The sequence below is a fragment of the Streptomyces sp. NPDC021356 genome, assembly GCF_040641015.1.
In the GTDB taxonomy this organism is placed as follows: domain Bacteria; phylum Actinomycetota; class Actinomycetes; order Streptomycetales; family Streptomycetaceae; genus Streptomyces.
This window is the reverse complement of the sequence record NZ_JBFACU010000019.1, coordinates 115,066-161,099: the sequence shown is the minus strand read 5'-3', so window position 1 is coordinate 161,099 and position 46,034 is coordinate 115,066. Positions and strand designations below refer to the sequence as shown.

The 46,034-nt window shown below is 72.7% G+C and carries 38 protein-coding genes, 1 tRNA gene and 6 pseudogenes (1 of these 45 running past the window's edge); 24 read left to right on the top strand and 21 right to left on the bottom strand.

The window, feature by feature from the left end:
* Window positions 1–470: biotin/lipoyl-containing protein (locus tag AB0G56_RS25540; protein WP_360973091.1), on the top strand; the 470-nt coding region annotated here is incomplete at its 5' end.
* 36 nt (window positions 471–506) lie between these two features.
* On the opposite strand, the gene AB0G56_RS25535 is transcribed toward AB0G56_RS25540, so the two are convergent.
* The gene (locus AB0G56_RS25535) at window positions 507–1,766 is read right to left on the bottom strand and encodes an MFS transporter (RefSeq protein WP_360973090.1); all 1,260 of its coding nucleotides are present in this window, start codon (window positions 1,764–1,766) and stop codon (window positions 507–509) included.
* A 56-nt stretch (window positions 1,767–1,822) separates the two neighbouring features.
* On the opposite strand from AB0G56_RS25535, the gene AB0G56_RS25530 reads away from it, so the two are divergent.
* Window positions 1,823–2,707, top strand: coding sequence for a winged helix-turn-helix transcriptional regulator (locus tag AB0G56_RS25530; protein WP_360973089.1), 885 nt, complete (start codon window positions 1,823–1,825; stop codon window positions 2,705–2,707).
* Between the two features lie 80 nt (window positions 2,708–2,787).
* A complete protein-coding gene (locus AB0G56_RS25525; RefSeq protein WP_360973088.1) occupies window positions 2,788–3,444 on the top strand; it encodes an ATP-dependent endonuclease in 657 nt (218 codons plus the stop codon).
* A 137-nt stretch (window positions 3,445–3,581) separates the two neighbouring features.
* Here AB0G56_RS25525 and AB0G56_RS25520 read toward each other — a convergent pair whose 3' ends face one another.
* The gene (locus AB0G56_RS25520; protein ID WP_360973086.1) at window positions 3,582–5,033 is read right to left on the bottom strand and encodes an amidase; all 1,452 of its coding nucleotides are present in this window, start codon (window positions 5,031–5,033) and stop codon (window positions 3,582–3,584) included.
* 128 nt (window positions 5,034–5,161) lie between these two features.
* Between AB0G56_RS25520 and AB0G56_RS25515 the strand changes: the two genes are divergently transcribed.
* Complete coding sequence (locus AB0G56_RS25515; protein ID WP_360973084.1) at window positions 5,162–5,788, top strand: helix-turn-helix domain-containing protein; 627 nt, start codon at window positions 5,162–5,164, stop codon at window positions 5,786–5,788.
* A gap of 24 nt (window positions 5,789–5,812) precedes the next feature.
* Here AB0G56_RS25515 and AB0G56_RS25510 read toward each other — a convergent pair whose 3' ends face one another.
* Complete coding sequence (locus AB0G56_RS25510) at window positions 5,813–6,460, bottom strand: FMN-binding negative transcriptional regulator (RefSeq protein ID WP_360973082.1); 648 nt, start codon at window positions 6,458–6,460, stop codon at window positions 5,813–5,815.
* Between the two features lie 174 nt (window positions 6,461–6,634).
* Window positions 6,635–7,471 (bottom strand): DMT family transporter, encoded by an 837-nt coding sequence (locus AB0G56_RS25505; protein WP_360973080.1) that lies wholly within the window; start codon window positions 7,469–7,471, stop codon window positions 6,635–6,637.
* 117 nt (window positions 7,472–7,588) lie between these two features.
* Between AB0G56_RS25505 and AB0G56_RS25500 the strand changes: the two genes are divergently transcribed.
* Window positions 7,589–8,173, top strand: a complete 585-nt coding sequence (locus tag AB0G56_RS25500) for an XRE family transcriptional regulator (protein WP_360973078.1) — start codon at window positions 7,589–7,591, stop codon at window positions 8,171–8,173.
* A gap of 123 nt (window positions 8,174–8,296) precedes the next feature.
* On the opposite strand, the gene AB0G56_RS25495 is transcribed toward AB0G56_RS25500, so the two are convergent.
* Window positions 8,297–9,349, bottom strand: a complete 1,053-nt coding sequence (locus AB0G56_RS25495) for an Lrp/AsnC family transcriptional regulator (protein WP_360973076.1) — start codon at window positions 9,347–9,349, stop codon at window positions 8,297–8,299.
* Between the two features lie 95 nt (window positions 9,350–9,444).
* Here AB0G56_RS25495 and AB0G56_RS25490 point away from each other — a divergent pair, with 95 nt between their 5' ends.
* On the top strand, window positions 9,445–10,473 hold the full coding sequence (locus AB0G56_RS25490; RefSeq protein ID WP_360973074.1) for an amidohydrolase family protein: 1,029 nt from the start codon (window positions 9,445–9,447) through the stop codon (window positions 10,471–10,473).
* 101 nt (window positions 10,474–10,574) lie between these two features.
* On the opposite strand, the gene AB0G56_RS25485 is transcribed toward AB0G56_RS25490, so the two are convergent.
* Window positions 10,575–10,802, bottom strand: a complete 228-nt coding sequence (locus AB0G56_RS25485) for a DUF5133 domain-containing protein (RefSeq protein WP_360973072.1) — start codon at window positions 10,800–10,802, stop codon at window positions 10,575–10,577.
* 414 nt (window positions 10,803–11,216) lie between these two features.
* Here AB0G56_RS25485 and AB0G56_RS25480 point away from each other — a divergent pair, with 414 nt between their 5' ends.
* A complete protein-coding gene (locus AB0G56_RS25480; protein ID WP_360973107.1) occupies window positions 11,217–12,533 on the top strand; it encodes a phosphatase PAP2 family protein in 1,317 nt (438 codons plus the stop codon).
* Window positions 12,534–12,608: 75 nt separating this feature from the next.
* A tRNA-Met gene (locus tag AB0G56_RS25475) sits at window positions 12,609–12,682 on the top strand.
* 733 nt (window positions 12,683–13,415) lie between these two features.
* Here the strand turns inward: AB0G56_RS25475 and AB0G56_RS25470 are convergent.
* Window positions 13,416–13,801, bottom strand: a pseudogene (locus tag AB0G56_RS25470) (hypothetical protein); the annotation flags it as partial.
* 29 nt (window positions 13,802–13,830) lie between these two features.
* Window positions 13,831–15,045, bottom strand: a pseudogene (locus tag AB0G56_RS25465) (AAA family ATPase).
* A 452-nt stretch (window positions 15,046–15,497) separates the two neighbouring features.
* On the opposite strand from AB0G56_RS25465, the gene AB0G56_RS25460 reads away from it, so the two are divergent.
* Entirely contained in the window at window positions 15,498–15,773 is a 276-nt protein-coding gene (locus AB0G56_RS25460) for a hypothetical protein (protein ID WP_360973070.1), read from the top strand.
* A gap of 64 nt (window positions 15,774–15,837) precedes the next feature.
* Here AB0G56_RS25460 and AB0G56_RS25455 read toward each other — a convergent pair whose 3' ends face one another.
* Entirely contained in the window at window positions 15,838–16,314 is a 477-nt protein-coding gene (locus AB0G56_RS25455) for a hypothetical protein (protein WP_360973068.1), read from the bottom strand.
* Window positions 16,315–16,669: 355 nt separating this feature from the next.
* Between AB0G56_RS25455 and AB0G56_RS25450 the strand changes: the two genes are divergently transcribed.
* On the top strand, window positions 16,670–19,264 hold the full coding sequence (locus tag AB0G56_RS25450) for an AAA family ATPase (protein WP_360973066.1): 2,595 nt from the start codon (window positions 16,670–16,672) through the stop codon (window positions 19,262–19,264).
* 124 nt (window positions 19,265–19,388) lie between these two features.
* Here the strand turns inward: AB0G56_RS25450 and AB0G56_RS25445 are convergent, their stop codons facing one another.
* Window positions 19,389–20,396: a YafY family protein gene (locus AB0G56_RS25445; protein ID WP_360973064.1), complete on the bottom strand. Its 1,008-nt coding sequence runs from the start codon at window positions 20,394–20,396 to the stop codon at window positions 19,389–19,391.
* Between the two features lie 118 nt (window positions 20,397–20,514).
* On the opposite strand from AB0G56_RS25445, the gene AB0G56_RS25440 reads away from it, so the two are divergent.
* Window positions 20,515–20,925, top strand: a complete 411-nt coding sequence (locus tag AB0G56_RS25440) for a VOC family protein (protein ID WP_360973062.1) — start codon at window positions 20,515–20,517, stop codon at window positions 20,923–20,925.
* Between the two features lie 13 nt (window positions 20,926–20,938).
* On the opposite strand, the gene AB0G56_RS25435 is transcribed toward AB0G56_RS25440, so the two are convergent.
* Window positions 20,939–21,382, bottom strand: coding sequence for a MarR family transcriptional regulator (locus AB0G56_RS25435; RefSeq protein WP_360973060.1), 444 nt, complete (start codon window positions 21,380–21,382; stop codon window positions 20,939–20,941).
* Window positions 21,383–21,478: 96 nt separating this feature from the next.
* Here AB0G56_RS25435 and AB0G56_RS25430 point away from each other — a divergent pair, with 96 nt between their 5' ends.
* Window positions 21,479–22,393, top strand: a complete 915-nt coding sequence (locus tag AB0G56_RS25430; RefSeq protein WP_360973105.1) for an alpha/beta hydrolase — start codon at window positions 21,479–21,481, stop codon at window positions 22,391–22,393.
* Between the two features lie 81 nt (window positions 22,394–22,474).
* Here the strand turns inward: AB0G56_RS25430 and AB0G56_RS25425 are convergent, their stop codons facing one another.
* Together AB0G56_RS25425 and AB0G56_RS25420 are read right to left on the bottom strand one after the other, a co-directional pair.
* Window positions 22,475–22,837 (bottom strand): DoxX family protein, encoded by a 363-nt coding sequence (locus AB0G56_RS25425; RefSeq protein WP_360973058.1) that lies wholly within the window; start codon window positions 22,835–22,837, stop codon window positions 22,475–22,477.
* Window positions 22,838–22,900: 63 nt separating this feature from the next.
* Complete coding sequence (locus AB0G56_RS25420) at window positions 22,901–23,482, bottom strand: cupin domain-containing protein (protein ID WP_360973056.1); 582 nt, start codon at window positions 23,480–23,482, stop codon at window positions 22,901–22,903.
* Between the two features lie 80 nt (window positions 23,483–23,562).
* On the opposite strand from AB0G56_RS25420, the gene AB0G56_RS25415 reads away from it, so the two are divergent.
* Both AB0G56_RS25415 and AB0G56_RS25410 read left to right on the top strand, forming a co-directional pair.
* Window positions 23,563–24,414 carry a LysR substrate-binding domain-containing protein gene (locus tag AB0G56_RS25415; protein WP_360973054.1) on the top strand — a complete coding sequence of 284 codons (852 nt, stop codon included), beginning with the start codon at window positions 23,563–23,565 and terminating at the stop codon, window positions 24,412–24,414.
* 117 nt (window positions 24,415–24,531) lie between these two features.
* Window positions 24,532–25,782, top strand: a pseudogene (locus AB0G56_RS25410) (MFS transporter).
* Window positions 25,783–25,851: 69 nt separating this feature from the next.
* Here the strand turns inward: AB0G56_RS25410 and AB0G56_RS25405 are convergent.
* Window positions 25,852–26,484, bottom strand: a complete 633-nt coding sequence (locus AB0G56_RS25405) for an SRPBCC family protein (RefSeq protein WP_360973052.1) — start codon at window positions 26,482–26,484, stop codon at window positions 25,852–25,854.
* A gap of 147 nt (window positions 26,485–26,631) precedes the next feature.
* Between AB0G56_RS25405 and AB0G56_RS25400 the strand changes: the two genes are divergently transcribed.
* From AB0G56_RS25400 to AB0G56_RS25390, 3 genes are all read left to right on the top strand, one after another.
* The gene (locus tag AB0G56_RS25400; protein ID WP_360973050.1) at window positions 26,632–27,285 is read left to right on the top strand and encodes a TetR/AcrR family transcriptional regulator; all 654 of its coding nucleotides are present in this window, start codon (window positions 26,632–26,634) and stop codon (window positions 27,283–27,285) included.
* A 128-nt stretch (window positions 27,286–27,413) separates the two neighbouring features.
* Complete coding sequence (locus AB0G56_RS25395) at window positions 27,414–27,707, top strand: metalloregulator ArsR/SmtB family transcription factor (RefSeq protein ID WP_360973048.1); 294 nt, start codon at window positions 27,414–27,416, stop codon at window positions 27,705–27,707.
* Window positions 27,704–28,090 (top strand): VOC family protein, encoded by a 387-nt coding sequence (locus AB0G56_RS25390; RefSeq protein ID WP_360973046.1) that lies wholly within the window; start codon window positions 27,704–27,706, stop codon window positions 28,088–28,090. Before AB0G56_RS25395 ends, AB0G56_RS25390 begins: the two co-directional genes overlap by 4 nt.
* Here AB0G56_RS25390 and AB0G56_RS25385 read toward each other — a convergent pair.
* From AB0G56_RS25385 to AB0G56_RS25360, 6 genes and pseudogenes are all read right to left on the bottom strand, one after another.
* Window positions 28,032–29,086 (bottom strand): annotated as a pseudogene (locus tag AB0G56_RS25385) (DMT family transporter). The gene AB0G56_RS25390 and the pseudogene AB0G56_RS25385 overlap by 59 nt on opposite strands.
* Window positions 29,083–29,690, bottom strand: a pseudogene (locus AB0G56_RS25380) (TetR/AcrR family transcriptional regulator). Before AB0G56_RS25380 ends, AB0G56_RS25385 begins: the two co-directional pseudogenes overlap by 4 nt.
* 69 nt (window positions 29,691–29,759) lie before the next feature.
* The gene (locus AB0G56_RS25375; protein WP_360973045.1) at window positions 29,760–31,160 is read right to left on the bottom strand and encodes an FAD-dependent monooxygenase; all 1,401 of its coding nucleotides are present in this window, start codon (window positions 31,158–31,160) and stop codon (window positions 29,760–29,762) included.
* 622 nt (window positions 31,161–31,782) lie between these two features.
* Entirely contained in the window at window positions 31,783–33,312 is a 1,530-nt protein-coding gene (locus AB0G56_RS25370) for a DUF4157 domain-containing protein (protein WP_360973043.1), read from the bottom strand.
* A gap of 448 nt (window positions 33,313–33,760) precedes the next feature.
* The gene (gene argG, locus AB0G56_RS25365; RefSeq protein WP_360973041.1) at window positions 33,761–35,203 is read right to left on the bottom strand and encodes an argininosuccinate synthase; all 1,443 of its coding nucleotides are present in this window, start codon (window positions 35,201–35,203) and stop codon (window positions 33,761–33,763) included.
* A 146-nt stretch (window positions 35,204–35,349) separates the two neighbouring features.
* Window positions 35,350–35,982, bottom strand: a complete 633-nt coding sequence (locus AB0G56_RS25360; RefSeq protein ID WP_360973039.1) for a TetR family transcriptional regulator — start codon at window positions 35,980–35,982, stop codon at window positions 35,350–35,352.
* Window positions 35,983–36,070: 88 nt separating this feature from the next.
* Between AB0G56_RS25360 and AB0G56_RS25355 the strand changes: the two genes are divergently transcribed.
* The 3 genes from AB0G56_RS25355 to AB0G56_RS25345 are packed head-to-tail and all read left to right on the top strand — an operon-like array spanning window position 36,071 to window position 39,471.
* Window positions 36,071–37,504 (top strand): cytosine permease, encoded by a 1,434-nt coding sequence (locus tag AB0G56_RS25355; RefSeq protein WP_360973037.1) that lies wholly within the window; start codon window positions 36,071–36,073, stop codon window positions 37,502–37,504.
* 27 nt (window positions 37,505–37,531) lie between these two features.
* Window positions 37,532–38,368 (top strand): amidohydrolase family protein, encoded by an 837-nt coding sequence (locus AB0G56_RS25350; RefSeq protein WP_360973035.1) that lies wholly within the window; start codon window positions 37,532–37,534, stop codon window positions 38,366–38,368.
* Entirely contained in the window at window positions 38,365–39,471 is a 1,107-nt protein-coding gene (locus AB0G56_RS25345) for a C45 family peptidase (RefSeq protein WP_360973033.1), read from the top strand. Before AB0G56_RS25350 ends, AB0G56_RS25345 begins: the two co-directional genes overlap by 4 nt.
* 218 nt (window positions 39,472–39,689) lie before the next feature.
* On the opposite strand, the pseudogene AB0G56_RS25340 reads toward AB0G56_RS25345, so the two are convergent.
* Window positions 39,690–40,596: pseudogene (locus AB0G56_RS25340) on the bottom strand (S1 family peptidase); the annotation flags it as partial.
* Window positions 40,597–41,257: 661 nt separating this feature from the next.
* Here AB0G56_RS25340 and AB0G56_RS25335 point away from each other — a divergent pair.
* From AB0G56_RS25335 to AB0G56_RS25320, 4 genes are all read left to right on the top strand, one after another.
* Window positions 41,258–42,196 carry a DUF4232 domain-containing protein gene (locus AB0G56_RS25335; protein WP_360973031.1) on the top strand — a complete coding sequence of 313 codons (939 nt, stop codon included), beginning with the start codon at window positions 41,258–41,260 and terminating at the stop codon, window positions 42,194–42,196.
* Window positions 42,197–42,723: 527 nt separating this feature from the next.
* Complete coding sequence (locus AB0G56_RS25330; protein ID WP_360973029.1) at window positions 42,724–44,166, top strand: family 2B encapsulin nanocompartment shell protein; 1,443 nt, start codon at window positions 42,724–42,726, stop codon at window positions 44,164–44,166.
* A gap of 19 nt (window positions 44,167–44,185) precedes the next feature.
* Window positions 44,186–45,241 (top strand): family 2 encapsulin nanocompartment cargo protein terpene cyclase, encoded by a 1,056-nt coding sequence (locus tag AB0G56_RS25325; RefSeq protein ID WP_360973027.1) that lies wholly within the window; start codon window positions 44,186–44,188, stop codon window positions 45,239–45,241.
* Window positions 45,242–45,290: 49 nt separating this feature from the next.
* Window positions 45,291–46,034: the 5' portion of a geranyl diphosphate 2-C-methyltransferase gene (locus tag AB0G56_RS25320; protein WP_360973025.1), read on the top strand. The gene runs 132 nt beyond the window's last position; 744 of the gene's 876 nt are visible here — the first part of the coding sequence; it begins with the start codon at window positions 45,291–45,293; its stop codon lies beyond the right edge, outside the window.

The following is a 46,034-nucleotide window of genomic DNA, read 5'->3' as shown; positions in this document are numbered from 1 at the left end:
CCAGCGACCCGTTCACGATCCACACCCGCTGGATCGAGACCGAGTTCACCAACGACATCAAACCCTTCACCGCCCCCGCCGACACCGACACCGACGAGGACACCGGCCGCGAGACGGTCGTCGTCGAGGTCGGCGGCAAACGCCTGGAAGTCTCCCTGCCCTCCTCCCTGGGCATGTCCCTGGCCCGCACCGGCCTCGCGGCCGGCGCCAAACCCAAGCGCCGCGCGGCCAAGAAGTCCGGCCCCGTCGCCTCCGGCGACACCCTCGCCTCCCCCATGCAGGGCACCATCGTCAAGATCGCCGTCGAGGAAGGCCAGGAAGTCAAGGAAGGCGACCTCATCGTCGTCCTCGAAGCCATGAAGATGGAACAGCCCCTCAACGCCCACAAGAACGGCACCGTCAAGGGCCTCACCGCCGAAGTCGGCGCCTCCCTCACCTCCGGCGCCCCCATCTGCGAGATCAAGGACTGAGGTCCCGTACGACCTCAGGCGCGCACAGGCGCCTGCTCAGGCCAGTTCGCGCATCCGGCGGACCGGGCTCGCCAGGAGGACCGCCGGGCTGACCGTGGAGAGCACGGCCAGGAGTGCCAGGGAGGCGCGGGTGCCCCACAGGGCGGCGGCGCCTCCCGCGGCCAGGGCGCCGAACGGGATCGCGCCCCAGGAGATGAAGCGGACCGTCGCCATCACGCGCGGCAGCAACTCCGGGGGCGTGGCGGTCTGCCGGTAGGTACGGGTCACGATGCTCGTCACCACCACGGCCCCGGCGAAACCGCCGTTGCCCAGGGCGAACAGGCCGAGCGCGGCGGAGTGGCCGGCCAGGGGCAGCAGCGCCGCGAAGCACGGTGCGGCGAGCGCTGCCCAGCGCAGCGCCCGGCCGCTGCCCAGCCGGGCGACGATCCGTGGTGTCAGCGCCGCACCGATCAGGGTGCCGACGCCCTCGGTCGCGATGAGCGCACCGACCAGGGCGGGCGGGGCGCCGAGCGTGTCGACCAGGAAGACCGGGGTGAGCGCCATCAGGCCGCCGCAGACGAAGTTGACGGCGGTCGCGTCCGCCGCGCAGGGGCCGATGACGGGGTGGCGGGTGACGTAGCGCCAGCCCTCGCGGATCATCTCGCCCATGCCCCGGCGCGGCCCCTCCTGCGCTGGGTGCGCGACCCGGGGCAACGTGCCCATGAGCACGGCCGAGACGACGTAGCTCACCGCGTCGACCACGACCGAGGTCGCCGCGCCGAGCACCTGGACCAGCACGCCGCCGAGGGAGGGGCCGCCGAGCTGGGTGGCCGCCCTGGTGCCCGAGGTGAGGCTGTTGCGCGCGGTGAGTTCGTCCTTGCTGACCAGGGAGGGCAGGAAGGTCGAGTTGCCGACGTCGAAGACGACGGACGCCAGTCCGACCACGAGGGCCACCACGATCAGCTGCGTCAGACCCAGGACGCCGAGCGCGGCAGCCGCCGGAACCGAGGCGACGGCGACGGCGCGGGCCAGGTCCATCGCCACCTGCGTCCCGCGCAGCGGCAGACGGTGCACGAGGACCCCGGCCGGCAGGCCGATCAGCAGCCACGAGGCGAACGAGGCGGCCGTGATCAGGCTGACCTCGAACGCCGAGGCGTGCAGCTCCAGGACCGCGAGCAGCGGCAGGGCCACGGACGTCACGGCGTCACCGGCCCCGCTCACCGTGGAGGCGCCCCAGTACCGCCAGAAGACCGCCGCGCGCGCCGCGCCGTCGTACCGTCCGTGCTCCTCGTCCCGCCCCTGCGTCACCGTCGTCATGCCTGCCCCCTACGAGCGAGTGAGTCTCTTTAGGGAACTGACTATACTCATGGATCATGCGATACACAGAGCTGGGCGACCCGGACTGCGCGATCGCGCAGGCGCTGACGGTGGTCGGTGACCCGTGGACGCTGCTGCTCATCCGCGACGTCGCGGGCGGGACCCACCAGTTCGACGCGCTCCGCGACGGGCTCGGCATCAGCCGCAAAGTGCTGGCGGAACGCCTGAAGGGGCTGGTCGCCGACGGGGTCCTGGAGAAGCGCCTCTACAGCCCGCACCCTCCGCGCTACGAGTACCACCTGACGCCGGCCGGCCGCGGGCTGCTCCCGGTCCTCGTCGCCCTCCAGGACTGGGGTGCCCGCCACGTCATGGGCGACGGCGCCCTCTCGGCCACCAGCACGACCGACTCCGCCGAGACCCGGCGCGTGCACGCCCTGGTGGGCCGCGGTCTCCCCCCGCTCGAACTCGCCGGCCCCGGTGGCGTGCCGGTCGACCCGGTCTCCGCGGACCGGGCCTGGACGGTCCTGTACTGCTTCCCGGGGGCGTACGCACCCGGCGGACACGACTACCCGCCGGGCTGGGGCGGGATCCCGGGCACCCGCGGATGCACCCTGGAGTCGTGCACCTATCGCGACCGGATGGCGGACTTCGCGGAGCGCGACGCGAGGGTGCACGGAGTCAGCACCCAGCGCCCCGACCAGCTCGCCGCCTTCGCGGAGCACGAGCGGATCGCGTTCCCGCTGCTGTCCGACGCCGACCTCCAGCTGGCCGCGGCACTGCGGCTGCCCACCTTCCGCGCGGGGGGCGTGGACCGGCTCAAGCGGCTCACCCTCGTCCTCGACTCCTCCCGCACGGTGCGCGGCGTGCTGTACCCGCTCGACGATCCGGCGGGTTCCGTCGACGACGCCCTGGCGCTCGTGGACTCACTGGCCGGTACGTGACGGCCCCGCCGGGCGCCGGGGAAACACACGTGCGTACGGGGTCGCGGCCGTGCCAGGATGGCGGCGGGAAGCGAGGTCTCGTGGACGAGTCGGGACGACGGTTCGGTGCGGCGGCAGTCGCATGGGCGGCCGGCGGGGCGGGGGCGGACGCGGCGGCGGCCAAGGCTCGGGAACTGGCCGACGGCGTGCGGACGGTCGTGCTCGTCGAGGGGGACAGTGACCGAACGGCGCTGGAGGCACTGGCCGGGCGGTCCGGCCGCGACCTCGGCGCGGAGGGCGTCGCGGTGGTTCCGCTCGGCGGTGCGACGAACATCGGCCGCTTCCTGGACGTGTGCGGCCCTCCGGGCCTCGGCCTGCCGCTGGCCGGTCTCTGCGACATCGGCGAGGAGCGGCATTTCCGGCGCCATCTGGAGCGGGTGGGGCTGGGCACCGGGCTCGGACGCGCCGGACTGGAGGAACTCGGGTTCCACGTGTGCGTGGCCGACCTGGAGGACGAACTGATCCGGGCGCTCGGGGCCGACGGGGTGCGGCAGGTCATCGAGGCGCAGGGCGAGACACGCCCCTTCCGCACCTTCCAGGGCCAGCCCGCCCAGCGGGAACGGCCCGTGGAACACCAACTGAGACGCTTCATGGGCACACACAGCGGCCGCAAGGCACTGTACGCGCGTGCCCTGGTCGAGCACCTGCCCCCGGAACGCGTCCCCCGGCCGCTGGAACGCCTCCTCACACACGTATGAGCCGGTCCACCAGCCACCCCCGGCCACACCTCGTCACCCGCCCGCCCCACCGGGCCCCGGCCCACCGCTCGTTCCGCGTCGGACCGGGCACCTGACCGTCAACCCGCCCGCAGTTCGGGTGAGTTCTGAGGCGTTCCTCAGGCACCCGCCTGATGTCCCGCCCACACCACAGGGGTGCGTTCCCGCCACGGGCTTGCCTGTTCGAGTTGGGCGGCGAGACGGAAGAGACGGTCTTCGCGCCCGTAACCGGCGGCGAACTGCATGCCGACCGGGAGTCCCGTCCCGGTGTCGGCCGTGACCGGTACGGACATGGCGGGCGTACCCGCGACGTTGAAGACCGCGGTGAACGGGGAGAGGTCGAAGAGGCGGCGCAGCCAACCGAGGCCGTCCAGTGCCTCGGCGCCCTCGGCATGGGTGCCCAGGGGCACGGGCAGGTCCGGCAGGGTCGGGGTGAGCAGCAGGTCGTAGGCGTCGAAGTACCGTGCCAGGCTCCGGGCGACGCGGTTGCGGACCGCGAGCGCGCTGACGAACTGGGCGCCGCCGACCCGCTGCCCGTAGTGGTAGCTCGCCAGGACGGGCGGTTCGAGGGTCGTGGAGTCGATCGGCCGGTCGAGGGCGGCGGCCAGCTCGTCGACCTGGGCCGTGAGGTTGGCCGTCCACTGGCGCGCGCCGGCCAGGACGAACTCCTCCCAGTCGGCCCCGAGGCCGACCTCGGTCTCCTGCACCCGGTGACCGAGGGATTCGAGCAGCCGTACGGTGCGGGAGAGCGCGTCGGTCACGGGCGCTGTGGTGCGGTGTCCTCCCCACGCCTGGCCGAGGACACCGATGCGCAGCGAGCCGGGGTGGCGGGTGACTTCCTCCGCGTACGGCCTCGCGGGCTCCTGGGCGAAGTAGGGGTCCCCGGGCTCCGGACCGCGGATCTGGTCGAGCAGTGCCGCACTGTCGCGTACGGTGCGGCTGACGCAGCCCTGGACGGCCAGGCCGTTGAAGACCTCGTCGAAGTCGGGGCCCGCGGAGATGCGGCCACGGGTCGGTTTCAGCCCGAAGAGCCCGTTGCAGGCCGCGGGTATGCGGATCGAGCCGGCGGCGTCGGTGGCGTGTGCCAGCGGGACCACCCCGGCGGCGACGGCCGCGCCCGCGCCCCCGCTGGACCCGCCCGCGCTCCGCTCCGGGTCCCACGGGTTGCGGGTCGCGCCGTACAGCGCCGGTTCCGTCGTGTTGCTGTAGGCCATCTCCGGTGTCGCGGTGCGCCCGAACGTCACGAGGCCGGCCCGGCGCAAGCGCCGCATCAGGAAGGAGTCGGCGCGGGCGACGTGTCCGGCCGCGAGGCGGCTGCCCAGTTCCATGCGCCGGCCGGCCATGGTGACCCCGATGTCCTTGATCAGGAAGGGCACCCCGGCCAGCGGTGCGCTGCCGGGGGCGGGCTCGTCGTCGGTCGGCCAGGTCTCCACGACGGCGTTGATCCGCGGCTCGACCGCCCGTGTGGCCTCGCGTGCGGCCGCCTCCAGTTCGGCGGGGGTCACCTCGCCCCCGGCCACGAGATCCGCGAGCCCCACCGCGTCGAAGTTCACGTACTCGGTCACTTTCACTGCCACTCCCGGTGGGCCAGACGATACCAAGGAGTCCCGCACGATACCGAGCGGTATCGTGCGGAACGGACTGGTACCGTAGCAGGGCATGTCAGGCCCCACAACCGACCGGATTCCACGGAGCAGTCATGACAGCGACCGCCAGAAGACCGAGCAGGGTGGCGAAACTGCCGCCGCGTGAACGCATCCTCGACGCGGCGGAGGAGCTGTTCCAGAGCGAGGGGATCCGGCGGGTGAGCGTGCAGGCGATCGCCGAGAAGGCCGAGACCACCAAGATGGCGATCTACCGGCACTTCGACACGAAGGACGCGCTGGTCGCGGAGTGGCTGCGGATCGTCGCCGCCGACTACCAGGCCGCCTTCGACCGGGCCGAGGCCGAACACCCCGGCCGGCCCGCGGAGCAGATCCTGGCCCTGGCCCGCTTCATCGCCGACGGACTGCCGACGCTCTCGCACCGCGGCTGCCCGTTCATCAACTCCCTCGCCGAGCTGCCCGACCGCGCCCACCCCGCACGGCAGGTGATCGAGCAGCACAAGGCCCGGCAGACCCGCAGGCTGGTCGCCCTGTGCGCCGACGCGGGGCTGACCGACCCGGAGCAGGCCGCGGCCGAGATCACCTTCGTCCTCGAAGGCGCGCAGGTCAGCCTGCAGAACGGGAGCATCGACCAGGTGGGGGACCGGCTGATGAGGATCGTGGCTGGGGTCGTGGACCAGCACCGCTCCCCCGCCGCCGCACCCCGGGCGGCCACCGGCTGACCTCGGCGGCGCAAGGGAGTCGGGTCAGGAATTCCGGGGGCCGACGCGGTCGAGGCGGCGCAGTTGCTCCCCTGCGGTGGGCACGTCGAGGCCCCGGCCGCGTTCGGTGAGACGGCCGGCGACTGCGGCGCGGTGCTCGACGGGTTTGTGGTCGTCGTACTTGAACTTGGCCCGTACGTCGCCGACTTCCAGGCGCAGGCCGCGGATTCCGGACAGCATGCGGCCGTAGGGCGGCCGACCGGCCTCGACGGGTGCGTGGTCCCCCTCGGGCTGGAAGTGCGCCATCTGGTGGCGCAGCAGCGCGGCCTTGGCCTCGGGGTCGTCGACGACATGGGCGCGGCAGGTGAACTGGACGGAGGCGTAGTAGCTGGTGGGGACGCCTTCGGTGGGCGGTGTGCCGGGCTTGGCCCGCCAGGGGCCGGGGATGAAGGCGTAGTCGCCGATGACGGTGAAGGTGACGTTCGGGTCGTGCTCGATCGCCTTCCAGACCAGGTTCGGCCGGGCGAGGTGGATCAGCAGGTGCCCCCCGTCGGTGGTGAAGTGGGTGGGGACGACGACGGGCGCCTGGCCGGGCGGGCCGTTGACGGCGAGCTGACCGAAGTCGTGGCCGTCGGCGATCCAGGTCTGCCATTCGGCGTCGTCCAGGGCCGCGTCCCAGGGCTGAATGAACATGCGGTTCTCCTTGACGGGGTGTCGCGCGATCGTACGGTCGAACTGCCGTGGGGCGGCAGCCTGCGGTCGCGTGGTGGTGGCGGGCGGTGGTCCAGGCATGGCGGGCGGCGGTCCCGGTGGGGCGTGCGCCGGTACAGGTGGGCGGGCGGTGGTCCCGGTCAGGCGTGCGCCGGTTCAGGTGAGGGCGAGGAGGCTCACCGCGACGGCGGCGGTGCCCAGGCCGACGAGCTGGCCGCGGTGGATGCGTTCGGCGAGTACACCGCGGGCGAGCAGCACCGTACCGGCCGGGTAGAGGGCGGTGATCACGGCGACGACGGTGAGGTCCCCGCTGCGGGCGGCTAGCAGGAACAGCAGGTTGGCCACGGAGTCCAGCACGCCCGCGGTCGCCGAGATCGCGTAGGCGGGCTTCTCCCGGCCCAGCCTGCGGCGCAGGAGCCCGGCCGCGGTCAGGGTGACGGCCGAGGAGACCGCTCTGCCGGTGATCAGGGGGGCCACACCGCTGTCGGACGGCGCCTGGTGCAGGCAGATCAGCTGGAGGGCGATGGCGGCGCCCGCCCCGAAGGCCAGCAGCAGCGCCGTCCGGGACGGCCGGGCGGCGCCCGCGCCGTGTCCGGCGCTGACCAGCACGACCGCGGCGAGCGCGAGCGGCAGACCGATCAGTCCGGCGAGGGAGAGGTGTTCGCCCTGGAGCAGGCCCACTGCCACGGGCAGTGCGGCGGAGACCAGCGCGGTGACGGGCGACAGCACGTTCATCGGGCCGATGGCCAGGGTCTTGTAGAGCAGGGCGAACGCGGCGGCCGAAGCGACGCCGGAGGCGGCTCCCCAGCCGAGGGCGCCGGGGCTGAAGGAGGCGCCGAGGACGGGCCAGAGCAGCAGTTCCACCGCGAGGCTGGCGGGGGCGGCGACCATGACGGTCCGCAGGACATGCGCCTTGCGGGCGCCGAGGCCGCCGAGGAAGTCGGCGCATCCGTAGGCGAGGGAGCTGCCCAGGGCCAGCAGCAGTGCGATCACGGTACATCCCTTACTGTCTCGGTGGAACGACCGTAGCGTACAACAGACTGACCGCATGGCGTCAATTGAACGACCGTACGGTACATTGCACTGGTCCACTGACTGAGGAGGGACCGGATGCCGGAGACCGATGCGGCTCTGCGGACGCTCGCGCACAACGTCCGGACGGCCCGCACCCGCGCGGGTCTGTCCCTGGACGAGCTGGGGCGGCGCGCCCAGGTCAGCAAGGGCGCCCTCGTGGCGCTGGAGAAGGCGCAGGGAAACCCGAACTTCGCCACGCTGGTGCGGCTGGCCGACACCCTCGGCGTCTCCGTCTCCGCCCTGCTGGAGGGCCGGACCGAGGGGCGCGTACGCGTCGTGGCCGCCGACGCGCTGACCCCGCTGTGGAGCGGACCGCGAGGCGGCGAGGCACGGCTCATGCTGACCACCTCGGGGCCGGCCCCGGTCGAGGTCTGGCGCTGGCGGCTGGAGCCGGGCGAGGAGTACCCGAGCCATCCTCACCAGGCCGGAGTCGTGGAGACCGTCAGCGTCACGTCCGGCCGGATGACGCTGGTCGTCGACGGCACCGAGCACCCGGTGGAAGCCGGCCAGACCGCCACCTTCGGCGGCGACACGTCCCACACCTACCGCGGCTCGGGCACCGGGACCTGCCACCTGATCATGACGGTGCACCTGCCGCCCGGCCCCGGCGGCACGGCCTGACGTCCGCCGCGGCCGTGCTGGAGTGCCGGGAGAGCCCGATCGGCTGCCCCGACGGCCCCCTCGTACCCCGCAGGACCGCACATGACCACATGGTCACATGACCGGGCAGCGGCGGTCGCGGCCTCAGCGGCGGGTGCCCGCGCTCGGCGGCTCGCTCAGGCGGTCGCCGGCCACCCGGGTTCCGGCCTGTTTGACGTGGCGCAGGACGGGGCTGATCTCCATCGTCTCGACGCCGGGCAGGGTCCCGAGGCGGTCGCTGGTGAACTCGAAGAGCCCGTCGAGGTCGTGGCAGTGGACGGCGGCGTGGAGGTTGTGCGGTCCGGACACCGCCGCGGCGAACGCCACCTCGGGCATCCGTGCCATCGCCCGTCCGACGGCCTTGACCCTGGCCGGGTGGACGCGCATCCACAGGTTCGCCCGGGCCCGGTACCCGAGGGCCTGCGGTGCGATCTCCACGTCGATGTAGGTCACTCCACCGGAGAGCAGCGCGTGCAGCCGTCGGGACGCGCGGCCCGGGGTGAGGCCGGCCGCGGTCGCGAGGTCGGCGAGGGTGGCCCGGCCGTCAGTGGCCAGGGCCGCGAGCAGTTGCTCGTCCTCGGCGCGCGGCCGCGCGGACTGCTCGCGCACCACCGGTTGTTCGGTGAACGGTACGTCGCCGCCCCCGAGGGCCGACTCCTCCTGCGGAGTCAGGGTCCCGGCGAGGGCGGCCCAGTAGTGCCCCCGTCCGCCGATGAACTGGCGGAGGATCACCGACGCCTGGAGGTCGAGCACGGCGGCGGTGCGGGGAAGCCGGCGGCCGAGCAGATCGTCGCGCTGCTCCTGCGACCGGGAGCGCACCGCGCAGGTGACCTCGGACCCGGCGGCACTCAGGGCGACCCAGCCGATGTCGTCGCGCTGCGCGAGCGCTTCCGCGATGGCCGCTGCGCTGCCCGGCCGGCAGCGCAGCCGCACCATCCACCGGCTCTGCCCCAGCGCCCCCGGGTCGACCATTCCGACCACGCGGATCACCCCGGCCCGCCGCATGCGGCGGTAACGGCGGGAGACGGTCGGCTCCGACAGTCCGAGGACCGTCGCGACGGTCGCGAACGGGACGCGGGGGTCGATCTGGAGCGCGCGAAGGATTCGCACATCGTCCCGCTCCAGCGTGACGGAATCGGCGACCTCCGGCTGCGACATGGCGGCAAGCCTACAGATCGCGCCGATTCCGGGCGGTCGCGCGGCCCGCATCGCCGACGCTCGTCCCCGTACGACGGAACGGAGACAGGAGCACCATGAGAGTCATCGCCATCGAAGAACACTGGACCACCCCCGAACTCGACCAGACCCTGCGCGCGCGGCCCGCGGGAGCGCGGGACGAGAGTGTGGCGCTGAACGACCGGGGGGACATCCCCGCGCGCCTGCTCGACATCGGAACGGAACGCGTTCAGGCGATGGACGCGGCCGGCGTCGACGTCCAGATCCTCTCGCTCGCCCCTCCGGGCACCCACGGGCTCCCCGTCCGGGAGGCGGTGGCGCTGAGCCGCGCCGCGAACGACCGCGCCGGTGAGGCCGTCCAGCGCCACCCGGACCGGCTGAGGGCGATGACGGCCCTGCCGATGTCGGACCCGGACGCCGCGCTGGCGGAGCTGCGGCGCACCGCGGACGTGCCCGGTCACGTCGGGATCATGTCCTACGGCCGCTGCGGCGACCGCCTGCTGGACGACCCGGCCTACGACGAGGTGCTGGCGACCGCCGCCGCGCTGCGACGGCCGGTCTTCATCCACCCGCAGATCCCGCCGAACGCGGTCCGCGAGGCGTCCTACAGCGGTTTCGGTCCTGCCCTCGACCTGGGGCTGGCCACCTTCGGCTGGGGCTGGCACATCGAGGCGGGGGTGGCGGCGCTCCGGCTCGTCCTGCGCGGCACGTTCGACCGCCACCCGGACCTGCAGATCGTCCTGGGTCACTGGGGGGAGCTGCTTCTGTTCTGGCTCGACCGGGCCGACCGGCTCTCCGACCTCGCCCCTCGCCTCCGGCGACGGGTCTGCGAGTACTTCGCGACGAACATCCACGTGGCGACCAGCGGCATGCTGGCCCCGCGGCTGCTGCGCCACGCGCTGGACCACACGAGCGCCGACCGCATCCTGCTGTCCGGGGACTACCCGTTCCACCGGATCGAAGCCGCGGCGGTCGCCGACCTCCTGCACACACTGCCCGAGGAGGACCAGCACAAGATCGCCCACGCCAACGCCGAGAAGCTCTACGGCCTCGCACCGGCTTCCTCGGGCAGCGACCTCCAGGAAGCGGGGACGCGGCAGCGGTGACGTACGCCGCCCGTCGGCGCGCGGCAGCGGTGACATACGCCGCCCGTCGGCGGGGCGCGGCCCGCGGGGTACGGACGCGCCCCCTCCCCCGTCAGGCCCCCTCAGGCGGACAGGAGGGAGTCGTCCAGCGGGCGGGCGCCGGGGAGCTGGTGTCGGGCCGCGACGAGGGCGGCGTCGATGTCACGGGTCCCGGTGGACACGCACAGCGTGTACGCGAGGTCCTCCATACGCCGACGCACCTCCGGGCTGCCGTCCTCGGCGTGCAGGATCCGCAGCGTGTCGTACTGCTCGAGCAGGTTCCTCAGCACGGTGGGGTGTGCCATGAGCATCAGGAGTCTCCCTCGTCGCGGTGATCCACAGGCGTCGTACGACGACCCGTGTGCCCCGGCCCCCCGGGCTCCATTCCCCTCCGGCGACAGCACCCCTCGTGGACTCCTGCAAGCGCCCATCGGGGTGGTTCACCGCCCGCGGCGTCCAGGTCTTGCATCAAGTGCGGCAGCGCGCGGCCCGGCAGCCTCCGGCAGCGGCGAAACCCGCCCACACCTGCCGTTAGCATGTTCGAACTCGCGGCGATCGCCCCGATCGCCCGGTCTTCACCGCAGAAGCGTACCGACCAGCACGATGAGCGACCTCTTTGTCCGACGTCTACCAAATGGGCCAAACAATTGAAGAACATACCGACACTGATATCCCCGCGGACCGACGGTGACCCCGAGTCCGCGGCGTGGCGTCGGCCGCGGGTGATCCTGTGGGTCACGGCGAGTGTGGTGACCCTCGGATTCCTCGTCGCGCTGGAATGCGCCGCGCGCCACTACGGCCTGCGGGGGCCCCTCACCAACCAGGCGCGGGAGGTGATCTTCAATCCCAGTTCGGGCCCGCTGCTGTACGCGGGTCTGGCGCTGCTGATGGTGGTGCTCACCTGGCGGCAGCGGCTCATCGCGGCCGGTACGGCGGTCGGCATCGACCTCGTCTTCCTGCTGGTGCGGTGGGCAGCCGGTGCCCCACTGGAGTTCGGCAACGGCGCCCTGTGGGTGGTCCTCGGCTGTGCGGTCCTCGCCGTCACCCGCCGCAGCGGCCAGGAGCGCGCGCTGCTGCTGAAGGGCGTCGGGCTGGCCCTGCTGCTGGTGGCCGGGCACAAGACGGGCGACACCTGGCTGCTCATCACGTCGAAGACGCGTCCGCAGGTGCTCGACCAGTACGTGGCGACCGCCGATCACGCGCTGGGCAACCCGTCCTGGCTGGTGGGCCGGCTCGTCGAGGCCAGCGGATCGATCGGCTACCACGGTCTCCACCTCGTGTACGGCCAGCTCCCCCTGGCAGCGGCCATCGTCGGGCTGTACCAACTGCGTCACGTGGCCACCGAGCGCCGCTTCCCGGCCCACCACCTGGTCCGCACCTTCCTGGTCATCGGCTTGCTCGGGCCGGCCATCTACATGATCTTCCCGGTGGTCGGACCGGTCTTCGCCTACGGCACCGACGGCGGTCACTGGGCGACGGCCGACCTGTGGCCCGGCACGATGCCGCCGATCGGCGCCCCGCACGCGATGCCGTTCGACGGGATCACCCCGCGCAACTGCATGCCGAGCCTGCACACGGCGTGGGCCACGACGCTCTTCATCCACTCCCGCAAGGGTTCACGGACGATGCGCTACGCCGGTGCGTTCTGGCTGGTGGCCACCCTGACCGCGACGCTGGGCTTCGGCTACCACTACGGCTGCGACCTGGTCGCCGGCGTCGTGTTCGCGCTCACCGTCGAGGCGGCGATGCGCGCGTTCGCCCGCGGCTGGGACCGCTCTGCCGTCCAGTTCATCTCCTACGGCGCCACGGTCTTCACCGCGCTCCTGCTGGCGTACCGCTGGCTCCCCCTGCAGATGGCCGACCTCCCGTGGCTCTACGGGCCGCTCCTGCTCCTGGCGATGGCCTCGGTGGTCCTCTTCTACGTGCGGACCACCAAGCGGTGGGATGCGCAGGAGACGCCGGTGCCGCTCCCGGGACAGCGATCCGCACCGCCCCGGTCCCCGGAGTCCCAGGCCGGCGAACCGCAACCCGAACTCGCGTGAGTCGTGCCGCCCCAGACCGTGAACTGGACCCGGTTCGCCCTGGGCGGCCCGATGCCGTACAGTTCACGGTGTCGACGCGGGGTGGAGCAGCTCGGTAGCTCGCTGGGCTCATAACCCAGAGGTCGCAGGTTCAAATCCTGTCCCCGCTACGAAAGTGAAGGCCCGGTATCCACCGGGCCTTCACTGTTGTGCGCCGCCGGATCTTCACCGCACGCGGGCGCAGGCCCGGTCGGCGTTCCGATCGACGTTCCGATCGACGTTCCGGCCGAACGCGCTTGACCGCGCGAAGGGCTGCACTGCATGTCATCCATCCAGGGGTCTTCATGACCAGCTCACGTACGCACCACTGTGACCTGCTGCTGTCCGGCGGCCGGGGCGTCACCGCCGACGAGCGGCGGGCGGTGTACGAGCCGGGTTCCGTCGCGATCAGCGGCGGCCAGGTCTCGGCGGTCGGCCCGGCCGCCGAGACCTGGCCGCGGTCTGGCGGGCCGCCCGGACCCTGGACTCCCGCGACCGCGCCGTCCTGCCGGGGTTCACGGACGGGCACACCGGCTGATCGTCGGCATGACCGGAGCCACCGGGGCGATCCTCGGGATCCGACTGCTGGAGGCGCTCGTCCGCCGGCCGGGGTGGAAACCCACCTCGTCCTCAGCCGGTGGACCCGCACCACGATCGAGCTGGAGACGGACCGCACGGTGCGGTCCCCCGCTGGTCGGGCCCGCCGGACGCCGCCGCGCCGGCCCGGTGACCCATGACCCGGTGGTGGACCGGTTCTCGTCGCCCGGCGCAACCGGGCTGGGCGCGCTAGGTCAGATCACCCGGAAGAGGTCGGCGGCGGCGCGGACGTCGGTGAGGTCCTCGACGAAGCGGAGGTTGTCGCACAGCCCGCTCGGCCTGCTCCTGGGCCTCCCGCGAGAGGTGCAGCATCCGGCGCAGCGCGGTGGCCTGGGCCAGTACGGCCATGGCGGCGGCGTAGGGGTCGCCGACCGTCTCCCGGCGCAGCACGGTGAACTCCGGTGACTCCACCAGTGCGGTCAGGACCTGGTGGTTGACCAGCCGGGAGGGGCCATTTCCGCACACGTGCGCCACCACGGATCGACCTGGCAGGCGGAGAGGAAGACGTCGGTCAGGAGGTCGTTGGCATGCTGGTGTCCCGTCGTCAACTCCGTGTCCAGCTCTCGCAGTCCGGCCGACTGGTCGTAGGTGTCGCGCCAGGTGAGCCGGTCGGACCGGTCCGCGACGACGACGGCGGTGTGCGGGCCGGTCATGTCCCCCGTGGTGCTGTTGTCCGCCGTGTTCACAGCTGGGCCTGCACCATGCCGGCGTCGACACCGAGTGCCTCGGTGAGCACGCGTGCACGGACGGCCCGCTGTTGACCGGTGACGCGGTCGATGGTGGCGGTGGAACTCCGCCGTCGGCCGCCTCCTCACGCAGCTCTTCCAGCCGCTTCCCCGCCATGGCGCATTTGTTGTGGGCCTTCTTGATGACCCACTCGCTCAGCGCCTCGCGGGACTGCCCGGCCATGGCGTCGAGCTGGTTCTCCAACTCCTCGATGGCGTCGGACAGTTCGAGCGCTTCCTTGGCGTCCGGGTTGACCAGGTGCAGCACCTCGCGTTCGGCGGTCGGCCGTTGGGCGGGCGAGTCCCACAGCACATGGGTCAGCACCGAGAGGTCGGTCTCGGCGACCGCCGGACGGCCGTCGAGGTACGCGGACGCCTGGAGGAGACCCACTGCCTGCCGCCAGCGCCGGTCGGAGGCCACGAGTTCCTTGCGGCGCAGGCCGGCCCGCAGCGTGCACACGGCGTCCACGATCGCGTCGGGCACCTCCACCGCCGGGAGGGCTCCGGACACGGCGTGCCGCAACGCGGCCAACTCGACCGTGGTCCGTGCCCGTGCCGCAGGGCGGCGGACGGCGGAGCGGACCAGTGCGGCGAAGTTCGAGGGGTCGGCCAGGTGTCGACCTCGATCCGCACCAGCAGCCGGTCGTAGATCGCGGCGGAGTCCTCTCCGCCGGGCAGTTCGTCGCTCGCCGCGATGGCCCCGATCAGGGGGCATCGGATCGGCTCGCCGCCGTTCTCGGGGTGGTAGATCCGTTCGTTGAGGTAGCCCAGCGTCTCGTTCAGCGCCGCCGTGGAGCACTTGAAGATCTCGTCGATGAAGGCGACGTGCGCGGTCGTGGCCCGGCCCTCGTAGACCTGGCGGTACTCGCCCCGGGCCAGCGCGGCGACGTCTATGGGACCGAACATCCTCGTCGGCGCGGTGAACTTCGACAGGAGGATCTCTTAGTAGGCCGCCCCCTTGATCCTGCCCGTCAGTTCCCGTGCCATCTCGGACTCGCGGTTCCGGGCGGGCCGAGCACGAGCGAGTACTGACCGGCCAGCAGGGTGATCACCAGCGTCCGCACGACGTCGGCGCGCTCGTAGAAGCGATCGGACAGCTCGTCGGTGATCGCCCGCAACCTCTTGGCCGTGTCCTGCGCGCCCCACGCGTCGTGCGCGTCGTGCGCTCGCATGCTCAACTCCATGCTCTGACGCTATGCCGAAGTGGCCGGCAACTGCCGCCGGGGGCAGGGTCGTTGCTCTGCCGTGCCTGCGCCGTCGAGGCGCGGCCCCCGGCCGGACCTCCCGTGTCGTCGAGCACGCTCGGACGAAGACCGCCCGCCGCGCCCGATTCGCGCCGCGGAGCGGCTGTACGGGGGAAAAGGCTGACGTCACAGCGTGCCATGTGATCGTCCGGGGCCTGCCGTCGCCATCCTGGCCACGGAAAGTCAGGATGCGGCACCAGGGACGACGAAAGGCCGGTCGAATGAAGCTCACGAAGCGATGTGCCACGATCAGCATCGCAGCGGCGGCAGCGGTTCTTTTCAGCAGCGCCGGCGCTCAGGCGCAGGGCGACGGAGGACTCCTCTCGCTCCTGGGCGGCAGGTCGCTCATCGAAGCCTGCTACCCGAAGGGGCAGCTCCGGGTGGGAGACGACTGCCTCGCCGCACGGAACAACAACAACAATAACAACGGGGGTGGAGCGAACAACAACAACAATAATAACAACAACAACGGCGACGGCAATGTGAACAACAACAATAACAATGCCGGCGCCCAGGCCCAAGGTGACAGGGGACTCCTCTCGATTCTGAGCGGCATCTCACTCATTCAGGTCTGCTACCCGATGGGGCAGGTCGGACAGGGGAACACCTTCACCGGGACCCAGAACGTCAACTGCGTCCAGAACACGGGCTCGTAAGCCTGGCGGCGCCGCACACACGCAAGTCCGGCCGGGTGACACCACCCGGCCGGACCGCTGAAGTTCAGCCGTTGTTGTTGTTATTGTTGTTGTTCCCGCCTCCGCCGTTGTTGTTGTTATTGTTGTTGTTGTTGTTCCCGCCTCCGCCGTTGTTGTTGTTATTGTTGTTGTTGTTGTTCCCGCCTCCGCCGTTGTTGTTGTTATTGTTGTTGTTCGCGCCCCTCCCGTTGTTGTTGTTATTGTTGTTGTTCGCGCCCCTCCCGTTGTTGTTGTTATTGTTGTTGTTCGCCCGCCTGCCGCCGTTGTTGTTGTTATTGTTGTTGTTCGCCCGCCTGCCTCCACCGTTGTTGTTGTTATTGTTGTTGTTGTTCGCCCGCTGGCCCTTTCCTCGTCCGTGGTTACCGTTGTCGTACGGTACCGACGCGTGAGTGCCTGTGGGCTCCGGGGAGGCGAAGGCGGCGGAAGGAGCCAGAGCGCCTCCCGCGGCTATGGCTGCCGAGACGGTCAGCACGGCCGTACGCTTTGCGATGCGCTTGATCATGACGTTTTTCTCCGGTGAGTGCGATTGATTTCTGCCGGTCGGCCAGAATGTTTCGAATACGGGAAGTCTTTTCCGTATTGGTTCCAGCAGCGCGCGGCGGCCGACCCGCCGGGCGGCCCGGTACACGCTGGGCACAGCCCGGTTCGATGCGCAATCCGCGAGGCCCGGGTTCTGGAACTCTTCCGTCAGCCTTCCACGCCCTGAACGGTGTCGCATCGGGTGGACGCCCCATATTCCGCCCGAGCGCACCCCACCTTTCGCCCCGCCGGTCCGTGGCTCCACCCGACCGGTCGGTGTGCCGTCCCCGGTCTGGATCTTTTGCGCGGCTCCGGCCCCGGGGGCAAACTGGCTGGTGATGGACCTGCTAGAGCGAGAGGCTGTGCTCCAGGACCTCGCCGGTCACCTGCAGGCGGCCGTGACCGGCCCTGGGGGCTTTGCTCTTGTGCGCGGCGAGGCCGGCATCGGCAAGACCACCGTCGTGCACCGGCTGGCCCGGTCGGCGGATCCCCGCGTCCGGGTCCTGGTCGGCGCCTGCGACCCGCTGGCCACGCCCCGTCCTCTGGGCCCGCTGATGGACTTCGCTCCGCGCCTGGGGCGGCCCGTGCGCACCGCCCTGACCGGTGCGCTGGCGGGGACCTGCCGGTCCGACGAGGTCTTCGACCATCTCCTCGCCGACCTGAGCGGCTGCCCCAGCCTGCTGGTCGTGGAGGACATCCACTGGGCCGACGAGGCCACGATGGACCTGCTGCGCTACCTGGCCCGGCGCCTGCCGGGCGTCCCCGCGCTCGTGGTGGCCACCTACCGCGACGACGAGATCGGCCGAACCCCTCACCTGACCGCGCTGCTGGGCACTCTGGCCCGCTATCCGTGGGTGTACCGGCACGACCTGGCCCCCCTGAGCCGCCGGGCCGTGGCCCGGCTCGCCGCGGGACACACCGTGGACGCCGAGCAGCTGTACCACGTCTCCGGGGGCAACCCGTTCATCGTCGCCGAGATCCTGGCCGCGCCCACGGAGACGATCCCGGCCAGCGTGCGCGAGGCCGTCGCCGGTCGTCTCGTGGGCCTGTCGGCCGCGACACGCACGGTCGTCGACGTGTTGGCCGTCCTGGGGCACCGTGTGTCGCTGCCGCTGCTGACCGGCATCCTTCCCGGCGCGGAGAAGGGGCTCGAGGAGGCCGTGGCCTGCGGCATCGTGCGCGCTGAGGGACAGATCACCGAGTTCCGCCATGAACTCACCCGGCTGGCCGTGCTGGAGGCCGTACCCGCCGCCCGCCGGCTGCACGTGCACCGGCAGGTGCTGGCGGCCATGCGCTCGGGCGCCACCGCCGCGGATGACCTGGCGCTGCTGGCCGATCACGCCGAGGCCGCGCGGGATCCGGCCGCCGTGCTGGAGTACGCGCCTGCCGCCGCCGACCGTGCCGCCACGCTGGGCGCCCACCGGGAAGCAGCCACCCAGTACGCCCGCGCCCTGCGCTACGCCGACGGTCTGCCGCCCGATCGACGGGCCTCCTTGCTGGAGGGACATTCACGGGCCTGTCTCCTGTCCAGCCAACTGGACGACGGGGTCGCTTCTCGCCGCACGGCGGTGCGGCTGCGCCACGGGCTCGGCGACCGGCTGCGCGAAGGGGAGGACCTGCGCTGGCTGTCGAACTGGCTGTGGCCGGCCGGGCGGGCCGTCGAGGCCAGGCGGATCGGCGGGGACGCGGTGCGGGTGCTCGAAGAGCTGGCCCCGAGCCGGGAGCTGGCCTGGGCCTACCTGAACCTGTGTCAGCTGGCCTGCTACGGGCACGCTCCGGTGCCCGTGGCCGCCTCGTACGCCGAGAAGGCGATCGCGCTGGGTGAGCGCTTCGGCGACGCGGGCGCGGTCGTCCAGGCGCGTTTCCACGCTGCGGCGGCACGGCTGCTGGGCGAGGGAGACGGCTGGGAGGAGTGCGAGCGGGCCCTGTCGGACGCGATCGCACAGGAGCTGCCGGTGGACGCGGCCCAGTCGGCGGTCGTGATGTCCTGGTTCACCGCACTGCGGCGTGATGCCGTCCGGAGCAGCGAAGCGGTGAGCCGGGCGGAGGCCTACTGCCTCGACCGCGAGCTGCCGACCTACCTGCTGTGCACGCATGCCTGGGCCGGCTGGGGGCTGCTGAACCGCGGCTCGTGGCCCGAGGCCGCCGGTGCCGCGCAGAAGGTGCTGTGCCATCCCAGCTCCCCGCCGGTGGCCCGGGCGGTGGCGCTGACCGTGCTGGCCCTGGTGCGGGCCCGTCGGGGCAGGGGGCAGGTGTGGCCGCTGCTGGAGCAGGCGGCGGGCCTGGTCGACTCGGACTGCCTGCTGGACACGGGTCTTGGATGGGAGGCCCGGGTGGAGGCGGCCTGGCTGGCCGGTGACCACGAGCGGGTGGAGGCCGAGGCACGCCGCGGCCTGGCCGCACTGGAGGAGCGCAGCCACCCTTGGCTGTCCGGCCCGCTGGCCTGCTGGATCCGCCGCGCGGGGGGAACGCCGCCGCCGGTTCCGGCGGCGGAACCCTACGCGCTGGAGCTGGCCGGTGACGGGGCCGGCGCCGCGGCGCACTGGGACGGACTCGGCTGCCCGTACGACGCCGCGCTGGCCCGGTTGTCCGGCGGCGACGCTCCCGCGCTGCACCAGGCCCTGGCGGCCTTCCAGGTACTCGGCGCCCGGCCGGCCGTGGTCCGCACCCGGGCCCTGATGCGCGCCCGCGGTGTCCGCCCGGTCCGCCGTGGCCCGCGGGCGGCCACCCGGGCCAATCCGTACGGGCTGACCAACCGTGAGCTGGACGTCCTGAAGCTGCTGAACGAGGGCCTGTCGGACGCCGAGATCGCCGCCCGCCTCTACATCACCCCCAAGACGGCCGGACATCACGTGGGCGCGGTCCTGAACAAACTCGGTGTCCACACCCGCCACGAGGCCGCCCGCAAGCTGCACCACTCCGAGCGCCGGTAGGAGGCCGGCCGGGGTCGGTCCGGCAGGACGGTGGACATCCCGGCGGCGGAACCCTGGCCCTCCCCTCCCCCGGTCGCCGCCGGCGTCGAGCCCGTCCCTCTGCCTGCCGACCGGCACCGTGGCTTCAGGTGCGGCGGGCGCCGGCCGCCAGGCGGTCGGCGAGCGCGGTGACGAGGTCGCGCAGTTCGTCCGGGCGTTCGATGACGAACGGCCGGTCGAGCGCGGCCAGCACCCCGGGCAGCCAGTCCAGCCGTTCCGCCCGCAGTTCGACACGGAACCAGCGGGCGGCCGCCGGGTCCGCGTCCGTCGCCGGCTCCTGCTCCTGCTCCTGCTCCTGCTCCTGCACTGTGGCGATGTGGACGGGGAGCCGGGCGCGGATCTCCTCGATCGTCCCGTGGACGCGCAAGGTCACTTCGTGCCGGTACTCCGCGGTGGCGAAAGCGGTCAGGACGCGCCGTGCCGGGTCGGGGCCGTCGGGCGCCTCGAACGATCCGGGCAGGATCCGCGCGTCGGTGATGCCGTCGAGACGGAAGGTCCGGTCCTCCCCGATGCCGGGATCGGCACCGGTGACGTACCAGCGGCCCGAGTGGGCCACGAGCCCGTACGGGTGCAGCGTGCGCTCGCTGCGCCGGCCCCGGCGGTCGGTGTACCTGATCGAGAGGGGCCGGCGGTGGCGAACCGCGTCGGCGACGGCCAGCAGGACCGCGGGGTCGGGCGCGGCGAAGTCGCCGGGCGGTGCCGTGAAGGCGAGGGATTCCAGCACCGCGTCGAGGCGGCGGGCGAGGCGCTCGGGCAGCACCCGCCGGATTTTCGCCGCCGCAGTCTCACTGGCGGTCGCGGTCGTCGCGGCCGGTCCGGACCGGCGGGCGACGGCCAGGCCGAGCGACACGGCGAGCGCCTCGTCGTCGCTGAGCATGAGCGGGGGCAGGCGGTAGCCGGGCGCGAGGCGGTAGCCGCCGTAGCGGCCGCGCACCGCCTCGACCGGCACGTCCAGGTCGATCAGGTGGTCCACGTACCGGCGCACGGTGCGCGGGTCGACGCCGAGCCGGTCGGCGAGTTCGGTCATGGTCCGGGTGCCGCCCGACTGCAGCAGTTCCAGAAGAGTGAGCACACGGCCGGTGGGTCGGGACATGAGGCGGAGTCTACGGACAATACTGGACCGATTCTGTCCTCTATCTGTTCTACCTTCGACAACGTCACCGACCACCGGTCGCTCAGGACGGGCTTCCGGCCACGCAAGGGAGAACACCATGGACTTCGTCTCGGTTCGCATCATCAGCGGCGATGTCGCCGGCCTCGTCGCCTTCTACGAGAAGGCCACCGGAACTGCGGCGGTCTGGTCCACCGAGGACTTCGCCGAACTCAAGACCCCCACGGCGACCCTCGCCGTCGCCGGCACCCGGACCGTCCCGCTCTTCGCGCCGGGCTCCGCCCGCCCGGCCGACAACCACAGCGTGATCATCGAGTTCCTGGTCGACGACGTCGATCAGGTGCACCGGAACCTGACCGGTCTCGTCACCGACTTCGTCAGCGGCCCCACCACCATGCCCTGGGGGAACCGGTCGCTGCTGCTGCGGGACCCGGACGGCAACCTCGTCAACTTCTTCACGCCGGTCACCCCGGAAGCCGTCGAGAAGTTCGGGCGGGGGCGCCGGGCGTAGCGGCGCCCCCGGATCAGCCTGTCGGCATGCCGATCCGGTCGCGTTCGAGCACGGAACGAAGCTCCGAGAGGGCCTGGGCCACGAGGGCCGTGCGGGCGCTTCCGAAGGTGTCTCGGACCAGTTCGGCCAGCCGCTCGGTGAAGGTTCGCTGCGCCGCCTCGACCAGCCCAGCGCCGTCGTCGGTCAGGGCCAGCAGCGATGAGCGGCGGTCCGCCGGGTTCGGCTGCCGGACGACCCAGCCCCGTTTCTCCAGGCGGTCGACGCTCTTGCTGGTCGCCCCGATGCCGATGGCGAACGCGGTGGCCAGGTCGGCCACCCGGCACCCTGGGTGGTCCCGGATGTGGCGCAGGAACTCGTACTGCGAGGTGACGATGCCATGCTGCTCGCGGAGCCGGTCGTTCAGGGCGTTGTAGAGCCGCGTCTCACAGCGGACGAGGTCGTCGAAGAAGCCCGCCATGCCGTCAGGGTCATCGCATCGATCAGAACCGTCAACAGATTTATATGCCATGGCATATAGTGTAGCGGCAGCTACTTGCAGACGGAGGTCATGACGATGAGCAAGGAACAGCGGGCGAAGATCGACGCGATGGTGCGGCGGCCCCGGCCACAGGGCCCCCGGTCGATCGAGGAGATCCGGGCCGGATTCAGGGCGCTGATGGCCGAGATGATCGTGCCGTCCGGGATCCTCACCACCGCCGCGACCCTCGGCGAGCGGCCCGCGCTCCTCGTCGAGCCGGTCGCAGGCGCGCGCGCAGGGACGATCCTGTACTTCCACGGCGGCAGCTACGTGTCGGGGTCTCCCGAGACGGCGCTGTCGCTGACGGGAAACCTCGTGGCCAGGACCGGCTTCAGTGCCTTCTCGCTGGACTACCGGCTCGCTCCCGAGCACCCGTTCCCGGCGGCGATCGAGGACGCGCTGAGCGCCTACGGCGCGCTCCTCGACAGCGGTGCGGAACCGGGGGCGATCGCGTTCGCGGGCGACTCCGCCGGGGGTGGACTCACCGTGACCACCTGCCTCGCCGCCCGCGACGCGGGGTTGCCCCTGCCCGCCGCGATCGTGGCGTTCTCCCCGGGGCTCGATGCCACCCGGACGGGAGAGAGCATGCACACCAAGGAGGGCATCGATCCGTTCCTCACACGTGAGGGCCTGCGGCCGACCGAAGACATGTATCTCGCCGGGCAGGACCCGCACCACCCGCTGCTCAGCCCGGCCGTCCTCGCCGACCTGACCGGTTTCCCGCCCATGCTGTTGCAGGTGGGCACCAACGAGATACTCCTGGACGACTCCACGCGCACGGCCGCGCGGGCCATGGCGGCCGGAGTGGACGTCGTCCTGGACGTCACGGCCGACGTGCCCCACGTGTTCCAGGCCTTCGCCGGTGTCCTCGACGAGGCCGACGAGGCCTTGGACCGCGCCGCCCTCTTCCTCGGCCAGCGCCTTGGCACCCCGGACACGGCGGTCCGGTAGAACCGGCCCACGGGCGGCAACCGCGAACGCGGCCGCGACGGATGTCAGCGGACGCGCCGGCCCCGGGCGAGGGGAAAGACGTCACAGCCATGTCGTCGCCGGCCAGACCGTCACGGCCGCGACCGACAGGAGCGTGAGGTTGAGGGCGATACGGTGGTCTCCTCGGCTCAGGTGGACCCTGACCGCCCCGATCTGCAGGGCCGTGAACCCCACGGCCGCGGCCAGGGCCAGCCAGGGTGCGATCCCGGTCAGCGGAGGCAGGACCAGTCCGCACGCGCCGAGCACTTCGGTCAGCCCGAGGGCTCTGACGGACGGCATCGGCATGCTGTCGACCCAGGCCATCATCGGCCGGAGCCGGTCGCGGCTCCGCAGGACTTTCAGGGCGCCCCCGTAGAGGTAGAAGAGGGCCAGCAGGCCGGCGAGGACCCAATATGCGGCGTTCATCGTTCCGTTCGTTGCCGTCGGTTGCGGGGGAACACGTAGGTGTCAGGGCCGAGCACACACGTGTCACGAGTTGGGAAGGCTTCGGCCGTGCTGGTCCCCGTCGGCGGCAGACCCGTTGTCTCCTTCCGGCCGGAGGTGTCCTTCCGGCCGGGGCACGAAGTCGGTGGCGGGCTCGGTGGCGTAGCGGCTCATCGTCCGGATGCTCGCCTGCGGGGTCGGCGTCGCGCCGCCGGCGAACATGTCCTGCAGATCGCGGAAGTACTGCACATAGAGGTCCGGCGTGAAGGTGCTGAGCATGACGGCCGGTCGGTCGGTCGTGTTGGCGAAGGTGTGCGGCGCTCCGGGCGGGACCATCACGAGGGTGCCCGCGCTCGCGTCGTGCTCCTCGTCCCCGACGGTGAAGCGGACCGTGCCGGAGATGACGTAGAAACCCTCGTCGTGCTGGGCGTGGCGGTGCTGCGGCGGGCCGGGGGTGTGCGGGGCGAGGACCGACTCGGCGATCCCGAGGCGGTGGCCGGTGTTGCTGCCGTCCTCCAGGATCCGCATGCGCGTGGTGCCGAGGGAGATCGTCTCGCCGTCGTCCGGGCCGACCACCGACACGGCGGGGTCGGTGGTCGGCCGGCTGGTGCTCGGTGTGTGGGTCATGTTCCGATTCCACCGCCGGGGGCGCGGGCCTGTCCAAGACCCGTTCCGGAACCTCGATACCGAACGGGTATCGTCGCACCATGGAGCTACGTACGCTGCGCTACTTCGTGGCGGTCGCCGAGGAACTCCACTTCGGCCGGGCGGCCGCCCGACTGCACATGAGCCAGCCTCCGCTGAGCCGGGCGATCAAGCGTCTGGAGGCCGAGGCCGGCGCCGCACTGTTCGAGCGTTCGTCCGCCGGTGTCGCGCTCACCGCGGTGGGAGCGGTCCTGCTGGAAGAGGCGCGCGCGTTGCTGGAGCAGGCCGACCGGGCGGCGGTGCGCGTGGCCGCGGCGGCCGGTGCCGCCACCGTCACGATCGGCATCCTGGGCGACAGCACCGACCCGGCGGCGGCGCGGCTGGCCGACACGTACCGCCGACGCCACCCGGACGTCGAGGTCCGGGTCCGTGACACCGATCTGACCGACCCCACCTGCGGGTTGCACGCCGGTCTTGTCGATGTCGCCCTGACCCGGGGGCCGTTCGACGGGACCGGCCTGAGCGTGCGGGAGTTGCGTGCCGATCCGGTGGGCGCACTGCTGCGCGCCGACGATCCGCTGGCCCGCCGTGGCAGCCTGGAGCCGGCCGAACTGGCGGACCGCCGCTGGTTCCTGTTTCCCGAGGGCACCGACCCGCTCTGGCAGTCGTACTGGAACGGGGACGAACGCCGCCAGGGACCCGTGGTGCGCACCGTCCAGGAATGCCGGCAGGCGGTCCTGTGGAACGGCACGGTCGGCATGACCCCTGTCGGCCACGAGGTGCCGGAGGGCCTGGCCGTGGTGCCGCTGGCGGGCATGGCGCCGAGTCCGGTGGTGGTCGCGTGGAACGAGGGCGACGTGAACCCGTTGGTCTGTTCGTTCGTGCGGCTCGCGATCGCCGCCTACCGGGGCTGAGGTCCGCGCGCAGCGGTGGCGCCTCGCCCGGGTCCGGCCCTGGGGGAGGGTCTTGTAGGGGGTGATGGCACCCGCCATGATGTTTGAACATCCAGGGGCGGGCAGGGATGCGCGGAGGTGCCCGCGGGTCTTGCCGCGCTCGGGCTCGGGGGTTTCGGGATCGGCCTGACCGAGTTCGTGATCGCGGGCCTGCTCCCCCAGGTGAGCCGTGACCTGGGTGTGTCCGCCGCCGCGGCCGGGTGGCTCGTCTCGGGGTACGCCCTGAGCGTGGCGGTGAGGGCGATCGTGCTGACCGCCGCCACCACCCGTGTGCACCGCAAGACCGTCCTCGTCGCCCTATGGCCCTGTTCGTCGCCGGCAACCTGCTGACCGCCGTCGCCCCCACCTACGCCGCGGCGCTGCTCGGCCGCGTCGTCGCCGCCCTGTGCCACGGCTCCTTCTTCGGCATCGGCTCGCTCGTCGCCCGCCGCACGGTCCCGCCGGAGCGGGCCTCGCGCGCGGTCGCCGTGATGTTCGCCGGGCTGACGGCCGCCAACGTGCTGGGGGTGCCGTTCGGCGCGCTGCTCGGCGAACGCTGGGGCCGGCGTGCCACGTTCTGGGTCATCACCGGGATCGGCGTGGTGGCCGCCGCCGCCCTCGCCGTGTGGGTCCCGGCCCCGGCGGGCTCCGTGCGGGAAGTCCACCGGGCTGCCGGTCCGCGCCCCCGGCCGCACGCCTTCCGCTCCTCGCAGGTGTGGCTGACCCTCACCGCCACGGCACTCGGCTACGGCGGCATGTTCGGGGCGTTCAGCTACCTGGCGTACACCTTCACCGAGGTCACGGGCTTCTCCGGCACCGACGTGGCCTGGCTGCTCGTCGTCTACGGCACCGGTCTGGTGGTGGGCGACTTCGCCGGGGGCCGGGCGGCCGACCGCGACCGCGACCGCACGCTGATCGGGTCCCTGGCGGGACTCGCCGCGACGCTCGCGGTGTTCGGACTGCTGGCCGAGAGCCGGGTGGCGTCGGTGGTGCTCGTCTTCCTCACGGGCGTCTTCGGGTTCGCCGGTGGCCGGCATGATCACCCGTGTCACCGACGCCACCGGCGGCACCCCGCTCGCCGCCGCCAACGTGTCGGCCTCCAACGTCGGCAACGCCCTGGTGGCCTGGCTGGGCGGGCTCCTGATCAGTTCCGGCCTGGGCTACACCGCGCCGCTGTACGCGGGCGCAGCGGTCGTCTCGCTCGGTCTGGCGGTGATGGTGGTCACCGCGCGCACCGGGTGCGCCGCCGGGCCCGGGCCGGCCGGCTCCCACCAAGAGGCCGACGGCGCCGGACGGGAGGCCGGCGGTGTACCGCGGGAAGCCGAACGGCGGCCCGGCGGGCGGCGGTAGCCGCTGCCCGGCGGCGGTGACGGAAGGCCGTTCCGCGGAGCAGCTGCCGGGGACGAGGGGCCGGGCGGTTCACCGCGCCTCGTGGTGGGCGCGGGCCTCGGCCGCCGTCCGCAGGTCGCGCAGCCACGCTTCGAGGCCCTGCCGGGGAATCTCGGTCGCGGCGGGGACGTTCGCGTCGACCTGCGGGCCGGTGTGGGTCTCCTCGGTGCTCACCCGGACACCACCCCTGACCTTCGTGAAGTTCCACACGTGGACGCCGTCGATGTGCAGGCCCTCACCGTCCGCGGGGCCGGTCCAGCGGACGCAGGAGCCGTGCCTGAGCCGGCGGACGGTCGACGTGATGTCCAGACGGGTGGCGGGGGTCGCGGGGTTGGGGGGCACCGGGGTGGTCCAGTGGAACGCCGAGCCGGTCCTCAGCGGGCCGTCATCGAGGCGTTCCGCGCTCGTGACGGGGGCCTGCCAGGACGGCCAGCGCTCCACGTCGGTCTGCAGTTTCCAGATGGTGCGCAGCGGGGCGTGGATCACGGTCTCGGTGCGGTAACGGACCCGCGCCCGGGGATCGACGCCCTCTCCGCGGCAGGTGAGGGAGTGGGCGGCGCGGGGGCCGGCCCCGGCGGGCGCGGCGGCGCCGAGGAGGCCGGCGACCAGCGGGAGGGTGAGCAGGACGGCGGGGACAGCGGTGCCGCGGCGACGGGAGGACATGACACAACCCCTTGTGAGCTAGAAGCTTGAGCTTTCGTTAGAAGTTATAACTAGTCTGGAACGGGAGGTCAACCGGTTGCGTGATAGCTTCTAACCAACACGTGAGGCCGTAGCTTGAGAATGGTGGGAGGAGGCGGGAGCCGGGCCATGACGACGCCGGACGCACAGAACCCGCGGGAGCGCTACCGCGCCCAGGTCCGTACGGAGATCAAGGGACACGCCTGGGAGCAGATCGCCACGGCGGGGGTGTCCGCGCTCTCCCTCAACGCGATCGCCAAGCGGATGGGCATGAGCGGTCCCGCGCTCTACCGCTACTTCGCCAGCCGCGACGACCTGATCACCGAACTCGTCCGGGACGCGTACCGCAGCCTGGCCGACACGCTCGCCACGGCCTCGGCCGCCGGGGCCCACCCGGCCGGGCTGGCGCACGCGCTGCGCGACTGGGCCCTGACGGACCCGCAGCGGTACCTCCTCATCTACGGCACCCCCGTGCCCGGTTACCACGCCCCCGCGGACATCACCGGCATCTCCGACCGGATCATGACCCTGCTGCTCGACGCCTGGGCGGGGCAGACCCCGGACAGTGCGGCGACGCCGTTCGACGCCCACCTCGCGGACCACCGGGAGTGGGCCGGCGCCCACCCCGGGCCACCCCTCGTTCTCCACCGGGCCCTGACGTTCTGGACCCGGCTGCACGGTGTCCTGTCCCTGGAACTGGCCGGCCACTTCACCGGCATGGGCTTCGACCCCGCCCTGCTCTACGCGGCCGAAGTGGGCGACCTCCTCGCACCCGGGCCCTGACCCCGGCAGCCCGGTCCCGCCGGCTGAGCACCGCCCGCGCGCAGGAGCGTCCGGCCGCGAAGCCGCGGCACGCCGCCGCCCGTGAGGAGCAATTGTCAGGCAAGCAGCGACTTGCCTATGGTGGGGTCGTGCCGGAAGATGTCTTCAAGGCGCTGGCCGACCCCACCCGCCGGCGCATCCTCGATGAGCTGGCGGAGCGGGACGGACAGTCCCTGTTCGAGATATGCGCGCGCCTGACCACCGGACACGGTCTGGGCCTGTCCCGCCAGGCGGTCAGCCAGCACCTCGCCGTCCTGGAAGCCGCGGGCCTGGTCCGGGGGCGCCGCGAGGGCCGCTACAGGTTCCACGACCTGAACACCGCACCGCTTGAGCACATCGTGACCCGATGGCTCAAGCCCGATGCGCCGGAGAGCAGCCCATGAGGATCCATCTGTCCAGCGTCTTCGTCGACGACCAGGACAAAGCCCTGCGCTTCTACACCGAGGTCCTGGGCTTCGTGAAGAAGACCGAGGTCCCGCTCGGCGAGCACCGGTGGCTGACCGTGGTGTCGCCGGAGGACCCCGACGGCACCGAACTGGTGCTGGAACCCGACAGCCACCCCGCCGTGAAGCCGTATCAGACGGCGCTGGTCGCGGACGGCATCCCGCTCACGTCCTTCGCCGTCGACGACGTGCACGCGGAGTTCCGCCGGCTGCGCGGACTCGGGGTGCGTTTCACCCAGGAGCCCGTGGAGATGGGCCCGGTGGTCACCGCCGTACTGGACGACACGTGCGGCAACCTGATCCAGATCGCCCAGTACAAGTGACGCCGGCCCGGCAGGGCGGCGCGGCGGGGCCTGCTTTGGGGACGGCCTGCCGGGCCGGGCGGGGCCCACGGGCGGGGCGGGGCGGCGTGGTGAGTACAGCGAGGCAGGCTACGACCGCGGCGAGGCCGGCCCAGCCCGGCAGGGGCAGGCGTTCACCGACGACCACGACGGCCAGGACCGCCGCCACGGCCGGTTCCAGCAGCGAGAGCGTGGTCGCCGTGCTCGCGGGAACATGCGCCAGGCCCCAGCCGAACAGCACGTAGCCGGTGAACATGGGCACCAGCGCCGTGTACGCGCCGAGAGCCGCGTCGGACGACGAGTCGAGGAGCGGGCCCCGGTGGCCATCAGCACCGGCAGGAGCAGCAGTCCGCCCAGGCCGAAGACGGTGCCCACGGCCGCGCCGGCAAAGACACCGCCGCCGATCAGGTGGTGGGCCGCCCAGGAGTACAGGGCGCAGGTGAGGCCGGCCACCAGCCCCAGCCCCCACCCCGAGCGCGGTCGCCCCCGTGGAGTTGCCGCCGGGCCCGGCGTGTCCCCCGGCCGCCTCGGCCACGCACAGCAGGGCCGTCCCGGACAGCCCCAGGGCAGCCCCGGCCGTCCAGCGGCGGGTCAGCCTGCGCCCGTCCACGACCCGCTCGATCAGCGCCGAGGCGAGCGGTGCCGAACCGATCGAGACCACCGTCCCCGCCGCGACCCCCGCCAGGTGCATCGAGGTGTAGAAGGCCGGCGGATAGGCCGCCACCGCCAGGGCGCCGAGCAGCACCACACCGCCCCGGGCCCGCAACCGGGGCGCCTCCCGGGCGATGCGCGGCGCGGCCACGAGTGCCTGGGGCAGACCGCCCAGCCCCATGGCCACCGCGCCCGATCGCGAGGGGCCCCACGTCCGGGGCGAAGGTCGCGACCGTAACCGGTCGTCCCCCACAGCACCGACGCCACGAGTACGCACACCGACCCCGTGGGCACCGAGCCGGCCGCGGGTCCTGCGGACCGGGTCACAGCCCGTCCACCAGGTCCGCCGCCATCGCGCGGGCCCGCTCCAGAGGCGCACCCGCGCCCTCCAGGCCGGCGCGTGCCATCGCGCCCTCCAGCAGGAACGCCAGGTGCTCCGCCCTCGCGCGGGCCTCCTCGGGCCGCCCCGGCAGCAGTTCCCCGACGTGCCCGGCGAGCAGGGCCTCGACCTCCTCCTTGTGCCGGCGTACGACGGGCCGGCCCTCGTCCCCCGCGGGCAGTTCGGCAGTCGCGTTCAGCAGACCGCAGCCGCGGAACCCGCGCTCGTAGGCGAACGCGGCGTGATCGGCGTAGGCGTCGAAGACGGCCAGCACGCCGGCGCGTGCGTCCTCGGCCCGCTCCAGTCGCCGCCGGTACAGGCCGAGCCATTCCTCGTGCCGGGCGTCCAGGTAGGCCCGGACCGGATCGGCCTTGGAGGAGAAGTTGTTGTACAGGCTCATCTTGGCCACACCCGCCTCGGCGGTGATCGTGTCGATCCCCGTCGCCGACACGCCGTCCGCGAGAAGCGGCGCGCCGCGGCGGCGAGCAGCTTCTCCCGCGCGGTTCCCCGCCGCTTCGCGGGCCGCGGGGCCGCAGCGCCGGTTTCGCTCATCGCACTCCCCTGCCTGACTAGGTAGGTCAGTCAACCTAGTCAGGAGCAGGATGTGCGAAGAGACGTGGGCTACGGCCGGGCCGCCTCCCACTCCGCCTCGGTCAGCGGGGGGCCGGAAAGGTGCTTCTTCTTCGGGCCCAGAAGCATGGGCAGGAGCATGTCGGGTGCGAACAGACGGGTGGCCGGCTTCTCCAGGCTCATGACGTCCAGCAGGGCGCCCAGGGCACGCGGGCTGCGGGCTCCCGTGGCCACCGCGCGGTCGACGTAGCGCGCGAGGAGCCGCTGCGGGAGGCTCGGCGGGGTGTCGGTGGCGCCCGGATAGAAGGCGTCCTGTCCGACCGCGAGGTTCCAGGCGGCCGAGACGGGGCGGGCGGCGGCACGCTGGAGGAGACGCCCGCTGCCAGGGGCGGTCATCCCGGTCGTCCGCAGGAGGCCGCGGACGGCGACGGCGCTCTGTGCGGCGACGGTCAGTCCGTGCCCGTAGACGGGGTTGTACCCGGCGACCGCGTCCCCGATGGCAAGGAACCCGTCGGGCCAGCGCCTCATCTTCTCGTAGTGGCGGCGCTGGTTGGCGGTGCCGCGTGTCACGGTGACGCCGCCGACAGCATCGGCGTTCTCGATGAGCGCGCCGATGACCGGGTCCGCCAGGCGCCTGGCGAACTCCACGAAGGCACGGGGATCGCTCGTCGGTTCCCCGCCGCGGGTTCCGGCGAGGGTGACGATCCAGCGGCCGCCCTCGACGGGCAGGACGATGCCTCCCCGCCCCGGCGCCTCCGACGGGTTGGCCTGCACGTTGACGAGCGGGAACCCGGCGGCCGCGGTGGTACCGGGAGCCCGGTAGACGCGGGTCGCGTAGGTGATGCCGGCGTCGACCCTGCGCTCGGTGACGCGCGGGAGTCCGAGGGATCGGAGCCAGTGGGGGGTGCGCGAACCGCGCCCCGAGGCATCGACGACGAGGTCGGCGGTCAGGGTGCGTTCCCCGGTGGCGTCGCGGACGCGGAGGCCGGTGACCCGGCGGGCGTCGCCCTCCAGCCCGAGGGCGGTGGTCCCCTGCCGGAGCGCTGTCCGCGGGTGGGCGAGGACACGGTCGCGCAGGACGGCGTCGAGCAGGTCACGGGAGCTGGCGAGATTGCGGTGGTGGGTGGCCAGGAAGCGGCGGAACCAGACCTCGTTGGGGGCCCGCGAGACCATGTCGCCCATGATGCGGACGAGGCGACCGCCCCGCGCCACGACGTCGTCGACGACACCGGGCAGCAGCGCGTCGAAGGCGAGCACCCCGCCGCTCCACACCAGGTGCGCGTGCCGGGCCTGCGGCACACCGCGGCGCGGCGCGGCACCGGCGGGCAGGACGTCCCGTTCGACGATCGTGACGTCGGCGGACCCGGCCAGCGCAGCCGCGGTGAACAGCCCCGCGGCGCTCGCGCCGATCACCAGCGCCGTGGGCCGGCGGGTGGGTGTCCGGTCGGGCATGGCGTCGAGGCTCCCCGGTCTCAGGCACTGCCGCCGCGCGGCCGCGGCGCGGGGCGAGCTGATCTTCACGGCTGGCCGGCCGGCCGTCAACTGTGCTGTTTCGGCCGGGGCAGTGGGACTCCGGCGGTGCGACCGGTGCGTCGGAGGGCTACGGACCGGCGGTCGATCGGAAGCCAACAGGCCGGGGACCAGCCGGAATTTGACGATCCGGGCAGTCGGCCAGGGCCGGGCCGGTCCGTCGAAGCGCGACGAACCGACGGGCTGAGCGAAGGCCAACCGACCTGGGACCAGCCGGAATTCGACAGGCCGGGCACTCAGCTGGGCCGGTCAGGATGAGGGTGGCGATCCGGTGGCCGTTCGGAGCCCGGTGGGCCGACCGGTCAGCTGGAGCCCCACGGCCCCGCGGTCAGCCGGGCTCCCCCGGTCCGGCCGGTCAGCCGGGCTCCCCCGGTCCGGCCGGACCGCCAGAGTCCCGCGATCCGTTCCGGCAGCCGGAGTCCCGTGGTCCGGCCGACCCCGCCGGAAGCCCGCGGTCCGTCCCGGCAGCCGGTGACCCGCGAGCCGTGCTGTCGGCCGGAGGCGGGTGGTTCGTGCTGTCGGCCGGGAGCCGGAGGTCCGGTGGTCAGTCGGAGTCCGACTCGTATTCCGACGCCGAATCCGCCGGGTCGTGGCTGAAGTCGCCGTGGGCCATCTCGCCGTCGACCACCCAGTCGGACGTCAGTGTGGCGCCGACCCCCTGCGCCCTGCGGCGGATCTCGTCGACCACGGCGGTCTCCCCGCGCATCCACGGCGGCATGGACCAGTTGGGGAAGAACTGACCGTGGGCCCCGGCGGCGACCACCTCGTAGCCGAGCGGCCTGCCGATGTGCTCGTTGACCGCCTCGAACGCCCACTGGCATGCGACACAGGCCAGCTTGACGCCGCCCATGTGCACCGTCCTGGGCGCGTTCGGGTCCCCGGGGTCCTTCTTCCAGGCCGCGACCTGCTGACCCAGGAGCGTCATCTCGCCGTGCTGGGCAGGCACGCCCTTCTTGACCGGCCTGGTGACCTCGAACCAGGTGAGGGGCTTGTGCAACGCCTCGCGAATGGCGCCCAGTTCGAGGGACTCGGGGTGGGCCGTCTCGTACGAGCCGGAGTCCAGGGCGCGGAGTTTGCTGCGGTCCTGCCGTTCCCGCTGCCGATCGTGCGACGACGAGCCCCACCCGTGGTGGCCGGCCCGCGGGGCGCTGCCGTCGGCGAACCCCCTGACCTCCGCGTCGATCTTCTGGCGCTGTTCCTCGGTGACCACCCGCTTGCCGGTGTTGCCGGCGATGCCGAGGGTGCCGTCGGGCAGCAGATTGACGGCGAGATGCGGGGTGAACTTGTTCTTGGCCTTCGGGTCCGAGGTGAGGATGACGCGCTCGGCGGTGCGCGCGACGCGGTCCAGCATGCGCAGCGCGGCGTCCCGGTCGGACTCGGCGGGGGCCTCGGTCTGCTGGAAGGCGGGAGCCCGCTGGACGGCGGGTGCGGCCGGCGTGTGCTGCTGGGCGTGGTCACCGCCGTCCTGCGCCACCGCCCGCTGCACTGCCGGGGCCGGGGCGGCCAGGGCGCGGTGAGCGTTGGCCTCCGCCTCGCGTTCGAACCGGTCGCTGGGGTCGCTCACCCGCAGGCCGTCGCCGTGGTCGGTGCCGGCGACCGGTCCGCTCCGCTGCTGGACCACGTGCGTCAGCTCGTGCGCCAGCGTGTGCCGGTCGGAGCCGCCCTCGCCCACGACCACGTGACTGCCGGACGTGTACGCGCGAGCGCCCACCTCGGCGGCCGAACGCCGTGCGGCCTGATCGGTGTGCATGCGCACGTCCGAGAAGTCCGCGCCGAGCCGGGCCTCCATCTCCGCCCGCAGCACCGGCTCCAGGGGCGTGCCGGGCGTGCGCAGCACGTCGTGCACGGTGGAGCGCTGGACCGGCATCGCCTCGTCCTGCGCCGTACCGTGTCCGCAGCCCGGACCGTGACTGTGGCGTTCGAGGTCGAGCATCCGGGCCACGGCCGTGTTGCCCGCCGTGCGTTGCAGGTGGAGCAGGGAGGCGGCCTGCGAGCTGGTGGGAGCGGGCGCGCGGCTCCCCGCGGGCTTGGCGCCCGTCTCTCGTTCCGAGTTCTCCTGCGGACGCGCACGCATGACGGTCAGTCCACCCCTCCGGTAGTCCTCCCTCCATGGGACGGGCCGACGGGTGGCCGGGGCAAGGAACTTTCGGGCAGAAGAGGGGGCAGGGTGCGGTGTCGCGCTCGTCCCGATCGCGGCTCGGGCAGGCCGGGACGACGACCGGGCCGGCCCCGGGGCCGAGCGAGCACGACGGCGGAACCGCCGAAGCTCCCGGGGCGGGGCGAGCACGACGGCGGAACTGCCGAAGCTCCCGCTCGCGCCGCTGACCGACAGCGTCCGCCCGGGTTCAGAACCGGCCACCTTGCACTGCGACTGCCCGTGAGCACGCCTGCGTGACGGCCGCTCGGCACGCGTGTGTGAGCGTCGGCCCCTCGGTGGGCGTGTGCGTGGGTGACGGCTCCGGGTACGGACCGGCCCGGCGCCGCCCAAGCGGTACCGGGCCTGCCCTGCGGAGCGCTGCGGGTCAGTCCGTGCCGGACTCCATCGCGGCACGGTCCAGCATCTCGTCGTCGGAGCCCTCGCCGCGGGAGGCGATGGCCTGGGCCCCGCCCTCCGGCATGCTGCCGATCAGGCCGGTCGCGGCGGCCTGGGCGGCGCCGATGGCCGGCGTGCCCGCGCCGATGAGGCCGATCGCGGCGTACTGCTCCAGCTTGGCGCGGGAGTCGGCGATGTCCAGGTTGCGCATGGTGAGCTGGCCGATCCGGTCGACCGGGCCGAAGGCCGAGTCCTCGGTGCGCTCCATGGACAGTTTGTCCGGGTGGTAGCTGAACGCGGGGCCGGTGGTGTCGAGGATCGAGTAGTCCTCGCCGCGCCGCAGCCGCAGGGTCACCTCGCCGGTGACGGCCGCGCCGACCCAGCGCTGCAGCGACTCGCGGACCATCAGGGCCTGCGGGTCCAGCCAGCGGCCCTCGTACATGAGCCGGCCCAGGCGCCGTCCCTCGGTGTGGTACTGGGCGAGGGTGTCCTCGTTGTGGATGGCGTTGACCAGGCGTTCGTACGCGGCGTGCAGCAGGGCCATGCCGGGGGCCTCGTAGATGCCGCGGCTCTTGGCCTCGATGATGCGGTTCTCGATCTGGTCCGACATGCCCATGCCGTGCCGGCCGCCGATGGCGTTGGCCTCCATCACCAGGTCGACCGCGGAGGCGAACTCCTTGCCGTTGACCGTCACCGGGCGGCCCTGGTCGAAACCGATCGTCACGTCCTCGGTGGGGATCTCGACCTCGGGGTCCCAGAACCGCACACCCATGATCGGCTCGACGGTCTCCACCCCTGTGTCCAGGTGTTCCAGCGTCTTGGCCTCGTGGGTGGCGCCCCAGATGTTGGCGTCGGTGGAGTACGCCTTCTCGGTGCTGTCGCGGTAGGGCAGGTCGTGGGCGAGGAGCCACTCCGACATCTCCTTGCGACCGCCCAGCTCGGTCACGAAGTGCGCGTCCAGCCAGGGCTTGTAGATCCTCAGCTGCGGGTTGGCGAGCAGGCCGTAGCGGTAGAACCGCTCGATGTCGTTGCCCTTGAAGGTCGAGCCGTCGCCCCAGATCTGGACGTCGTCCTCCAGCATCGCCCGGACCAGCAGGGTGCCGGTGACGGCACGGCCGAGCGGCGTGGTGTTGAAGTAGGCGCGCCCGCCCGAGCGGATGTGGAACGCCCCGCAGGTGAGCGCGGCCAGGCCCTCCTCGACCAGCGCCGCGCGGCAGTCGACCAGGCGCGCGATCTCGGCGCCGTAGGTCTTCGCGCGGTCGGGCACCGAGGCGATGTCGGGCTCGTCGTACTGGCCGATGTCGGCGGTGTACGTGCACGGGACGGCGCCCTTGTCGCGCATCCACGCGACGGCGACCGAGGTGTCGAGGCCGCCGGAGAAGGCGATGCCGACACGCTCGCCGGCCGGAAGGGAGGTGAGGACCTTGGACATGGGAAGAGTATGCACCCTCACGCATGGTCATGCAAAACCCCTCGCGCCGGCCGGGGCACGTGAGGTCGCGCGCGGACCGAGGGCGCACCGGCCGAGTCCTGCCAGGCCGGCCCGGAACCGAAGCGCGCCGGCCGGATCCCGGCAGGTCAGGCGCGGGCGCGGAGCGTGCCGGGGGCCAGGACCAGCAGGCGTTCGGCCACGGCGATCGCCATGTCGTCGAGGGCCGGATGCTCGACCTGCTCGTCGTCGTTGGCGTACGCGCCGAGGCCGTCGACCGTGACGAGGATCTGCAGCGCCGCCCCGAGCGCGTCGTCGACCTCGAAGTCCCCCGCGCGGGCGCCCTCTTCGATGAGGTCCGTGAGGGCACCGCGCGTGACGGACTCCTGTGCGGCCACGGCCGAGCGCAGCCCGGCACCGAACCGGCTCAGGTGGCGGGCGTTGAGCCACAGCCTGCTGAGGTCGCGGTACTCGCCGTCGGTGAGCCGCACGAGGAAGCGGGCCAGCCGCTCGACGGGGGGCAGCGCCCGTTCGCCCTCCTGCAGGAGTGCGGCGCGCTCCCCGGTCGCGGCATGGGTGAACGCCTCGCTCACGAGGTCGCCCGCCACCGGGAAGCAGTGGCCGACGAGTCCGGGGCGCACGCCCAGCTCGTCGGCGACGCGCCGCAGGGTGACGCGTTCGAGCGCATCCTCCAGCGCGATCCGCGCGGCGGTCCGCACGATCTCCGCGCGGCGCTCGCCGGGCTGCTTGCGGATCCTTGCCGGCCGAGATCTTGACGTCATGGGAGACACGTTATTGGATGTGCGACCAATACACAGTTGGCCACGCGCCCAATAAGTGGGACGCGGTCCGCGGACCCGAGAGGCCCCGATGACGACGACGAACCCCACTTCTTCCCCCGGCCCGCTGGAGGGGCAGGGACCCGAGCGCGCGGGGCACATGGAGACCCGGGGCATCGACCAGGTACCCACGGACGAACGCAGCGGGCGGCCACGCCAGTTGTTCGCGGTCTGGGCGGCGCCGAACGTCAGTTACCTGAGCTTCGTCGTCGGAGCCACCCTGGTCCTGACGGGGCTCACGCTCCCGCAGGTCTTCGGCGTGATCCTCGTCGGAAACCTGCTGTGGATCTGTACCGGCATCGTCGCGGCCAGCGGTCCGGCGGCCGGCACGAGCGGGTCGGTCATCTCGCGCGCCATGTACGGCGTGGTGGGCAACAAGGTCGTGCTGGTCCTGACCGGGTGGCTCATCGCCGCGGCCTACCTGGCCCTGAACTGGTCCGCCGCGTCCGTCGCGGGCATCGGTCTGGCGGGCAGGGCCGGTCTGCCGGACAACCCGTCCGTCGACGCGGCCGTCATCTGCCTGATCGCCGGCGGCACCCTGCTGATCGCGATCTTCGGGTACGCGATGATCGTCCGTCTCTACACCGCGCTGAGCGTGGTGCTGACCGTCGTCTTCGTCGTCGTGACGGGGTACGTGCTCGCGCACGCCGACTGGTCCTACGCCCCGGCCGCCCCGCTCGGGGGCACCGCGCTCGCCGCCACCCTGGGCGCCGGTTTCACGATCATCGCCTCCACGCCGCTGTCGTACGGCAACAGCCCCGACCTCGCCCGCTACCTCCCCCGGGACAGCAGCCCGGCCGCCATCGCCGGATGGACCGCCTTCGGCGCGTACCTGCCGAGCGTCGCGTTCACCGGCGTCGGCGCGCTCGCCGCGACCAGCCTCGACATGAGCGACCCGGAAGGCGCACTGGAGAGCATCCTGCCGGGCTGGTTCATCCCCGTCTTCGTCATCGCGGTCGTCGTCAACACGATGACGAACAACGGCATGACCGCCTACAGCGCGAGCCTGTCCATCCAGTCGGTCGGCGTCCGCCTCGCCCGGATCCCCGCGGTCCTGATCATCGGCGTCCTCGGCACCGCCATGACGCTGTACGCGATCCTCGTCTTCGACTTCCTGACCAGTGTCAACACCATGCTGCAGCTGGTGGTCGTGGTGACGGGCCCGGCGATGGCGGTGGCCGTGACCGACCTCGTCATGCGCCGCAACCGCTACGACGGCGCCGCCCTGCTCGGGCAGGAGCGCGGCGGCCCGTTCTGGTACCGGCGCGGTGTCCACTGGGCGGGCGTCCTCGCGCTGGTCGTCGGCGGCCTGGTGTCCGCGATGTGGGTGAACACCACCTTCTGGACCGGTCCGATCGCCCACGTCACGGAGTCCGTGGACCTGTCGATCCCGTCCGGCATGATCACGGCCGCCGCCGTCTACTGGGGGACGGCCCGCGCCCTTGGGACCGTCCCGCGCGCCTGACCGGCGCCTCACCTCCTGGAGGACCCAGTGCACCCCGACGTCATCCTGCTCGCCCGGCACGTCGTGGCGGACCTGGCCGAGGAACCGGCGCAGGGCACGGCCGACGAATCGGTCGATGGACCGCCCGGCGGACCGGTCGGCGTGCCGATCGGCACCTCGGCCGGCGCATCGGCCGACGAGGCCTACCGCGCCGCCGTGCGCTTCTTCGCCGAGCGGGGCATCCCGACCGCCACGCACGCGATCGGCGACCGGGCCGTACGGCTCGCCCTCGACGTCATCGAGGAGGCCGGCCCGGTGGCCCGCGCCCCGCACCGTGTCGAGCACGTCGAGTCCATCCCCGACGACCTGCTGGACCGGTTCGCGCGGCTCGGCGTGGTGGCCGGTCTCCAGCCCGTGCACGGCACCCGGCACACGCGCGCGGACGGCACCGACAACTGGTCGCGGCGCATCGGCCCCGACCGCGTCGCGCACGGCTGGCGCACCCGCGACCTCCTGGACCACGGCGCCGTCGTCGCGCTCGGCTCGGACTGGCCCATCGGGCCCGGCGACCCGCGCGTCGGGCTCGCCGACTGCCGGTTGCGCCGCCCGGTGGAGGAACCGGACACGGCGCCCGTGCAGCCCGGCCAGGCCCTCTCCGCCCGCGAGGCCTACGCCGGCATGACCGCCGCGGCGGCGTACGCGGCCGGTGCCCGCGCCGAACTCGGGCGGATCGCACCGGGCTTCCTCGCCGACCTCACCGTCTTCGCCGCCGACCCGCTGGGCCTCCCCCCGGAGGCGCAGCCCGCCAACGCCGTCCTCGCGACGGTCGTCGGCGGCGCCGTGCAGCCGCACACGCCCGCCTCCCCCACGAAAGGACGCTCGTGACCACGACGTCGATCCCCCGCCCCGAACACCGCCGCCACGTGAAGGCCGTCGCCGCCGGCCCGCACGAGCGCGGCGCCGCCCGCGGCGAGCAGTTGCGCGGCACCCTTCCCGCCGCGATCGACGTGTACGACCGGCTCTTCGCCCTCGGGGGCATCACCCCGGCCGGCGTGCGAGCGGACGCCGAACGCGCCCTCGACACGATCGACGCCTTCCGGTCGGGAGCGCGTGCCGAGATCGAGGGCATCGCGCGGGGGGCCCACGTCGAGCCGTGGCGTGTCGCCGCCCTCAACGCGCGCACCGAGATCCTGGCCCGCAGCAGCACGGTGCCGCCCGGCGAGTGCACCACGGTCGTGCGCCGCGTCGCGGGCGGGGGCGGTCGGGAGCCGCGTACGTTCGGTGTGCAGACGTGGGACTGGCACGTGGAACTGAGCGCGCTGTGGCACACGGTGGAGGTGCGGGGCGGCAGGCACGACGTCGTCGGTCTCACCGAGGACGGCATCCTCGGCAAGATCGGTGTCAACAGCGCCGGTCTCGCCCTGCACTTCAACATCCTCGGGCACGTCCGCGACGGCGTCGGCGGGGTCCCCGTGCACGTGCTCGCGGCGGTCGTCCTGGAAGAGGCGGGCAGTGTCGCGGAGGCCGTCGAGATCGTGCGGGGAGCGCCGGTCGCCTCGTCCGGGTCGTTCGCGCTCTTCGACGGGACGGACGCCGTCCTGCTCGACCTGAGCCCCGTCGGTGTGTTCGCCGTGGAACCCGAGGACGGTACGTTCCTGCGCACGAACCACTTCCTCACCCCGGTGCCCGCGGCCGGCGAGAAGACGTGGCTCTACCAGCCCGACTCGGGTGAGCGCCGCGACTTCGTGCGCGCGCGCCTCGCCCGCCGGGGGGCGCCGGACACGCTCGACGACCTCACGGGCTTCCTCGTGACGGGGGACGGCGAGCCGCCGGTGACCTGCCTGCCGGACCTGGCCGCGCCGCTCGGCCGGCGCTGGGCGAGTCTGGCGACGGTCGCCCTGGAACCGGCGGCGCGCACCGCCCGGATCCTCGACGGCACCCCCGCCGACATCGGCTCCCGCGACTGGCGGGTGCTCGTCGCGGGCTGACCGCGCCCCCTGCGGGGCGGGGCTGCCACGACCTCGCGGCGGCGCACGCGCCACAAGTGCACGCCCAGCGGGTGTGCTACGGAAGTGCGCGACGGCCACACCGGGGCAGGCGCTTCCCCGCACGGCGTCCCCGCGATCGCGCCGACTGCGCCCACCGTGCGGGAGGCCCGGCCGGCCCTTTCGCGCGAACCGGCCGGGGGCGGCGCTGTGCAGCTGGATCAGGGGATGGTGGCGCCCTCCGCGGCCAGCGCCGCGGTCACCGGCTGGAAGAACGTCTCTCCGCCCAAGGTGCAGTCGCCGCTGCCGCCCGAGGTGAGTCCGATCGCCGCGTCACCGTCGAAGAGGGAGCCGCCGCTGTCACCGGGTTCGGCGCACACGTCGGTGTCGATGAGGCCCGAGACCGCCCCCTCCTGGTAGTTCACGGTGGCGTCCAGCCCGGTGACCGTCCCGCCGTAGACGCCCGTGGTACTGCCGCTGCGCTGGACCTGCTCGCCGACGTAGGCGTCGGCCGCCTGGGTGATCTGCTGGACGCCGCCGTCGTAGAGGTCGACGGCGCTGGGGTGGTCGGCGCCTCCGTCCCCGTACTGGACGAGCGCGTAGTCGGTGCCGGGGAAGTGCGAGTCGACGGTCTGGCCGATCTCCTGGCCGCCCTGGGTGTCGGACCAGTTCCAGGAGTCGTTGCCGCAGTGGCCGGCGGTCAGGAAGTAGGGGGGCGCCGCCCACCGACACGTTGAACCCGAGGGAACAGCGCAGACCGCTGCCCCAGATGGCGTCACCGCCCGCGGCGAGCGGTGTGAACGGTGCGGCCGCCCGCCGTACGACGACCGTGTCGCCGAGGGCGCGGGTCACGGTCTCGAGCCGGGCCCGCTCGGTGCCGGTGACCGTGGGATCGGCGGTGACCACCACCTTGTCCCGGCGCGGATCCAGGGCCCAGGCCGTGCCGGCGATGCGGGCCCGCCGGGTCAATGCGGCCATGGTGGCGCGGAGTTGGTCCGTGGAGTGCCGTACCGTCCTCGGCACCGCCCCGATCGCGCGGACCTGAGGGGCCGCGGACGGGTCGGTGACGTTGACGACGAGGCGGTGGGACGCCGCGTCGTAGTACGAGCCCGCGGCGCGGTCGCCGAGCCGGGTGACGAGGGCGGTCGCGGCCCGCGCGACCCGGTGGGCCGCCGGGAGCGCCGTGGGGTGGGGCCCGCGGCGGAGGCGGCGGTGGCCGCACCGGCGCCGGGCAGCAGCACACCGGTGGCGGTGAGGGCCGCCACGCTCAACGCCGTGAACGTGCGGCGGGTCAGCAGTGTGTGACGTCGCGTCATACGGAGCCTCCAGTGGGGGTTGCCCCGCCCGCCGGCCGGGCCGGGGCCGGAGGAAAGACACGGCCGCCCCGATCGAGAGGCGTGGCCATGCCGAGCGGCGACGAGTATGGCGAGGTGTCCGCGCACGGACAAGGAACCGTTCCGGCCGCGCGTGCGGCGCCGCGCCCGGCCCGCGGCACCCCGCGCAGGTGCTCCTCAGGCGTTCACGGGCCGCCGCCGCGCGACTCAGGGTGGCCACCGGCACCCGATCCGCCCACGGAGCGTGCACCCTTGACTGACCGTCGGACGACGACGGTGTCCGTTACGCGGACCTCCGGTCCCTGATTCGGGGCACTCTTGGTCCCGCGATGACCTGGTGCAGCCCTCCCCTTGGGCCGCGCCATGACCCGCGCACACACCGATGTGACCACCCTGTGACCGCCTCTATGGCGCGCGTCACAGCCTGCGGTGCTCCGGCCTGATCGACTTGGCGCATGCCCCGTACCTTCCTCGCCCTGCCCGCCGCGCTCACCGGTGCTCTGCTGCTCACGGCCTGCGGAGCGCAGAAAGCCGACGCGCCGGGCCCCGGCTCGGCGCCGCAGCGGGTGGCCGGCTCTCCGGGCGGGTCCCCGGCGCCGCCCTGCCGCGGGGCCGCTCCGTCCGGCGGTCCCGACTCGCCGCCGGGGCCCACCGGCCGGGGGACGGACGGGGTCAGGACGGTCGTCGCGGACGGCTGCCCGGCCTTCGAGGTCACCAACGACGCGGCGGAAGCCTTCACGTACACGATCACCTACCAGTGGCCGGCGAGTTCGGGAGAGGCACTCGCCAGTGCGCGGCAGACCGTGCTCTCCGTCGGCCCCGGCCGCACCGTGCGGCGCCCGGTCGACCCGGACGCGACGACCGGCTCGGCGCGGGGCGGGGCGCGCCTGGAGATCATCAAGGTCCGCAGCGTCCCCACCGCCCAGGCACCGGCCCCGAGCGGGCCCTGTCCGTCCTCCGGCGTGCGCGTCTACGCCGATGACGGTGATGCCGCCATGGGGCTGCGGGTCGTCGGACTGCACCTGGAGAACTGCGGCACGCGCGCCTACGGTCTCGACGGCTATCCGGCGGTGCGGCTCCTCGACGAGCGGCACGCACCGGTCGACGGGGTCAGGATCCTGCACGGCGGCGCGTCGATCGCCACCGGTACGGGCGCCGACGCCGCGCCCCGGCCCCTGGTGCTGGAGCCCGGCCGGAGCGCGCACGCCGAGCTGGTCTGGCGCAACACCACCGGGCTGGGGAGCGATCCCGTCGACGTGCCCTACGTGCGGGTGGTGGCGAAGCCCGGCGCCGCCGCGGTGACGGTCACCCCCGAGCTGGACCTGGGCACGACGGGGAAGCTCGGAGTCGGCGCCTGGCAGAAGGACGACGACTCGGCCCCCGGCGCGAGGTGAGGCGTCCGGTCGGCGGGGGTGTGGCACATCCCTCGGCGCGAAGGGAGTCACCCCACGCGTGAGCCGGCGCACGCGCCGAGACGGGGTGCCGACACGTATGCAGAGGCGGCAGCCGGTACGGATGGCGAGGCGGCGGCCGGTGTGCACGCAGAGCCGGCAGCCGGAGCGGATGAGGAGGCGGCAGCCGGTACGGATGGCGAGGCGGCGGCCGGTGTGCACGCAGAGCCGGCAGCCGGTGCGGATGAGGAGGCTGCGGCCGGTGCTCATGCGGAGCCGGGAGCCGGTGTGTATTCCGCAGCGCGGCACACGGGGCACGTGAGGCAGTGACCCGGCGTGCGAAGGCGTGATCGTGCGCCGCTCCGCCTCCACGGCGAGGTTTGCGCATCCCTGGCGCGAGCGCGCCCTCTTCACGCCGTACCGCAGGCCGCACGCGGCTGTTTGGCTGGGTCCTGCGCACGGCCGTCCCGTTGACCGTCCCGTTCACCACCGGTCGCCGCGCTCACCTCTCGTCACCTTACGGAGGGAATGTGTCAGTACCGGACAACGTCACCGGTCCCGCCCCCGAGGAACCCACCACCGAAGTCTCCGCGGACAGCGCCCTCACCAGCCTCGGCACGCGCGCCGCACGCCAACTGGCGACCACCACCAAGACCGAACCGCAGATGCAGGCCATCACCTCCCGGTGGCTGCTGAAAATGCTGCCCTGGGTGGACGTCAAGGGCGGCACCTACCGGGTCAACCGGCGCCTGCACCTGCGGGTCGGCCGCGGGCGGGTCCAGTTCGAGCACAACGGCGCCGACGACGTCCGGGTGATCCCCCGGACCCTGACGGAGCTCCCGGCCCTGCGCGGCTACGGCGACCTCGACGTCCTCGAGGAGATCGCCGGGCGCTTCCGGGTACGGGAGGTGCGGGCGGGGCAGGTGCTGGTGGAGGCCGGCCACCCCGTCACGGAGGCCTACCTCGTCGTGCACGGCCGCTTCACCCGGTTCGCCGTCGGCAAGTACGGCGAGGAGGAGATCATCGGCGTCGTCACCGACGGCGACCAGATGGGGGACGAGGCGATCGGCCGGACCGATCCGCGCTGGCTGTCCTCCGTACGGGCCGAGACGGCGGGCGTGCTGCTGGTCCTGCCCTGGGAGACGGTCCGGGAGTTCACGGACCGGGTGCCGTCCCTCGCCGAGCACCTGGCCGCCCACGCCGAGCGCCAGCGGCTGCCGATGAACCGCAAGGGCGAGGCGGACGTACCGGTCCAGGCCGGCCACACCGGAGAGCCCACCCTGTCCGGCGGGTTCGTCGACTACGACCTGGCGCCACGCGAGTACGAGCTGTCGCTGACCCAGACGGTGCTGCGGGTGCACACCCGGATCGCCGACCTCTACAACGACCCGATGGACCAGACCCAGCAGCAGCTCCGGCTCACCGTGGAGGAGATCCGTGAGCGCCAGGAGTGGGAGCTGGTCAACAACCGGGAGTTCGGGCTGCTGCACAACGCCGACCACGGGCAGCGCATCAGTACGTTCACCGGGCCGCCGACCCCCGACGACATGGACGAACTGCTGTCGATGCGCCGCAAGACACGGCTGTTCATCGCCCATCCCAAGGCGATCGCCGCGTTCTTCCGGCAGTGCAACAAGCGCGGTCTGGTGCCGGGTTCGGCGGACGTGGACGGCCACCAGGTCCCTGCCTGGCGCGGGGTGCCGATCTTCCCGTGCGGCAAGATCCCGATCAGCGCCACACACACCACGAGCATCCTCGCGCTGCGCACCGGCGAGGCCGACCAGGGGGTCGTGGGGCTCTACCAGACCGGCATCCCCGAGGAGTTCCAGCCCGGCCTGAACGTGCGGTTCATGGGCATCGACAAGGCCGCCATCATCAACTACCTCGTCACCGCCTACTACTCGCTGGCCGTCCTCGTGCCCGACGCGGCCGGAGTCCTGGAGAACGTCCAGATCGGCAGGACAGCCGACTGACCGGGTGGAGCACATCATCATGAGCACGTCCGCGCGCGCCGCCGCGTTCCCGCTGCCCGGCCCGCCGAACCCCGCCGGCAGCCTGCGGGCCCGGCGGGGCGGGGCCGTTCCCGGGCTGAGACACCGGCCCGCCGCACCCGCCGATCCGGAGAAGGCCGCTGAGATCGACCGCAGGCTGGAGGCCTGGGCCCGCGGCCTCGACCTGTTCCCGCCGCGGTGGACGGGCGACTTCGCCCAGTTCCAGTTCGGCCGGGCCGTGGCCCTGCAACATCCCGGCGCGGCCGACCTGGAGCGGCTCACCGCCGCCGGGAAGCTGCTGCTGGCCGAGAACATCGTCGACAGCTCCTACTGCGAGGAGGACGAGGGCAGGGGCGGGGCCCGGCGCGGCCTCGGCGGCCGGCTGATCACCGCCCAGTCGGCCCTCGACCCCTTCCACAGCACCCCCCGTATGGAGGAGGAGTGGCGCCACGGAGTGCAGGCCGACGGCCCGCTGCGCTCCTACCACTGGGCCATGAAGGACTACGCGGCCCTCGCCACCCCCAGCCAGGCGAACCGGCTCGTGCACGACCTCGCCCGGTTGCACCTGGGCTATCTCGCCGAGGCGTCCTGGGCCGAGACACACCACAGGCCGCGGATCTGGGAGTACCTGGTCATGCGGCAGTTCAACAACTTCCGCCCCTGCCTGTCCATCGTCGACGCCGTAGACGGCTACGAACTGCCCGAAGCCGTCTACGCCCGCCCCGAGATCCAGCGGATCACGGCCCTCGCCTGCAACGCCACGACCATCGTCAACGACCTGTACTCCTTCACCAAGGAACTGGCCAGCGATCCCGAGCACCTGAACCTCCCTCAGGTGGTCGCCGCCAACGACCGGTGCGGCCTGAAGGCCGCGTACCTCAGGAGCGTCGACATCCACAACGAGATCATGGACGCCTTCGAGCAGGAGTCCGCCGCGGTGTCCTCGCTCTCGCCCCTGGTCGAACGGTATGCCCGCGGTCTGTCCGACTGGGTGTCGGGCAACCACGAGTGGCACGCCACCAACAGCCACCGCTACCACCTGCCTGACTACTGGTGAGCCGCGCCACCCGGTCCGGCCGTCCACAGCACCGCAGCAAGGAGTCACGTTGACCATCGTCCAGCCCAGCACCACGTCCGCCCCGCTGCCGGCCCAGTCCCGGTACCAGAGCCGCGTCGCGGACTACTGGAACACCGAGGAGAACCCGGTCAACCTGGAACTCGGAAGGATCGACGACCTCTACCACCACCACTACGGCATCGGAGAGGCCGACCGGACGGTCCTGGACGAACCCGACCCGGACCTGCGCCGCGAGCGGATCACCGGGGAACTGCACCGCCTGGAGCACGCGCAGGCCGAACTCCTCGCCTCCCACCTCGGCGCGCTCTCCCCCGCCGACCGGGTCTTCGACGCCGGGTGCGGGCGCGGCGGCGGCAGCGTCGTGGCGCACCTGCGGTACGGCTGCCACGCCGACGGCGTCACGATCTCCGCCAAGCAGGCCGACTTCGCCAACGAGCAGGCACGCAAGCGCGGCATCGACGGCAAGGTCCGCTACCACCACCGCAACATGCTCGACACCGGCCTCGCCTCCGGCGCGTACGGGGCCTCCTGGAACAACGAGTCCACCATGTACGTGGAGCTGGACCTGCTGTTCGCCGAGCACGCCCGGCTGCTGCGCCGAGGCGGACGCTACGCCGTGATCACCGGCTGCTACAACGACGCCTACGGGCGCGCCTCGCGTGAGGTGTCCCTCATCAACGCGCACTACATCTGCGACATCCATCCCCGCTCCGCCTACTTCCGCGCCATGGCCCGCAACCGGCTGGTCCCCGTGCACGTCGAGGACCTCACC

Bases quoted from the DNA above. Each gene is read 5' to 3' on its own strand.
- AB0G56_RS25510 (WP_360973082.1), bottom strand. From the start codon at position 6,460: ATGTTCATTCAGCCCTGGGACGCGGCCCTGGACGACGCCGAATGGCAG.
- AB0G56_RS25405 (WP_360973052.1), bottom strand. From the start codon at position 26,484: ATGTCCTCCCGTCGCCGCGGCACCGCTGTCCCCGCCGTCCTGCTCACC.
- AB0G56_RS25485 (WP_360973072.1), bottom strand. From the start codon at position 10,802: ATGCTCATGGCACACCCCACCGTGCTGAGGAACCTGCTCGAGCAGTAC.
- AB0G56_RS25415 (WP_360973054.1), top strand. From the start codon at position 23,563: ATGGAGCTACGTACGCTGCGCTACTTCGTGGCGGTCGCCGAGGAACTC.
- AB0G56_RS25490 (WP_360973074.1), top strand. From the start codon at position 9,445: ATGAGAGTCATCGCCATCGAAGAACACTGGACCACCCCCGAACTCGAC.
- AB0G56_RS25535 (WP_360973090.1), bottom strand. From the start codon at position 1,766: ATGACGACGGTGACGCAGGGGCGGGACGAGGAGCACGGACGGTACGAC.
- AB0G56_RS25325 (WP_360973027.1), top strand. From the start codon at position 44,186: ATGAGCACGTCCGCGCGCGCCGCCGCGTTCCCGCTGCCCGGCCCGCCG.
- AB0G56_RS25455 (WP_360973068.1), bottom strand. From the start codon at position 16,314: ATGATCAAGCGCATCGCAAAGCGTACGGCCGTGCTGACCGTCTCGGCA.
- AB0G56_RS25370 (WP_360973043.1), bottom strand. From the start codon at position 33,312: ATGCGTGCGCGTCCGCAGGAGAACTCGGAACGAGAGACGGGCGCCAAG.
- AB0G56_RS25530 (WP_360973089.1), top strand. From the start codon at position 1,823: ATGCGATACACAGAGCTGGGCGACCCGGACTGCGCGATCGCGCAGGCG.
- AB0G56_RS25335 (WP_360973031.1), top strand. From the start codon at position 41,258: ATGCCCCGTACCTTCCTCGCCCTGCCCGCCGCGCTCACCGGTGCTCTG.
- AB0G56_RS25440 (WP_360973062.1), top strand. From the start codon at position 20,515: ATGGACTTCGTCTCGGTTCGCATCATCAGCGGCGATGTCGCCGGCCTC.
- AB0G56_RS25375 (WP_360973045.1), bottom strand. From the start codon at position 31,160: ATGCCCGACCGGACACCCACCCGCCGGCCCACGGCGCTGGTGATCGGC.
- AB0G56_RS25360 (WP_360973039.1), bottom strand. From the start codon at position 35,982: ATGACGTCAAGATCTCGGCCGGCAAGGATCCGCAAGCAGCCCGGCGAG.
- AB0G56_RS25430 (WP_360973105.1), top strand. From the start codon at position 21,479: ATGAGCAAGGAACAGCGGGCGAAGATCGACGCGATGGTGCGGCGGCCC.
- AB0G56_RS25435 (WP_360973060.1), bottom strand. From the start codon at position 21,382: ATGGCGGGCTTCTTCGACGACCTCGTCCGCTGTGAGACGCGGCTCTAC.
- AB0G56_RS25450 (WP_360973066.1), top strand. From the start codon at position 16,670: ATGGACCTGCTAGAGCGAGAGGCTGTGCTCCAGGACCTCGCCGGTCAC.
- AB0G56_RS25495 (WP_360973076.1), bottom strand. From the start codon at position 9,349: ATGTCGCAGCCGGAGGTCGCCGATTCCGTCACGCTGGAGCGGGACGAT.
- argG (WP_360973041.1), bottom strand. From the start codon at position 35,203: ATGTCCAAGGTCCTCACCTCCCTTCCGGCCGGCGAGCGTGTCGGCATC.
- AB0G56_RS25515 (WP_360973084.1), top strand. From the start codon at position 5,162: ATGACAGCGACCGCCAGAAGACCGAGCAGGGTGGCGAAACTGCCGCCG.
- AB0G56_RS25500 (WP_360973078.1), top strand. From the start codon at position 7,589: ATGCCGGAGACCGATGCGGCTCTGCGGACGCTCGCGCACAACGTCCGG.
- AB0G56_RS25400 (WP_360973050.1), top strand. From the start codon at position 26,632: ATGACGACGCCGGACGCACAGAACCCGCGGGAGCGCTACCGCGCCCAG.
- AB0G56_RS25390 (WP_360973046.1), top strand. From the start codon at position 27,704: ATGAGGATCCATCTGTCCAGCGTCTTCGTCGACGACCAGGACAAAGCC.
- AB0G56_RS25445 (WP_360973064.1), bottom strand. From the start codon at position 20,396: ATGTCCCGACCCACCGGCCGTGTGCTCACTCTTCTGGAACTGCTGCAG.
- AB0G56_RS25355 (WP_360973037.1), top strand. From the start codon at position 36,071: ATGACGACGACGAACCCCACTTCTTCCCCCGGCCCGCTGGAGGGGCAG.
- AB0G56_RS25425 (WP_360973058.1), bottom strand. From the start codon at position 22,837: ATGAACGCCGCATATTGGGTCCTCGCCGGCCTGCTGGCCCTCTTCTAC.
- AB0G56_RS25420 (WP_360973056.1), bottom strand. From the start codon at position 23,482: ATGACCCACACACCGAGCACCAGCCGGCCGACCACCGACCCCGCCGTG.